Source organism: Microvirga arvi, from assembly GCF_016892765.1.
In the GTDB taxonomy this organism is placed as follows: domain Bacteria; phylum Pseudomonadota; class Alphaproteobacteria; order Rhizobiales; family Beijerinckiaceae; genus Microvirga; species Microvirga arvi.
In genome coordinates, this window is record NZ_JAFEMD010000034.1 from 1 (window position 1) to 57,671 (window position 57,671).

The 57,671-nt window shown below is 59.9% G+C and carries 49 protein-coding genes and 1 pseudogene (1 of these 50 running past the window's edge); 39 read left to right on the forward strand and 11 right to left on the reverse strand.

Annotated elements, in window-relative coordinates; genetic code table 11:
* Window positions 1–189 precede the first annotated feature (189 nt).
* On the reverse strand, window positions 190–498 hold the full coding sequence (locus tag ILT44_RS19470; RefSeq protein ID WP_204241279.1) for a GIY-YIG nuclease family protein: 309 nt from the start codon (window positions 496–498) through the stop codon (window positions 190–192).
* A gap of 172 nt (window positions 499–670) precedes the next feature.
* Between ILT44_RS19470 and ILT44_RS19475 the strand changes: the two genes are divergently transcribed.
* Both ILT44_RS19475 and ILT44_RS19480 read left to right on the forward strand, forming a co-directional pair.
* On the forward strand, window positions 671–1,327 hold the full coding sequence (locus ILT44_RS19475; RefSeq protein WP_204241280.1) for a DUF2239 family protein: 657 nt from the start codon (window positions 671–673) through the stop codon (window positions 1,325–1,327).
* A 4-nt stretch (window positions 1,328–1,331) separates the two neighbouring features.
* Window positions 1,332–2,228 carry an alpha/beta fold hydrolase gene (locus ILT44_RS19480; RefSeq protein ID WP_204241281.1) on the forward strand — a complete coding sequence of 299 codons (897 nt, stop codon included), beginning with the start codon at window positions 1,332–1,334 and terminating at the stop codon, window positions 2,226–2,228.
* 306 nt (window positions 2,229–2,534) lie between these two features.
* On the opposite strand, the gene ILT44_RS19485 is transcribed toward ILT44_RS19480, so the two are convergent.
* A complete protein-coding gene (locus ILT44_RS19485) occupies window positions 2,535–3,461 on the reverse strand; it encodes an NmrA family NAD(P)-binding protein (RefSeq protein WP_204241282.1) in 927 nt (308 codons plus the stop codon).
* A gap of 132 nt (window positions 3,462–3,593) precedes the next feature.
* Between ILT44_RS19485 and ILT44_RS19490 the strand changes: the two genes are divergently transcribed.
* The 3 genes from ILT44_RS19490 (at window position 3,594) to ILT44_RS19500 (ending at window position 7,510) form a co-directional block, all read left to right on the forward strand.
* Window positions 3,594–4,220 (forward strand): TetR/AcrR family transcriptional regulator, encoded by a 627-nt coding sequence (locus ILT44_RS19490; RefSeq protein WP_204241283.1) that lies wholly within the window; start codon window positions 3,594–3,596, stop codon window positions 4,218–4,220.
* Window positions 4,221–5,089: 869 nt separating this feature from the next.
* Window positions 5,090–6,184, forward strand: a complete 1,095-nt coding sequence (locus tag ILT44_RS19495; RefSeq protein WP_204241284.1) for a phosphotransferase — start codon at window positions 5,090–5,092, stop codon at window positions 6,182–6,184.
* A gap of 3 nt (window positions 6,185–6,187) precedes the next feature.
* A complete protein-coding gene (locus ILT44_RS19500; RefSeq protein ID WP_204241285.1) occupies window positions 6,188–7,510 on the forward strand; it encodes an aspartate aminotransferase family protein in 1,323 nt (440 codons plus the stop codon).
* Between the two features lie 156 nt (window positions 7,511–7,666).
* Here the strand turns inward: ILT44_RS19500 and hisD are convergent, their stop codons facing one another.
* Window positions 7,667–8,974 carry a histidinol dehydrogenase gene (gene hisD, locus ILT44_RS19505; protein WP_204241286.1) on the reverse strand — a complete coding sequence of 436 codons (1,308 nt, stop codon included), beginning with the start codon at window positions 8,972–8,974 and terminating at the stop codon, window positions 7,667–7,669.
* A gap of 179 nt (window positions 8,975–9,153) precedes the next feature.
* On the opposite strand from hisD, the gene ILT44_RS19510 reads away from it, so the two are divergent.
* From ILT44_RS19510 to ILT44_RS19530, 5 genes are all read left to right on the forward strand, one after another.
* Window positions 9,154–9,702, forward strand: a complete 549-nt coding sequence (locus ILT44_RS19510) for a cupin domain-containing protein (protein WP_204241287.1) — start codon at window positions 9,154–9,156, stop codon at window positions 9,700–9,702.
* Between the two features lie 131 nt (window positions 9,703–9,833).
* Window positions 9,834–10,886 (forward strand): ABC transporter substrate-binding protein, encoded by a 1,053-nt coding sequence (locus ILT44_RS19515; RefSeq protein ID WP_204241288.1) that lies wholly within the window; start codon window positions 9,834–9,836, stop codon window positions 10,884–10,886.
* Window positions 10,887–11,114: 228 nt separating this feature from the next.
* Window positions 11,115–12,179 (forward strand): ABC transporter ATP-binding protein, encoded by a 1,065-nt coding sequence (locus ILT44_RS19520; protein WP_204241289.1) that lies wholly within the window; start codon window positions 11,115–11,117, stop codon window positions 12,177–12,179.
* The gene (locus tag ILT44_RS19525; protein WP_204241290.1) at window positions 12,176–13,363 is read left to right on the forward strand and encodes an ABC transporter permease; all 1,188 of its coding nucleotides are present in this window, start codon (window positions 12,176–12,178) and stop codon (window positions 13,361–13,363) included. The genes ILT44_RS19520 and ILT44_RS19525 overlap by 4 nt, the downstream gene beginning before the upstream one ends.
* 58 nt (window positions 13,364–13,421) lie before the next feature.
* Window positions 13,422–14,162: an ABC transporter permease gene (locus ILT44_RS19530; RefSeq protein WP_239468391.1), complete on the forward strand. Its 741-nt coding sequence runs from the start codon at window positions 13,422–13,424 to the stop codon at window positions 14,160–14,162.
* Window positions 14,163–14,297: 135 nt separating this feature from the next.
* On the opposite strand, the gene gabT is transcribed toward ILT44_RS19530, so the two are convergent.
* Window positions 14,298–15,590 carry a 4-aminobutyrate--2-oxoglutarate transaminase gene (gabT, locus tag ILT44_RS19535; protein ID WP_204241292.1) on the reverse strand — a complete coding sequence of 431 codons (1,293 nt, stop codon included), beginning with the start codon at window positions 15,588–15,590 and terminating at the stop codon, window positions 14,298–14,300.
* Between the two features lie 105 nt (window positions 15,591–15,695).
* Between gabT and ILT44_RS19540 the strand changes: the two genes are divergently transcribed.
* The 10 genes and pseudogenes from ILT44_RS19540 (at window position 15,696) to ILT44_RS19585 (ending at window position 26,297) form a co-directional block, all read left to right on the forward strand.
* Window positions 15,696–16,271 carry a cupin domain-containing protein gene (locus ILT44_RS19540; protein ID WP_204241293.1) on the forward strand — a complete coding sequence of 192 codons (576 nt, stop codon included), beginning with the start codon at window positions 15,696–15,698 and terminating at the stop codon, window positions 16,269–16,271.
* 66 nt (window positions 16,272–16,337) lie between these two features.
* A pseudogene (locus ILT44_RS19545) lies at window positions 16,338–17,068 on the forward strand (IS110 family RNA-guided transposase); the annotation flags it as partial.
* Between the two features lie 186 nt (window positions 17,069–17,254).
* Entirely contained in the window at window positions 17,255–18,172 is a 918-nt protein-coding gene (locus ILT44_RS19550; RefSeq protein ID WP_204241294.1) for a LysR family transcriptional regulator, read from the forward strand.
* Window positions 18,173–18,320: 148 nt separating this feature from the next.
* A complete protein-coding gene (locus ILT44_RS19555; protein WP_204241295.1) occupies window positions 18,321–19,373 on the forward strand; it encodes an FAS1-like dehydratase domain-containing protein in 1,053 nt (350 codons plus the stop codon).
* A 10-nt stretch (window positions 19,374–19,383) separates the two neighbouring features.
* Complete coding sequence (locus ILT44_RS19560; RefSeq protein WP_204241296.1) at window positions 19,384–20,433, forward strand: adenosine deaminase; 1,050 nt, start codon at window positions 19,384–19,386, stop codon at window positions 20,431–20,433.
* A gap of 18 nt (window positions 20,434–20,451) precedes the next feature.
* Window positions 20,452–22,641 (forward strand): acetate--CoA ligase family protein, encoded by a 2,190-nt coding sequence (locus ILT44_RS31730; protein WP_204241297.1) that lies wholly within the window; start codon window positions 20,452–20,454, stop codon window positions 22,639–22,641.
* Window positions 22,638–23,462: an enoyl-CoA hydratase/isomerase family protein gene (locus ILT44_RS19570; protein ID WP_204241298.1), complete on the forward strand. Its 825-nt coding sequence runs from the start codon at window positions 22,638–22,640 to the stop codon at window positions 23,460–23,462. The genes ILT44_RS31730 and ILT44_RS19570 overlap by 4 nt, the downstream gene beginning before the upstream one ends.
* On the forward strand, window positions 23,459–24,313 hold the full coding sequence (locus tag ILT44_RS19575) for an ABC transporter permease (protein ID WP_204241299.1): 855 nt from the start codon (window positions 23,459–23,461) through the stop codon (window positions 24,311–24,313). The genes ILT44_RS19570 and ILT44_RS19575 overlap by 4 nt, the downstream gene beginning before the upstream one ends.
* A gap of 23 nt (window positions 24,314–24,336) precedes the next feature.
* The gene (locus ILT44_RS19580) at window positions 24,337–25,419 is read left to right on the forward strand and encodes an ABC transporter substrate-binding protein (protein ID WP_204241300.1); all 1,083 of its coding nucleotides are present in this window, start codon (window positions 24,337–24,339) and stop codon (window positions 25,417–25,419) included.
* Window positions 25,420–25,493: 74 nt separating this feature from the next.
* Window positions 25,494–26,297, forward strand: coding sequence for an ABC transporter ATP-binding protein (locus ILT44_RS19585; protein WP_204241301.1), 804 nt, complete (start codon window positions 25,494–25,496; stop codon window positions 26,295–26,297).
* Window positions 26,298–26,573: 276 nt separating this feature from the next.
* Here ILT44_RS19585 and ILT44_RS19590 read toward each other — a convergent pair whose 3' ends face one another.
* Entirely contained in the window at window positions 26,574–27,332 is a 759-nt protein-coding gene (locus ILT44_RS19590) for an SDR family NAD(P)-dependent oxidoreductase (protein WP_204241302.1), read from the reverse strand.
* Between the two features lie 647 nt (window positions 27,333–27,979).
* Here ILT44_RS19590 and ILT44_RS19595 point away from each other — a divergent pair.
* On the forward strand, window positions 27,980–28,450 hold the full coding sequence (locus ILT44_RS19595) for an MBL fold metallo-hydrolase (RefSeq protein ID WP_204241303.1): 471 nt from the start codon (window positions 27,980–27,982) through the stop codon (window positions 28,448–28,450).
* A gap of 75 nt (window positions 28,451–28,525) precedes the next feature.
* On the opposite strand, the gene ILT44_RS19600 is transcribed toward ILT44_RS19595, so the two are convergent.
* Window positions 28,526–29,329 carry an IclR family transcriptional regulator gene (locus tag ILT44_RS19600; protein WP_204241304.1) on the reverse strand — a complete coding sequence of 268 codons (804 nt, stop codon included), beginning with the start codon at window positions 29,327–29,329 and terminating at the stop codon, window positions 28,526–28,528.
* 99 nt (window positions 29,330–29,428) lie between these two features.
* On the opposite strand from ILT44_RS19600, the gene ILT44_RS19605 reads away from it, so the two are divergent.
* From ILT44_RS19605 to ILT44_RS19635, 7 genes are read left to right on the forward strand one after another with little or no spacing between them, the layout of a single operon-like run.
* Window positions 29,429–30,604 (forward strand): acyl-CoA dehydrogenase family protein, encoded by a 1,176-nt coding sequence (locus tag ILT44_RS19605; RefSeq protein ID WP_204241305.1) that lies wholly within the window; start codon window positions 29,429–29,431, stop codon window positions 30,602–30,604.
* A gap of 21 nt (window positions 30,605–30,625) precedes the next feature.
* The gene (locus ILT44_RS19610) at window positions 30,626–32,689 is read left to right on the forward strand and encodes a 3-hydroxyacyl-CoA dehydrogenase NAD-binding domain-containing protein (protein WP_204241306.1); all 2,064 of its coding nucleotides are present in this window, start codon (window positions 30,626–30,628) and stop codon (window positions 32,687–32,689) included.
* A 31-nt stretch (window positions 32,690–32,720) separates the two neighbouring features.
* Window positions 32,721–33,899, forward strand: coding sequence for an acetyl-CoA C-acyltransferase (locus ILT44_RS19615; protein WP_204241307.1), 1,179 nt, complete (start codon window positions 32,721–32,723; stop codon window positions 33,897–33,899).
* 20 nt (window positions 33,900–33,919) lie between these two features.
* Window positions 33,920–34,894: an NADPH:quinone oxidoreductase family protein gene (locus ILT44_RS19620; protein ID WP_204241308.1), complete on the forward strand. Its 975-nt coding sequence runs from the start codon at window positions 33,920–33,922 to the stop codon at window positions 34,892–34,894.
* The gene (locus ILT44_RS19625) at window positions 34,891–35,322 is read left to right on the forward strand and encodes a PaaI family thioesterase (RefSeq protein ID WP_204241309.1); all 432 of its coding nucleotides are present in this window, start codon (window positions 34,891–34,893) and stop codon (window positions 35,320–35,322) included. Before ILT44_RS19620 ends, ILT44_RS19625 begins: the two co-directional genes overlap by 4 nt.
* A 54-nt stretch (window positions 35,323–35,376) precedes the next feature.
* A complete protein-coding gene (locus tag ILT44_RS19630; protein WP_204241310.1) occupies window positions 35,377–36,546 on the forward strand; it encodes an acyl-CoA dehydrogenase family protein in 1,170 nt (389 codons plus the stop codon).
* A gap of 13 nt (window positions 36,547–36,559) precedes the next feature.
* Window positions 36,560–37,315, forward strand: a complete 756-nt coding sequence (locus ILT44_RS19635) for an SDR family NAD(P)-dependent oxidoreductase (protein ID WP_204241311.1) — start codon at window positions 36,560–36,562, stop codon at window positions 37,313–37,315.
* A 96-nt stretch (window positions 37,316–37,411) separates the two neighbouring features.
* On the opposite strand, the gene ILT44_RS19640 is transcribed toward ILT44_RS19635, so the two are convergent.
* Entirely contained in the window at window positions 37,412–38,188 is a 777-nt protein-coding gene (locus ILT44_RS19640; RefSeq protein ID WP_204241312.1) for an IclR family transcriptional regulator, read from the reverse strand.
* Between the two features lie 259 nt (window positions 38,189–38,447).
* Between ILT44_RS19640 and ILT44_RS19645 the strand changes: the two genes are divergently transcribed.
* The 10 genes from ILT44_RS19645 to ILT44_RS19690 all read left to right on the forward strand — a co-directional run bounded on the left by ILT44_RS19645 (window position 38,448) and on the right by ILT44_RS19690 (window position 52,169).
* Window positions 38,448–39,350 (forward strand): amidohydrolase family protein, encoded by a 903-nt coding sequence (locus ILT44_RS19645; RefSeq protein ID WP_204241313.1) that lies wholly within the window; start codon window positions 38,448–38,450, stop codon window positions 39,348–39,350.
* Between the two features lie 17 nt (window positions 39,351–39,367).
* Complete coding sequence (locus ILT44_RS19650) at window positions 39,368–40,336, forward strand: ABC transporter permease (protein WP_204241314.1); 969 nt, start codon at window positions 39,368–39,370, stop codon at window positions 40,334–40,336.
* A gap of 7 nt (window positions 40,337–40,343) precedes the next feature.
* Window positions 40,344–41,243: an ABC transporter permease gene (locus tag ILT44_RS19655; protein WP_204241315.1), complete on the forward strand. Its 900-nt coding sequence runs from the start codon at window positions 40,344–40,346 to the stop codon at window positions 41,241–41,243.
* A gap of 89 nt (window positions 41,244–41,332) precedes the next feature.
* A complete protein-coding gene (locus tag ILT44_RS19660) occupies window positions 41,333–42,082 on the forward strand; it encodes an ABC transporter ATP-binding protein (protein WP_204241316.1) in 750 nt (249 codons plus the stop codon).
* Window positions 42,079–43,080 (forward strand): oligopeptide/dipeptide ABC transporter ATP-binding protein, encoded by a 1,002-nt coding sequence (locus tag ILT44_RS19665; protein ID WP_204241317.1) that lies wholly within the window; start codon window positions 42,079–42,081, stop codon window positions 43,078–43,080. The genes ILT44_RS19660 and ILT44_RS19665 overlap by 4 nt, the downstream gene beginning before the upstream one ends.
* A 34-nt stretch (window positions 43,081–43,114) precedes the next feature.
* Window positions 43,115–44,746 (forward strand): ABC transporter substrate-binding protein, encoded by a 1,632-nt coding sequence (locus tag ILT44_RS19670; protein ID WP_204241318.1) that lies wholly within the window; start codon window positions 43,115–43,117, stop codon window positions 44,744–44,746.
* Window positions 44,722–46,944 (forward strand): acetate--CoA ligase family protein, encoded by a 2,223-nt coding sequence (locus ILT44_RS19675; RefSeq protein WP_204241319.1) that lies wholly within the window; start codon window positions 44,722–44,724, stop codon window positions 46,942–46,944. The genes ILT44_RS19670 and ILT44_RS19675 overlap by 25 nt, the downstream gene beginning before the upstream one ends.
* Window positions 46,945–47,722: 778 nt before the next feature.
* Entirely contained in the window at window positions 47,723–48,988 is a 1,266-nt protein-coding gene (gene hemA, locus ILT44_RS19680; protein ID WP_204241320.1) for a 5-aminolevulinate synthase, read from the forward strand.
* A gap of 982 nt (window positions 48,989–49,970) precedes the next feature.
* Window positions 49,971–51,017: a phosphotransferase gene (locus ILT44_RS19685; protein ID WP_204241321.1), complete on the forward strand. Its 1,047-nt coding sequence runs from the start codon at window positions 49,971–49,973 to the stop codon at window positions 51,015–51,017.
* A gap of 369 nt (window positions 51,018–51,386) precedes the next feature.
* Window positions 51,387–52,169, forward strand: a complete 783-nt coding sequence (locus ILT44_RS19690) for an SDR family oxidoreductase (RefSeq protein ID WP_204241322.1) — start codon at window positions 51,387–51,389, stop codon at window positions 52,167–52,169.
* 292 nt (window positions 52,170–52,461) lie between these two features.
* Here the strand turns inward: ILT44_RS19690 and ILT44_RS19695 are convergent, their stop codons facing one another.
* From ILT44_RS19695 to ILT44_RS19715, 4 genes are all read right to left on the reverse strand, one after another.
* Window positions 52,462–53,274, reverse strand: a complete 813-nt coding sequence (locus ILT44_RS19695; RefSeq protein ID WP_204241323.1) for an IS5 family transposase — start codon at window positions 53,272–53,274, stop codon at window positions 52,462–52,464.
* A 97-nt stretch (window positions 53,275–53,371) separates the two neighbouring features.
* Window positions 53,372–54,724 (reverse strand): IS701 family transposase, encoded by a 1,353-nt coding sequence (locus ILT44_RS19700; protein ID WP_204241324.1) that lies wholly within the window; start codon window positions 54,722–54,724, stop codon window positions 53,372–53,374.
* A gap of 308 nt (window positions 54,725–55,032) precedes the next feature.
* Window positions 55,033–55,236, reverse strand: a complete 204-nt coding sequence (locus ILT44_RS32145; protein WP_443673962.1) for a DDE-type integrase/transposase/recombinase — start codon at window positions 55,234–55,236, stop codon at window positions 55,033–55,035.
* Window positions 55,237–55,867: 631 nt separating this feature from the next.
* Window positions 55,868–56,518 carry a TetR/AcrR family transcriptional regulator gene (locus ILT44_RS19715; protein WP_204241326.1) on the reverse strand — a complete coding sequence of 217 codons (651 nt, stop codon included), beginning with the start codon at window positions 56,516–56,518 and terminating at the stop codon, window positions 55,868–55,870.
* Here ILT44_RS19715 and ILT44_RS19720 point away from each other — a divergent pair.
* Window positions 56,508–57,671 carry the 5' portion of an ABC transporter ATP-binding protein gene (locus ILT44_RS19720; protein WP_204241327.1) on the forward strand. Its footprint extends 15 nt past the window's final position, so only the first 1,164 of its 1,179 coding nucleotides appear in the window; its start codon is at window positions 56,508–56,510; its stop codon lies beyond the right edge, outside the window. The two genes, ILT44_RS19715 and ILT44_RS19720, sit on opposite strands and share 11 nt — an antisense overlap.

Here is a 57,671-nt window from a genome sequence, read left to right on the forward strand (position 1 = left end):
GGAAGTAGACCCAAAGTCTGCTCTCGCGAGGAACACCGGACGTTCCTGGAGGTCAGGGGATCGGCAGAGGATGACCCGTAGCGGTCCTTCGAAGCGACGAAGCACGGATCTTTCTCGTGATGTTACTCACCTATGCTGGATCGGATGAGGAGCGCACGCATCACAGACGCGAATTGGAGCTCTTTCCCTTCACATTGGGTTCGCCTTCAATTTTTCCCGCCAGTGGGCTGCCAGATCCTTCAGATCCGAGTCACGCGTGTAGGATGTTGGTTCATCCTCGAGCTTCTCCAGGATTTCGAAGCTGAATTGTGACTCGCCGTGGCGACACCAGGCTTCAATCAACTCCTTCCTGGGGTGAGTGCCGTGTCGAAGCGTGAACCATAGACGGGTTTGGATGGTCTCGATGTTGGGCCAATGTCCGACCCAGGTCTCACCGGAAGCCGCGCAGCGAACCGCGTAGACCCCACCGACGGCCTTGCGTTCCTTGTAGGCTGCCACTGCCGCCCTGCGTGCCTCGTTCCTCATCCCGTCACCCCTTCCAACCGGTTGCGAGACGACCGCATAGCGCCTCGTTGTCCACACGGACGCCTTGCATGAATAGTACCCGGAGAATATTGACGCAACGTTTTTTGTCCGGGTAATAAATGACCGCGAACCTGTGGTGCTGAACGTGTCCGACCTCCTTTCCAAACCCTGCACGGCCTTTGACGGTCATTACTTGCTCCTCTCCGGCCCGCTTGTCGAAGTGGCTCTCGCGGTCAAAGCGGCCACTGAAAACGGCTCATCGCACGCGATCCTCGTGTTCGACGACGCCACCGGCCGCGTCATCGATCTGGACCTGCGTGGGTCCAAGGTCGACGTCGTCGAGAGATTGTCTCAGCCTCCTCGGTCGCCTGTCGGGCGCCACCGCCCCAGTGCGGATGAGACGTCCGAACCTGCGCAAGACGAGAGTTCCGGACCAAGGGGCCGAGGGCGCCCGAAACTGGGGGTCGTTGCGCGCGAGGTGACGTTGCTGCCGCGACACTGGGAATGGTTGGCCACCCAACCGGGTGGCGCATCCGCCGTCCTGAGACGGCTGGTGGACGACGCCCGACGAAACGGCGGGGCACGGCAGCAAAAACGTGTCGCTCAGGAGGCCGCCTATCAGTTCATGCTGGCGATCGCGGGCGATCTGCCCGGCTATGAGGAGGCCACGCGCTCGCTCTTCGCGGATGATCGCGCCAAGCTGGAGCAATGGATCGCGGATTGGCCGCACGACGTGCAGTCGCACGTCCTGCGCCTGGCGTCTGGTCCGCAGGATCACCCAACCTCACCCCGGGCGGAATAGCATCATGGCCATCGTGAAAGGCAATGGGATCGACCTGGCCTATGACAGCTTCGGCGACGGGGCCGACGCGATTCTGCTGGTCGCAGGGTTGGGTACGCAAATGATCCGGTGGACGGTCCCGTTCTGCGAGGCGCTGGCGGCGCGCGGCTACCGCGTGATCCGTTTCGATAACCGGGACAGTGGATGTTCGACCCACTTCCACCACTGCGCCCCGCCGGATTTCCATGCGCTGGCGGCAGCGCTGATGGCCGGACAGCGACCCGACGTTCCCTACACGCTCCAGGACATGGCCGCAGACGCCATCGGCTTGCTCGACGCCCTCGTCATTGACAGGGCACATATCGTTGGGCGCTCGATGGGCGGGATGATCGCCCAGATCATGGCGAGCGAGCATCCCGAGCGGGTGCTGTCGCTGACCTCGATCATGTCGAGCACGGGCAATCCCATGCTGCCGCAGGCGGCCCCCGATGTCATGGCGATGATGACGCGCCCGGCGCCGGATCCCGTCTCGGACGAAGCCGGCTTCATCGCGCACAGGCTTGCCTTCGCACGCCGCATCGCCGGCAACGGCCAAGGGTTCGACGAGGGGGCCCATCGCCTCCTCATCCTGGAGGAGACCCGGCGCGCTTATGATCCTGGCGGCTCCGCACGGCAGATCGCCGCGATGGCCGTGACCGGTGATCGTCGCTCACGTCTGGCGACGGTCACCGCGCCGACGCTCGTCATTCATGGGGCCGATGATCCGCTCATCCTTCCGGCTTGTGGCAGGGACACCGCAGCGTCCATCCCGAACGCAGACCTCATGCTGATCAACGGCATGGGGCATGATGTGCCGCCTGCGCTGGATCGCACCGTCATCGAGGCCATTGACCGGACAGCGAGGCGGTCATCAAGGCGCTGAAGCGACGCTCCAAGCGCTCAAAGGCCCAATCTCCGCTTCCGCTCCAGCCACCACGACACCACTTACGTTTTGCGTAGGCGGTGTCGCAAAGCTTACGACGCCCGTGAGCAAAGGACTGCAACTGGCACACCTGAGACGCTACGCCGAGGGCAGCAATCCTCACAAAACCTGACATTCCGAAAAGTGAATGGACTTCACTGCCTGACACTCGCAGGTCAGGTCCGGTCTACCCGCTCCCCAAAGCGGACACACCGGACCTGACCTGCGAGTGTCAGTTAAGACTGCGAGGTGCGGGTGCGCGAGCGCTTAGCCGATGACGAACTTATCACGGTTCTGCGCGATGAACTCGTCAATCGTGGTCAGCGGCAAGCCCCACCTGCGAACGGCATTGAGGTCGACCTTATAGCCCTCGACGTTGTTCCATGACTCGTGCTTAAAGCCAATCTCACCATAGGGTTTTGCGAGAGCCTCGGCTTCTGACAAGGTGACAGCCGAAACCGACTTCCCAGTGGCCTTGGTTATCTTGGCTGCAATCTCGGGCAAAGTGGCGGAGTCTGCGGCGAGGTCGATCTCATGACCATGGAAACGCTTCGGATCGGCGAAGGCAGCCGCCGCGAACGCGCCAATGTTGTCCGCCGCGATCCAATCGATGCTGGTGTCTGCTTCGATTGCAGTCTCGAACTGACCACGTTCGCGGAGCGAAGGCCACATGGACTCCACCATCGGGGGCACGAGGTTCTCCATGATCATGGCGGGCTTCAGGATCACCCAGTGACGGAAGCCCTGCGTCGTGACCATGTCGATCACGAGCGCCTTGTTGTTCCAGTAGAGCGGTTCCCAGCGCCCCTCGTCCCAGCCGACGAAATTCTTCTGATCGCCCGCGCGGGCAACGGAGGTGTGGACGACCGTGTCGACCCCTGCGGGGCCGGCAGCCTCGATCAACGCCCTGCCGGTTACGATCTCGGTATCCGGGTCACCGGGATGCGATCCCATCTGCATCGAGAAAACGCCGTCTACCCCGGCCAATGCCGCATCGAGGCTGGCGGAATCATTGAAGTCGCCCTTCACGACCTCCACGCCCTGCGCCGCGAGCGCTTGTCCCGCGGCCGAAGCGGGATCGCGCGTCAGAGCGCGCACGGGGCGGCCTGCTTGCAGCAGCGCGCGGACGACAGCACCACCTTGTTTGCCGGTGGCGCCTGTGACGAGGATAGGGCGGATAATTGGGGTCGGCATGGGAAGCCTCTCGTAGAGTGTACGCGCTCTCGGCGCCGGGGAAGTTCTGCCCCCCACATAAGGCTGGCTGATACGAAACGCAAGAGTTTCGGTAATGTTGAGTTTCGGAATATTTGAACCTATATGGATGCTATGAACGACCAAGCTAATCGACATCAGCGTCGTCTGCCGCCGGCGGTACGGGGGCGCGCACAAGACAGAAGCCGCGACGATCTCATCATCGGCGCAGCGCTCGAACTCCTTGCTGAAAAGGGCTATCACGGTCTGACGATGACCGATGTGGCGGCGCGCGCGGGGGTATCGAAGGCGACGCTTTATCGGCGTTGGACGGCGAAAGCGGATCTTGTGGCCGATGCCGTTGCCACGCTGAATGCAATGGAACCGCCTCTATATCCCGGCACATCGCTGCGAGACGATCTTCTCGCGTTGATGGAGCAGGCCGGCAACTGCGACGACCGTCCCGAGATCGTAACCGCGACGATGGAGATGGCGCGGTTGCACCCGGACCTTTATCGAACCCTGGCCGAGCGCTTCGGCACGTTCGTTCGGGCAGAACTAGACAAGCTCGCAAGGAGAGCGGCTGATGCGGGACACGTGCCTTTGTCGGAGGTTGAGCTCGACGTCTTGAGTGATACGGTCGTCGCGCTGCTGGCCCATTATGCCGGACCGGCTGGTGCATCGGTCCCGCGCGAGCGTCTGATCAGGCTGGTCGACCACGTGCTGATGGTCCTGATGACGGGGGCACGTGCCGCGGAATAGGCGATCCCACTCCCGCGCGGCAGCTTTTCGAGTTCCTTACCTTCGAGCTGCCGGTCCGCAACCCACGAAACCCGGTCATTCCCGAAACAGCATCCTTTTCGGGACGGCGGCTAGCCGATCAGATAGGGTTCGCGCGCATCTGGTCTCTTTCACAAACGGCCTTTCGCGAAATCATGCGAAAACCAGGAAGGTCGGGTCATGGCACACCTAAGACCTAAGCTCGAAGGCAGCAATCCTCACGTAACCAGACCTTCCGAAAGGTGTATGGACTTCACTGCCTGACCCAGAGCTGCCCTTCGTCAGTAAAGTTTCTGGTCACGACCCGTTATCCCGAGCATCCGCGGCCCTTCGGTGCATCCATGGAGCAGGAGCGTTGCACCTCGCGACTGAGCGGGACCATTATTCCGGCTCGCTGCTCCCGCTCGTATACGCCTGAGGGCACCTGGAAAAATAGGGTCCCGAGAGGTGTCGGCACAGTTGGCCGCTTCTGGCAGAACGGCGTTACCGGTGGAAGTTTGGGCCGCGGGAGACTGGACCATGAGCGATGCCGAGACTGAAGCGGTGGTGAACTCTGTCTGAGCGCAGGCAACGCCGCTCGGAGTGGTCGACGGCTTTCAGTAACCTCCGTAGCGTCACTCGCGCAGGCCGCAGTCGCGGCTCTCGACCGACATCGGCCTGCCTGACCGATCAGGAACTGCCTCAGCCGGCCTACATAGTAGCGGGATTGCCGGGCTTGAGACACTTCAGCCACGAGGGCTGAGGAGGAACGCTGATCTATCGGCGGAAAATGGCTGACAAATTGCCGTGGGCGGCTATTGTCCGGTCGGGGCCTCCGCCATGCGGAGCCGCCCGCATGTCCCAGAGCCTGAATGACCGCAGGCCGTTCCGGCGAGGTAAGCCTGATCATGTCGACGACGTCGCAAGCGAGCATCAACGCAGTGCTCGAAACCGCCGTGCCCGTGGCTGAGGTCGAGGAAGTGAGGGCGATTGCGCTTCGGCATTTCGGTATTCGCGGCGAGCCGACCCGGCTGCCGGGCGAGCGGGATAGCAACTTCCACATCAGGACGGAGGATGGTGATCACTTCCTCCTGAGGATCAGCAATCCTGTCGAAGACCGTCAGGTGACGGATTTCCAGACCAAGCTCCTGCTGCACATCGAGCAGACCGATCCGGGGCTGCCCGTGCCGCGCATTGTCCGATCCGTCGAAGGCAGGCCCGAAATCATCCTCACGCTTCCGGGGCAACCGCCGAGCGTCGGGCGCCTCTATACGTTTCTCCAGGGCGAGCCCCTGTACAAGACGCCGCCCAGCTGGCGCCAGCGGCGGAACATAGGCGGAGTGCTCGCCCGGATCGATCTCGCCATACGGGAATTCCAGCATCCGGGTTCCAACCATGAGCTGATGTGGGACATGAAGCATGCCCACCGTCTGCGTCCCCTGCTGGTGCATGTCGAGGATCGGCGACGGCGTGCTCTGGTGGAGCGGTTTCTCGACAGATTCGAGCAATTCGTGCTGCCCGCCATGCCGAACCTGCGCACGCAGGTCATCCACAACGACCTGAACCCGCATAACGTGCTCGTGGCGGAACGCGATCATGACCATGTGACCGGCGTAATCGACTTCGGCGATGCGGTGCTGGCCCCTCTGGTGAACGATCCCGCGGTCGCCGCGGCCTATCGGAATGCGGATGCCGGGCATCCGCTTGAAACGATCTCCGAGTTCATTGCCGGATACCATGCCGTCCTTCCGCTCTACGACGCCGAGTTCGAGATCTTGTTCGACCTCGTGGCGACCCGCATGATACTGACGGTGCTGATCACCAGCTGGCGCGCCGCCATCCAGCCGGAGAACCGCGAATACATCCTGCGCAACGCGCCGTCAGCCTGGGCCGGGTTGGAGCGGTTCGCCGCCTTGGACCGCGCGGAAGCGCACGCCTATCTTCGTCGAAACAGCCGCTCGGAGTGACCGATGTCCATGATCAACGCCTATGATCCTGCCAAGGCGGCCGATGTGGCCGTACGCGAGCAGGAGATGATCGCCCATCGCCAGCGCCTGCTCGGGCCAGCCTACCGGCTGTTCTATGCCAATCCAGTCCATGTGGTGCGCGGGGAGGGCGTGTGGCTCTATGATCCCGATGGTCGGGCTTATCTCGACGTCTACAACAACGTGGCGTCCGTCGGCCATTGCCACCCGCATGTCGTGGCCGCGCTGTCCAGGCAGGCGTCCATCCTCAACACGCATACCCGCTACCTCCACGACATGGTTCTCGACTATGCCGAGAAGCTTCTCGGCTATTTCCCCATCGAGAACCCGCAGGTGATGTTCACTTGCACCGGCAGCGAGGCGAACGATCTGGCCTTGCGGGTGGCGAAAACTCACACAGGCGGCACCGGGGTCATCATCACCGACTTCGCCTATCACGGGGTCACGAGCGTCATCGCCGAGATTTCGCCCTCGCTCGGCGCCGGGATGCGCTTGGGCGATCACGTGCGCGCCGTGCCTGCGCCGGACCATTATAGGTCGAACGGGCAGGATGTGGGCGCGGCCTTTGCGCAGCATGTTCGCGCCGCGATCGACGACATGAGGGCTCATGGCATCAAGCCCGCCGCGCTGATCGTCGACACGATCTTCTCGAGCGACGGCGTGTTCTCGGATCCGGCAGGCTTCCTGACGCCGGCGGTCGAGGAGATCCGCAAAGCCGGCGGGATTTTCATCGCGGACGAGGTCCAGCCCGGCTTCGGCCGCACAGGCGACGCCATGTGGGGGTTCCAGCGCCATGGGGTCGTGCCCGATATCGTGACCCTCGGAAAGCCCATGGGCAACGGTCATCCCGTGGCCGGCATGGTGGCGAAGCCCGCAATTCTAGACGAGTTCGGGAAGCGCGTGCGCTATTTCAACACCTTCGGCGGCAACCCCGTCTCCTCGGCCGTCGGAATCGCCGTGCTGGAGGTCATCGAACAGGAGGGACTGGTGGAGAATGCCCGCAGCGTGGGGGCCTATCTCCGGCAGGGCCTTCAGGACTTGGCGAACCGCCACCCGATCATCGGCGATGTGCGCGGGGCCGGTCTGTTCGTCGGTGTGGAATTGGTGCGGGACTGTGCCACAAAGGAGCCCGCCATGCAGGAGACCGCGGCCTTGGTGAACGGCCTACGCGAACGGCGGGTGCTCATCAGCGCGACGGGACGTGCCGCCAATGGCCTGAAGATCCGCCCGCCGCTGGTCTTCTCGAAGGCGAACGCTGACCATTTCCTCTCCGCCATGGAGCAGACACTCGAGCAAATGGCACTCTGACGGAATCGGATGTTTGCTCAATCTCTGTAATAAAGCATCGTGCTTCGCGAAGAACCGGTTCCCACCGCTTCGCACGATGTTGTAGCAGGCAGATAAACGATCGGCGACAGGCGCTGCCGCCGATCGCCGATTGTTCGGCATCTGCCGGTTGCGGGATCAGACTGGTCCGTTCTTCAGGAGCTGTTCTCGGCTCAGGCGGAAGGCAGCCGCGCGGCGGTGCCCTTCGAGGCCTTCGCTCTCGCTCTGGCGGCAGGCAGGCGGCGCAACGGCCGCGACGCCGCACTCGTCGAGCCATTGGTGGGTGCAAACCTTCACGTAGGAGCCAACCCAGAGGCCGCCCGTGTAGCGGCCGGCGCCCATGGTCGGCAGCGTGTGGTTGGTGCCGCAGCATTTGTCCGAATAAACCACACTGGAGAGTGGCCCGATGAACAGCGAGCCGTAGTTGCGCAGTTTTTTGGCGGTCGCATGCGGATCGCGCGTGTGCACCTGCAGGTGCTCGGCCGCAATAAAGTCCGAATAGGCGATCATCGCGTCCTCGTCGGCGCAGACGGCGATCTCGCCGTAGTCGCGCCAGGCGGGGCCGGCAACATTCGCGGTGGAAAGGTTCTGAAGCTGGCGCTCGACTTCCGCAAGAGTGGCCTCGGCCAGTTCCCGGCTCGTGGTGATGAGGCCCACGCGGGTGCGGATGTCGTGCTCGGCCTGCGCCAGAAGGTCCACGGCGATCATTTCCGGATCACCTGTCTCGTCGGCCACCACGAAGATTTCGCTCGGGCCGGCGAGCTGGTCAATGCCTACAGGGCCGAACACCTGGCGCTTCGCCTCGTTGACGAAGGCGTTGCCGGGGCCGACGATCTTGTCGACGGCCGGCACCGTCTCCGTGCCATTGGCCATCGCGGCAATCGCCTGCGCACCGCCGATACGGAAGATGCGGTCGGCGCCCGAGAGATGGCAGCCGGCGATCATGGCCGGGTGGGCCGTCGGTGGAAGGCAGGCGATGACCTCTTCGCAGCCAGCGACTTTGGCAGGCACGATCGTCATGATCGGGGCGGACAGGAGGGGATAACGCCCGCCAGGCACGTAGGCGCCGACGGTTTTGATCGGGATCACGCGGTGCCCCAGATTGAGGCCGGGCAGGGCTTCGATCTCGAGGGGCAGGATGGTGCCGAGCTGCGCCTGTGCAAAGGCGCGGACGCGCTCGATGGCGAACTCCGTGTCCTGCCGGGTCTGCGGATCGAGGTTGCGCACGGCCTCGGCGCACTCCTCCTCGGTGACTTCGAAAGCGGCCACATCCACCTTGTCGAACGCGTTGCCGTATTCCCGCACGGCCGCGTCCCCCCGCGTCCTCACGGCGCCGATGATGTCACGAACGGTGGCTTCGATCTCGCGATTGTCTGTGTCGGCGTCGCGCTTCGGCGCTTTGATATGTGTGACCTTCTCGGTCGAAGTCGACATCGATCGTAACATTGTTTGTTCCTTTTTTACGGGTCTCAACTCTCGATGATGTCGTGGAGCTTCTCAATTAGCCTCGACCCTCTTGTTCATTATTCTAACCATGCCTAAGATGGTGAAAATGCAGCCTGTGACCACGCCGGACTCTCATCGGGTTTGGACGGGCGAGGCCCTCAGATGAGGAAGAGGTGGGCATGCCGAAGATCGGGACCCGGCTCAGAGAGCTTCGCCGCCGGCGGAACCTTGGAGTCCGTGAGGTGGCCTTGAGATCCGGCATCTCACATTCCTCGATCTCCCTCATCGAGCGGGACCGCATGAGCCCATCGGTCGATACGCTCAGCGCCATTCTGGATGCTCTTGGCACCACCCTGACAGGCTTCTTCTCGGACCTGAACTCCGCCGTGCGTCACTCGCCGTTCTACGGGGCCGATGAATGGGTCGAGATCGGCAAGGCGCAGACGATCTCGTACCGCATGTTGGGCATGAATCATCCCAACCGGCAGATCCTGATGCTGCATGAGACCTATGCGGTCGGAGCCGATACGGGAGAGCCGTTCTCCCATTCGGCGCAGGAAGCCGGAACGGTGCTGCACGGTGCCGTCGAGGTCACGGTGGGCGACGAATGCCGCGTGCTCAAGGCGGGAGATGGCTATTATTTCGACAGCCGCATGCCCCACCGCTTCCGGAACGTTGCCAACGAGCCAAGCACCGTTCTCAGCGCCGTCACACCACCAACCTACTAACCTTCAAGCTGACGGGGGCCAACCGGGTCGACGTTTAATATTTTCACCGCGACGGAGCCAAGCCGCTTCCAACTTCGACCGCGGATGTGCTTGCCTGCCGGAGGCGCCAATAACCAGAGAGGGATCCAAACATGACACTCGCCAAGAAACTGACGTTCGCCGTCTGCCTCACGGCTCTCGTCGCAGGCGCGGCCGTCACATCGGCTCAGGCTCGCGATCTCACCGTCGTGTCCTGGGGCGGCAACTACCAGGACGCGCAGAAGAAGATCTATTTCGAGCCCTTCGCCAAGAAGACCGGCAAGCCCGTTCTCGACGAGAGCTGGGACGGGGGCATCGGCGTGATCGCGGCCAAGATCAAGGCCGGCGTGCCGAACTGGGACGTGGTGCAGGTCGAGTCCGAGGAACTCGCGCTCGGTTGCGCGGACGGCTATTACGAGAAGCTCGATTGGAGCAAACTCGGTGGCAAGGACGCCTACCTTCCGGCCGCCGTCAACGATTGCGGCGTGGGCGCCATCGTATGGTCGACCGCCCTCAGCTATGACGCGGACCGCCTGAAGGAAGCTCCGCAATCATGGGCCGACTTCTGGGACACCAAGAAGTTCCCCGGCAAGCGCGGCTTCCGCCGTGGCCCGAAATACGCGCTCGAGTTCGCCCTGATGGCCGACGGCGTGCCTCCCGCCGATGTCTACAAGGTGCTGAGTACGCCGGAAGGCATCGATCGCGCGTTCAAGAAGCTCGAGGAGTTGAAGCCGAACATCGTCTGGTGGGAATCGGGCGCTCAGCCGCTGCAGCTCCTGGCCTCCGGCGAGGTGGTCATGACCACCGCCTATAACGGCCGCATCTCGGGCATCAACAAGACCGAAGGCAAGAACTTCAAGGTCGTGTGGCCGGGCAGCCTCTATGCCATCGACAGCTGGGTGATCATGAAGGGCAGCCCGAACAAGGACGCCGCGATGGACTTCATCGCCTTCGTGAATGTTCCAGAAAACCAGGTGAAGCTGCCGGAATATATCGCCTACGGCCTTCCGAACAAAGCGGCTGCAGCCGCCGTGCCGACAAACCTGCAGAAGGATCTGCCGACCGCGCCTGAGAACCTGGCTGGCTCGGTGCCGCTCGATGCCGACTTCTGGATCGACAACATCGAGGAGCTCAACAAACGCTTCAACGCTTGGCTCGCAAAGTAACGGCGAACCAATCCATGCAGGCAGGAGCGGACGACATGCGAGTTTCAGCGACTCGATGCATCACTCCGCTCCTGGCGCGTCCAATCCGCCATCAAGTCGAGGCGCGGGCGAAAGCCCGCGCCTCTTCTGCGCAGAGACGGCCTTTGCCATTTTGGCCGAGCCGAGACCACAGGATGCAGCACCCGCCAAGGTTTCACCTGCGGCAAACACGATCCAGAGCATAGCGAAATGCGACCTTTCATTCAGTTCGAGTCGGTCTCGAAAGCCTTCGGCAGTCTCACCGTGGTGAACGCGCTCGATCTCGCCATCAAAAAGGGCGAGTTCGTCAGTCTTCTGGGCCCATCCGGATCCGGCAAAACCACGATCCTGATGATGCTGGCGGGATTCGAACGACCGACACAGGGCGCAATCTATCTCGATGGAAAGCGCATCGATCACCTGCCGCCGTATCGCCGGCAGATGGGCGTCGTGTTCCAGAACTACGCCCTTTTCCCGCACATGACCGTCGCCGAGAACGTTGCCTTCCCGCTTCAAATGCAGCGCGTGCCGCGCGCCGAGATCACCCGGCGGGTCGAGCGCGCACTCGACATGGTGAAGCTCGAGCAGTTGAAGGACCGGCGGCCCTCGCAGCTCTCGGGTGGTCAGCAGCAGCGCATCGCGCTCACGCGCGCCCTCGTGTTCGAGCCGAGCGTGATCCTCATGGACGAACCTCTCGGCGCGCTCGACAAGCAGCTGCGCGAGCACATGCAGCTCGAGATCCGCGAGCTGCACAAGCGTCTCGGTCTCACCATTGTCTTCGTGACCCACGATCAGTCCGAGGCGCTCACGATGTCGGACCGCATCGCGGTGTTCAACGCTGGACGGATCGAGCAGATCGACAATCCTCAGGTGATCTACGACACGCCGCGCACACGCTTCGTGGCGGAGTTCATCGGCGAGACCAACCTGATTGAGGCCAAGATCGCGAGCATCGACAATCGCATCGCCCGCCTCTCCCTCGGCGCCGGCCTCAGCGCGCACGCGCATGCTGCGGATGGCCTCTCGGCCGGGCAGACCGCATCCTTTTCGCTGCGTCCCGAGCGGATCCGTCTCGGGATGGCGCCGGAGGGGAGCAACGCGCTCGACATGACGATCACCGACTGCATCTATCACGGTGATCACATGCGGGTTCAACTCACCCGTGATGATTTCAGCTTGGTGGCGCGGTGCGAGCGGCTGGCAGGCAATTGGACTGTCGGCGCTCCCGTCGTCGCTTCGTTCGATCCCAGTGATTGCACGGTGCTCGCCCAATGAAAGCAGCCATCCTCCGCGAGCGCTCCGGTGCCCTGCTGCTGGTCTCGCCGGTGATCATCTTCTTGGCGGTCTTCTTCTTGTGGCCCCTTTGGACGATGGTCACCGCCGCCTTCGTCGACGACGCGGTCAGCAAGGTTCTGCCACGAACGGCGGCCAGCATCGTTTCCTGGAATGGCCAAGGTGTGCCCTCGGAAGCGGCCCACAAGGCCCTCGTGCAGGATCTCAAGGCCGCCTCGGACGAGCAGGCTCTGGGCGAGGCCGTGCGTCGGCTTAACAGCGCAGCATCGGGCTTCCGCACCCTACTCGGGCGGACGATCCCCGCGGTCAAAGCCGCGCCCGATCCCGCGCAGGTGGATCTTCTCGCGGTCGATCCGCGCTGGAACGACACCCGCTTCTGGGTAGCGCTCAAGGAGGCGATGCCGCCTTATACGGATCGCAACATCCTCGCCGCCGTCGACATGAAGCGCGACGCATCGGGCGGCATCGTGGCCGAGGCTGCCGATGCCTCGGCTCACCGCCTCATCATGCTGCGCACCCTTCTGGTCGCCGCCATGGTGACAATCGCGTGCGCGGTCATCGGGCTTCCCTACGCGATGCTTACAGCCTCGGTGACCGGGTGGAAGCGGTCGGCTCTCCTGCTCGCGGTGGTCCTGCCGCTCTGGACGTCGCTGCTCGTGCGCACAGCCGCCTGGTTCATCCTTCTGCAGAACGAGGGCCTCATCAACCGCGCGCTGCAGGCCATCGGGCTCATCGATTCTCCACTGCCACTAATCTTCAACCGGCTCGGCGTGGTGATCGCCATGACCCACGTGCTTCTGCCCTTCATGGTGCTGCCGATCTACAGCGTAATCCTTGGGATCCCGCGTAACCTCATGTCTGCTGCGCAGTCGATGGGGGCAGGGCCGGTTCGGGCCTTCTGGCGCGTGCTGCTGCCCCTGAGTCTGCCAGGCCTTCTCTCGGGCTCGCTCCTCGTCTTCATGGTCGCCATCGGTTATTATATCACCCCGGCGCTGCTCGGCGGAGCGAACGATCAGATGATCAGTTCCGTCATCGCGTTCTATGCAACCGGCACCGCAAATTGGGGGCTGGCAGGTGCTCTCGGCCTGATCCTGCTCGTGGTAACCACTGTGCTCTACGCCATCTACGGGCGCTTTTCGACGCCCCAACAAGTGCCAGGAGCTTGAGGCTGTGTTTCGGGCGCTTCAAACCACCTTCGGAATCGCGGTCGTCATCTTCCTGTTGATGCCGATCTTCGCCATCCTGCCGCTGGCGTTCACGTCCAGCGTGTTCCTCAACTACCCCATCCCCGCGTACTCCATGCGCTGGATGCACGAGCTCACCACGGCCGAAGTGTGGCGAACGTCCATCGTCAACAGCCTCATCATCGGCGGCGGCGCGACGGTCCTGGCGACCGTGCTCGGCACGCTGGCCTCCCTCGGGATGCGCAAAGGGGCACTGCCGATGGTTGGCCTGCTGCGCACCGTGTTCCTGCTCCCGATGGTGGTGCCGGCCGTCGTCCTCGGCGTCGGCATGCAGATCTTCCTCGTTCGGATCGGGCTTGCGAGCACCTATCTCGGCGTCATCGTTGCACATGCGGTTCTGTGCATTCCCTTCGTGATCGTCAGCGTCTCGGCAGCCCTACAGGGGATCGACCCCTCTATCGAGCGTGCGGCGAGCAGCCTGGGGGCCCGGCCGGTCACGGTGTTCCGGCGCGTGACCTTGCCGCTAGCCCTTCCGGGTGTGGTGTCGGGCGCGATCTTCGCCTTCGCAACCTCCCTCGACGAGGTCGTGCTGACCCTGTTCGTGGCGGGCCCGAACCAGAGGACGTTAGCGCGGCAAATGTTCTCCAGCATCCGTGAGAATATCAACCCGACGGTCGCCGCGGCGGCGCTTCTCCTCATCGTCGGTACGCTGTGCCTGGGTGGGCTTGGCGCGCTGCTGCGCTGGCGGCAGGGCCGCAAGACGGCGGCCGCGGTCGCATAGGAATCGGCTGCTCTCATCTTAAGAGGGAGCATCGGACCCAAAAGTGCAGACCCACTTTTGGGTCCGATGCTTTAGGTCGACCGCCCAAAAGGAAACCGCGCCGGCCTGTGAGACGGGCGAGGTTGGCGGGTTGCCTTACTGACGCTTGCCCACCACTTCGGTGAGGGCCGCCTCGAAGATGTCGAGTCCCTCGTCCACCTGCTCCATCGGGATGGTGAGCGGGGCGAGGAGACGCACGATGTTCGCATCGACGCCGCAGGAAAGAAGGATGAGCCCCTTTTCCTGCGCACTGCCGATGAGCGCAGAGACGATTTCGGCGTCGGGCTTGCGGCTGTCGCGGTCCTTCACGAACTCGACCGCCACCATGGCCCCGAGGTTGCGGGCGTCGCCTATGCACGAGAATGAGTTGCGGCGCGCCAGCTCCTCGAAACGGTTACGCATGCGCGTGCCGATCTCGGTGGCGCGGGCGCAAAGATCTTCGCTCTGGATCACGTCGAGCACCGCGTGCGCGGCCGCGAGGCCGATGGGGCTGCCGGCATAGGTGCCGCCGAGGCCGCCGGGATCGGCCGCATCCATGATCTCTGCGCGTCCGGTGACGGCCGAGAGCGGAAAGCCGCCGCCGAGGCCCTTCGCCATCGTGATCAGGTCTGGAACCACGTCGGCGTGCTGGATGGCGAACATCCGGCCTGTGCGGGCGATGCCGGTCTGGATCTCGTCGGCGATCAGGAGGATGCCATGTTCGTTGCAGATGGCTCGGAGCTCCTGGAGGAAGTCGAACGGCGCGATGTTGAAGCCGCCTTCGCCCTGCACCGGCTCGACGATAATGGCGGCGACGCGCGCAGGCTCCACGTCGTTCAGGAAGATCTGACGCAGACCCTCCAAAGCTTTGGCCGTGTCGATGCCGTGGGACTTCTTTGGAAATGGCGCATGATAGACTTCGGCCGGGAAGGGACCGAAGCCCTTCTTGTAGGGCGAGACCTTGCCGGTGAGCGCCATGGTCATCATGGTGCGGCCGTGGAACCCGCCGCCGAATGCGATGATGGCGGAGCGGCCAGTGAACCGGCGTGCGACCTTCACGGCGTTCTCCACCGCCTCGGCACCCGTGGTGACGAACATCGTCTTCTTGGCGAAGCCGCCCGGAGCGGCCGCGTTCAGGCGTTCGGCCAAGCGAATGTAGGTTTCGTAGGGCGCCACGTTGAAGCACGTATGAGTGAAAGCTTCCGTCTGCTCGGCCACCGCCGCCATCACGGCCGGGTGGCGGTGACCGGTGTTGAGCACCGCGATGCCAGCCGCAAAGTCGATGTAGCGCTTGCCTTCGATATCCCACAGCTCTGCGTTCTGCGCGCGGGCAGCATAGAGTGTTTTGGTCGAGATGCCTCTGGGCACGGCAGCCTTGTGACGGTCGGCAAGAGCCATTGTTGCGCTCATCGCGGATCTCCGATTATTCATGCGCTGGCAGGGAACCTATGCTACCACCCTTGCTCAAAATATTGAGCAGGGCAAGGGGAAACCGTCCGAGACCCGGGTGAGACAATGGACTTTGACGTTGGCGCAAGACTGAAGGAAATTCGCCTGGCAGCGGGGCTCTCTCAGAGGGAATTGGCCGAGCGCTCCGGAGTAACGCATGGCCTCATTTCCATGATCGAGCAGAACAAGAGCAGCCCGTCCATCGCCTCTCTACGCAAGATCTTGGGCGGGGTGTCCATGACGATGGCAGGGTTCTTCCACGAGGAGACGAGAGCACGCGACAAGGTTTTTTTTGGCGCCAATGAGCTGATCGACCTGACATCCCGCCTTTCCAGCCACACGGGACAGGACCACAGCCGGCTGAACTTCCGCCAAGTAGGCGATGCGCAGGCCCACGACCTGCAGATCCTCCATGAGCGCTATGAGCCTGGGGCTGATACCGGCACGACCATGCTTGAGCATAAATCGCGCGAAGGAGGCATCGTCATCGAAGGGGAACTCGAAGTTACAGTGGGCGACCAGGTTCAGGTGCTCCGCTCGGGCGACGCCTACCTTTTCGATAGCCGAATCCCGCACCGGTTCCGTAACCCTGGGACCAGTGACTGCATCGTGGTGAGCGCCTGCACCCCTCCCTACTTGTGATACTTGTAATGGGGCAGGGCGGCTCGAGGTGTCTAGAAATTTTTCCCAGGGGCCAATGGTGTGGCCCAGGTGCCGGGCTTCTTCACTGCACTGTCCCCTTGCCTGATCGGCATGGAAGCTTGTGCAACCGCTCATCACTGGGCCCGCACGCTCATGGCCTTCGGGCATGACGTCCGCCTGATCCCGCCAGCCTATATCAAACCCTATCTGCGCCGGCAGAAGAACGATGCCGCGGACACGGCTGCGATCTGTGAGGCCGTCACACAGCCATCGATGCGCTTCGTCCCGGTTAAGAGCCCGCAGCAGCAGAGCACCCTTATGCTGCACGGCGCCCACGATCTTCTGATCGGGCAGCGGACGGCCCTGATCAATGCCCTGCGGGGTCACTTTGCAGAACTGGGCATTGTCGTGGCGCAGGGCGCTCGCAACACGCGCCAGCTGATCGCTTATCTTCAGGACGAGACTAACCTGAATCTCCCCGCCACGGCCCGGGTCACACTCCGGCCTCTGGCGGCGATGCTGCTCGGGATTGAGGCGCAGATTGCCAAGCTCGACAAGGCCATTCTGGCGGCCCACCGCAGCGATCCAGTCAGCACGAGGCTCGCCACCATTCCCGGCATCGGCCCGATTGCGGCTTCCTGTCTCTCGGCCAGCATCCGGGATGCCAGCCTGTTCCAGGGCAGCCGGGAGTTTGCGACCTATCTCGGCCTTGTGCCGCGGCAGCATTCAATCGGCGGCAAGGCGCGGCTGGGCCCATCTCCAAGATGGGCAACCGGCACCTGCGCAAGCTGCTCGTCGGCGCGCAAACAGACGGTTTGCCGCATAACCCTCGCGTTTGATCCAGACCATATGCGCACCTCCGGTTCTCCGCATATATTTGCTCTAATCATGCTGTGTCTTCGATCAGAACCACCTTGCCCGAGGACGTCGGACATGTGCGATAGTAGATATTTCGGATCGACCAGAACACATCGGAGCCGTGCATGCCTGTCTTTTCTAGATTCGGGCGGTACATCGAAGAAGTTGCTCGCCGCGGTTCAATTCGCAGTGCTGCGGAATGGCTGAACATCGCACCATCCGCGATCAACCGGCAGATCATCATGGCCGAGGAAGAACTTGGCACGCGGCTCTTCGACCGACTGCCACAGGGCCTCCGGCTCACGCCGGCAGGCGAGCACTTGATCTACAATCTGCAGCGCTGGAAGCGCGAATTCGAGAATGTTCAGTCCGAGATTAACAACATCCAGGGTCTAGCCAGCGGCAAGATCACAATTGCCGCTGCCGAGGCTATTGCTGGAGATCTTCTGGCGGGCATCCTTGCTGATTTTCACGCCGACTGTCCTCACGTGGTGATCTCCATCCATGTCGTTGGCGGCGGCGGCGTGAGAGAGATGGTGCTTAGTGGGAATGCTGATCTCGGCTTGACTTTTATGTCGACCTCCTACCGAGTCATGCGCGTCGAGCATTCAGTTCGATTGGTCCCAGGCTTGGCGATATTACCGGACCATCCGCTGGCGGAAAGGGCAAGCATTAGTCTGTCAGACTGCCGCGACCTGCCTCTGATCCTTCCCGAAGAGGGGCTGCTCATCCGCAACAGCATCGATACAGCTCTAACCTTGGCTGGAATTGCTCTAAACCCAGTGGCGGCATGTAACAATTTTGCATTCATGAAAGCCATGGTTTTTAGGCGAATAGGTGTCGCTCTCTTAACCCGCGCCGAAATCCTTTCAGAGATCCGCAGCGGACAGCTTGTTTTCATTCCGCTGTCTGACAGCGAGATAAAACCGTCATCGCTATCTCTAGTAACTTTGTCACACCCATCCTCCGCGGCCATGCGCGTTGTAGGTACTATTGTCAGAGCAATGAACGACATGACCGAAAGAGACTGCTCTAATTTATAGAGCACGCTTTCCGAAAAATAATATTTGAAATGAAGAAAATTAGCGGTCTATCCTGTGATCATGACCAACTGGAACAAAAATTAGGTCGCACCGCCTCAAGCTCTAACAGAGAGTGGCGGTTCCAGCGAGCATGGAGAACCGTTGTCTCATGCAGGGAACATCACTCGATATTTCTGAATTCATGGCGTTTGTTGGCAAGGACGTGCCACAGCCAGAGCAATACAACTATGGTGTTACTCGCGACAGTATTCGCCACTTCGCCTATGCGGTCCCTGACATAAACGCGCTTTACCTTGAGGATGATTATGCGGCAACCACGCGCTGGCGCAGCATCATCGCACCGCCAGGTTATCTCTACGCACATGGCTCGCCCGCTTGGCTGAGCAAGTTCCCGGGGATCCGAGACGCCTTCGGCAATGAACTCACCAATGCCGACAACGCCACTGAGGAGTGGGAATTCCTCAAGCCGGTGCGTCCCGGCGACACGATCCTTTCCTATGGCAAGATCGAGGATGCGACGATCAAGAAATCGCGCAAGCTCGGCGATTGCGTGCTGGTCAAGGAAGGCATGCGCTTTACGAATCAGCGCGGTGAGATTGTTGCAAAGCTCAATTCCTACAGCTTCAGGTTCAAAGGCTCCGACGTTGCTTCCAATGGCGGTGTTGGCCAGTCCTATCCTCCGTTGCCGGAGGGCCAGTTCACGCGCAATGTCGCGACGCCGCCGCTTCTTCCCGGCACTCAGCCCACGCCCGTCAGGCGGTATGACGAGCTGCGCTTCTTCGAGGATGTGAATGAGGGCGATGAGCTCCCCCTGTGGGAATTCGGTCCAGTGATGGCTTTCGATATCGGTCGCTTCAATGCAGCCACGATTGGTACCGGCTATGACCGCATCGGCCGGACCGGACACATTCCGGATGCTTTCGCACCGGGCGTCCTGCGGATCCAATGGTTCGGGGCCATGCTGAGCCGCTGGGGCGGCCCGAACAGCTGGGTGACCAGGATCTCGCAGCGCAACGAAGAGTGGGTATTGGTCGGCTACAAAATCATTTGCGGTGCGCGCGTAACGCGCAAGCATATGGTCGATGGCCGTTGCCTTGTCGAATTAGATATCTGGTGCAACAGCGAACTTGGTTTCCGCACGAACAGTGGCACCGCCGAGATTGAGCTTGAGAGCCGGTCCGCTCCGGCACCGGCTCGATAGGGGAGGTTGGATGACCCTGTCCGGTGAGGCGTTGATCGCGCGGTTGCCCAAGGCCGAGTTGCACTTGCATATCGAGGGTTCGATTGAGCCCGAGATGGTGCTCGAATTTGCGGAGAGGAATGGGATCGACTTTCCCCACAAGTCAATCGAAGCTCTGCGCGCCACCTATGAATTCGACAATCTCGCCGGGTTTGGTGCGGTATACCGCAGCAATTCTCAGGTCTTGCGCACTGGACGTGATTTTCACGACATGACCTATGCCTACATGCGTCGGGTCCGGCGAGACGAAGTGATGCATGCGGAGGTGGCGTTCGCGCCGCAGGGAGCATCAAAGCGCGGCGTCGATCCGATCGAAGCGCTGGAAGCTGTGCTAGACGCGATGGAGCTTGCCAAGGCCGATTTCGGCATGACCGGCGGCGTGATCATAGGCTGTCAACGCAATTGGGGTAGCGACGAAGGTCTGGCGATGCTCCAGACGGTCAAGCCCTATCGCGACCGGATCATGGCGCTTGGACTTGCAAGCATGGAGGTCGGTTTCCCACCGCGCCTGTTCGAGCGCATGTTCGATGAGGCGCGTGACATGGGCTGGAAGACGACCGCACATGCCGGCGAAGAAGGGCCGCCGGAGTACATATGGGAGGCACTCAATATCCTGAAGGTTGATCGTATTGACCATGGCGTCCGCTGCGAGGAAGATCCCAACCTGATGGCTCGTCTGGCTGAAGAGCAGATTCCGCTCACAGTGTGTCCACTCTCCAATATCTGCCTGAAAGTGTTCTCGACATTGGCGCAACACAATGTCGCGCGGCTGCTGCGGTCAGGTCTGCTGGTCACAGTGAACTCCGACGATCCGCCTTACTTTGGCGGGTATGTCAATGCGGAATACGCCGAATGCCGAAAGGCGCTGGCTCTCACGGACGACGAGATCGTCCAGCTGGCGCGTAACAGCTTCATCGGCTCATTCCTGCCGAAGTCCGAGACATCAAAATACCTCGCCGCCATCGATCTGGTGCTCGCAGGACAGTTCGACGCCCATGCGACGGAGTGCTTACGACCCTAACTCAACCGGGAGAATCTTGTGAACGCGCCTTTCGATCATCGCAACAAGAACGGCCTTAGCAGGGAAGGTTGGAAGGCTTTCTCCAATCCGCGCTCCATCGCTCTCGTGGGTGCCAGTGGCCGCATCAGCAGCGTCAGTTTCACGACGCGTTTTCTCGATACAAACCGTGATATTGGCTATTCCGGAGAGATATTCCTCATCAATCCGACGCGAGACACGATCCTGGACCGGAAATGCTGGAAAGACTTGTCCTCATTGCCGGTCTCACCCGAGTTGGTGATCATCAATCTTCCCGACGAAAAGGTTCTACCAGCCGTACATGAGGCGATTGCCTGCGGGGCGAAGGGCCTCATGATCCACTCTGGTGGGTTCGCGGAGCGGGGGGAGGCGGGAGTTCAGCGTGAGCTGGAATTGCAGCGCGCCTGCGCTGAGGCCGAGATCGCTGCGCTTGGGCCGAACTGCCTCGGCCTGATCAACCTGACCAACGGCGTTTCGCTGTCAAGCTTCCGGCTTTCCCCGAACCTGAAGAAAGGGCCCATCGCACTGATCAGCCAGAGCGGTTCCGTGGCTGGCATCCTTATGCATATTGCAAGTGAGCATGGCGTCTCTTTTGCAGCTAGTACCGGCAATGAGGCGGTGACCACGACCGAAGACCTGATCGCTCAGGCAATCGACGATCCTGCAACCAAGCTTATCGTGTGTTTCATCGAGGAGCTTCGGCGGCCATACGCGCTGTTCGATCTCGCTGCCCGCGCCCATCGGGCCGGCAAGCCGATCGTGGTGCTCAAGGCAGGACTGACCGAGAAAGGCGGGGAGGTTTCGCGCGGCCACACGGGCGCGCTTGCTGGCTCGGGCACTGTCTATAGGCAGGCTTTCGAGCAGGCCGGCATCATCTTGGCCGAAGACTTCGATGATCTCGCTCAAACCATCGAACTCCTCATGAAAGTGAAGCCGGACTTGGCGTCCGTTCGTATCGGGATGCTCGGCACGTCCGGCGGCGAACTTGGAAACGTCACGGACCTTTGCGAGGCAATGGGCATCGAATTGCCTGACCTCTCGGAAAAGACACTTGCAGCTTTGCAGGATTGGCTCGTTCTTCCCGCGGATGTCTTGCCGCGTAACCCGGTCGATGCAGGAACCGGGTTCAACTTCTCGGGAACCTATGAAGATCGCATGCGCGGCGCCATTCGCGCCGTCGCTGCGGATCCCTCCATCGATATGGTTCTGGTTGTGCAAGGCTTTCACCGCGAAGGGGAGAACAGTCTATTGTCGCTCAACCGCGAGATCATGGCCGCCGCGGCAAAGGAATCCTACCAGACTGACGTTCCAATCGCCGTCTTGACCTGCCAGTCGACCCGCTATGACGACGAAATCATGGCAGAAATCACGGCTGCAGGCGTTCCGGCCCTGCGAGGTGCGCGCGAGGGACTGATGGCTATCGGCCATCTCGCTCAATACTCCGCTTATCTACGCGATCGCCGGCAAGCTGCCGTCAAAAGTTGCACGCCAGGAAAGACCGCTCGTCCTGCTTCTTGGCCGAATGGCTTGGTTTCGCAGGGAGATCTGTTCTCGCTTCTCGCGGCCAACGGATTGCCCGTCACCCGCAACGGCATTGCCCGAAGCGCAGAGGAGGCCGAGGCTTTGGTCCGTGAGGTCGGCGGCAAGGCCGTCATGAAGATCGACACCTCAAGGGTCATCCATAAGAGCGATATAGGCGGCGTGGCGCTGAATGTCACGCCGGAAACGGCAAGGGAGAATTTTACCCGTCTGATCGAGTGTGTCTCCCCACCCATCGGAAGCGAGCCGAATGAGGGCATCTTCGTCGCCGAACAGTTGGGCGACGGGATTGAGTTTTACATCGGAGCCAAGCCCGATGCGACGTTCGGGACCGTCATCGTTATAGGCATGGGCGGGCGGCTTCTCGAGGTCTTGGGCCAGACGAACCCACTCGTCATGCCATTCAGCAAAGCCGACGTGGTGAGAGCCATTGAGGCAAGCGGCTCGTCTCGCTTCCTCAATGGTTTTCGGGGCGGACCTGTAGCGGATCTCGAGATGCTCGCATCCCTTGTCGATCAGGTGGGCGACTACGCGCGCTCTCTCGGCGACGCGATCGAGGTTCTCGACCTGAATCCCGTCATCATAACCCAAGACAGACCGGGCGGCTGTATCGCGGATGCGCGCCTCATTCTGAAGGGAGCCGAGCAATGAAAGACTCTACGCAGATCAGCTTCGGGGTTGCTGAAGAGGTCGCTACACTGACTCTCAGGCGTGCTCATAAGCTTAACGCGCTGACGGACCAGATTAACCTGGAACTGTTCGACGCTCTGAACCGCATTGCCGAAACGCCGGCGATCAAGGTCGTCGTGCTGTCAGGCGAAGGCCGTGCATTCTCCGCGGGCTACGATGTGGGCGAGGGTCCGGACATGCCGGAGCGAACTCCAGCCTATTGGAAATATCACTTTTTCCTCGCCTTCCAGACGCTGCGCCGCATCTGGTCGCTGCCACAGCCGGTGGTCGCCAAGGTGCGAGGCGCCTGCCTCGGTGGCGGCATGGCTCTCGCCATGGCCAGCGACCTCACTTATGCCAGTGACGATGCCTTCTTCGGCGATGCCGAGATCAAATTCGGGGGCGGGGGCAATATGTTCCCGGTGCTACAGTGGATCATCGGGTTCAAGAAGCTGAGTGAGTTGCAGCTCACAGGCCGGAATGTTTACGCCGCCGAGGCGCTCGAACTCGGGATGGTGAACGAGATCATACCAGGCGATGACCTTGACAGGCGCGTCGATCAGGTCGTGCGGCACATGTGCTTGCTTCCTGATGGCACACTGGTTCGCAACAAGGCAAGCGTACGACGCTGGTATGAGCAGATGGGAGTTGGAGCTGTCATTACCGCGAACGAGCAAAGCTCGGCACTCGGACTCAGCACGAGCGGAGAAACCGAGTTCACCCGAATTTCGAAACGAGACGGGGTTTCGGCGGCCCTTCGGTGGCAGAAAGGCCATTTTTCAGATGTGGGAGCGTTCAAATGAACAAAGCTCGTTCCGAACCGCAGCCGCTCCTCACGCCGATGCACAGCCGCATCGGCCGGCTTGATCTCGTGCGGATCAAGGACGATGGACAGCGCTTCATTGCCTGGCTCATCAGCGCGGTCCTGCTGATATGGTTTTGGCAGTGGTATGTGGCGGAGTTCGATGTATCGCCTGCCGTGTTCCCGTCACCCGCCGCCGTCTGGGAAGCGCTTTATCTCAATCTCGCGGACGGCACCTTCATCTCCGATTTGGCCTACACGATGGAAGAAGTGCTGATCGGGTTCTTCGGTGGAAGTACGGTCGGTTTCCTGCTGGCGCTAATTATCTCCGAGTTCAGGCCGGTCCGCACGATCCTCTATCCTTATGTGATCGCCTTCCAGGCCGTGCCGAAGACTGCGCTTGCGCCGATGTTCCTGATCTGGTTCGGCTTCGGAATTGAGTCCAAGGTCGCACTCGTTATTTCAACCGTGTTCTTTCCCGTTCTGATTAACACGCTTTCTGGGCTCGAGCGGACAGACCCGGATCAGCTCGACATGCTCAGGGCTTATTGCGGGAAGCGCTGGCGCATCTTTCTGCGCGTCAAGCTCCCGAGCGCGATGCCGCCGCTCTTTGCGGGTCTGGAGCTCTCGATCGTGTTGGCAATCATCGCAGCTGTCGTCTCCGAGTTCCTCGGCGCGGTCGGCGGGCTCGGCTATCGGATTCTTACCTTCAACACCAATCTCGACATGGCTGGACAGTTCGCCGCGCTCATCCTGTTGTCCCTCACCGGATTTATCCTTCATGCAATCGTGAAGTACATCGGGAACCGAGTCGTATTCTGGGGACGGGCGCGAGAAGGCAGCACTCATTGATCAATCAGCAAAGGGGAACAGATATGCGCAGTGTCGTCCAGAAAGTTGCGGTTGCAGTCATCAGTACGTCTCTGTTGGGGGCAAGCGTTACGGGCGCTATCGCCAAGGAACTGAAAAAGGTTACGTACGCCATCGCCACCGCAGATCTCAACGTAGGTTATCCCTTTGCGACGCTCCCGAAGGCGCTCGGTTACTTCGAAGATGAGGGGCTTGAGGTCTCCATCGTGCCGGGCCAATCCTCCGCCGCAACGGCGCAGATCCTCCTGACGGGTCGTGCCGACGTCGGCGTAGCCCAACCGGATCCAGTCATGATCCAGCGCGCCAACTCAAAGATCCCACTTGTCTCGTTTTATGCCGTCAGTCGCAGGGGGACGAATGTCCTCATCACCCGCGTGGACTCTCCCATCCAAACGATTAAGGACCTCAAGGGGAAGAAGGCTGGCGTTGGAGATCTCGGCTCGGGCAGCATAACTTACCTCAAATCCCGGCTGCTGCAGGAGGGCATGAGCGACAAGGATGTCCAACTAGTCACAACCGGCTATGGCACGCCTGGATTTGAGGCGCTGAAGAACGGGGTCGTCGATTTCGCTGTCAGCTTTACCGGTGGCGTCGCTCGGATGACTGTCGCGGGCTACAATGTCCGCAAGCTGCCTCGGACCGAAGACGAACTAAATCAGTACAGCTATAATCTGTTCGCCACTGAGGACTACATCAAGAACAACCCGGATGTCATCAAGGGTCTAGGAAGAGCGACGGCCAAGGCAACGATTTTTCTCAAGAACAACCCGGAGGCCGCCGTTCGTGCGTTTTGGAAATACGCACCGGATCGTGCACCGAAGGATCTGAACGATCCAAAGGCGATGGAGCGAGATCTGGCCATCCTGACTGCTCAGATTCAAGACATGGGGGCGGACGAACTTCCGGATGACTTTGCTTGGGGTAGCCAGGAGACGGCAGTTTATGACAAGATCCAGAAGTATCTGATCGATGCCGGACAGATCAAGACACCTGCTGACCCCCACACCTTCTTTAACAACTCCTTCGCCAGTGACTATATCAATTTCGACCACAAGGCGATCGTTGACGCAGCCAAAGCTGCGAAATGAATCCGAGAAGGCCTGACAGGGCTTGCTCTGTCAGGCCGATTGAACACCCAATTCACTATAGATCGGAGCCAACGATGAAGCAGGTATCCCACGGCATCTCCTTCCAAGACGTTGGACGAACCTTCATGACGCGTGAAGGGAAGACGCTCACCGCATTACAGACCGTGCGCTTCGAGATCGAGCCGGGCGAGTTCGTGTCGCTTCTCGGTCCAAGCGGATGTGGCAAGACAACTTTGCTGCGCATGGTCGCCGGCTTGCTGTCGCCGAGCTGGGGCAAGGTCATGGTCGGCGGCAGCGAGGTCACGCGTCCGCGTCCGAACTTCGGTGTAATCTTCCAACAACCTCTTCTGCTTCCCTGGCTGTCCGTTCTCAAGAACGTGCTTCTACCGGTCGATGTGCAGGGTCGTAAAGTCGGTGACTATGTCGAGCGTGCACAAGAACTCATCAAAATGGTCGGACTGAAGGGGTTTGAGAACCGCCTGCCGACCGAGCTTTCTGGGGGAATGCAGCAGCGCGTGGCGTTGGCTCGTGGGCTGATTCATGATCCGAAGCTGCTTCTGATGGATGAGCCTTTTGCAGCCCTCGACGCCATGACGCGTGAAAATATGAACATTGAACTGCAGCGCATCTGGCACGCTAACCGCAAAACGGTCCTGTTCGTGACGCACGGCATTCCTGAAGCTGTCTTTCTCAGTGACCGAGTGGTCGTGATGAGTGCCCGACCCGGGCGTATATCCAAAATCGTTGATATTCCGTTCGAACGCCCGCGGCGCTCGGAACTTCTCGGTACGGCTGAGTTCGCCGAGATTGTGGCTGAGATCCGGTCAGTCTTCGATGAAGCGCATGGCACGCATCCGTCCAAACAAGCAGCTGCTTGACGCATAGACAATCACATGGGCAGGGCCCTTCTCATGATCCCCGCCATGTCGGAAGGGAGCTACGATTCAGGCGATATCAATATAAGGCGCCACAATTTGTATCTGCAGCGTAGATGTACCGGCTACTTTCGCACCTGCTCTTGACTTGCGACGGTGCCGCCCTTCTCTGGACGCCTTCCTCAAGGGGTGTACAACACCTCCACATTAGCACAGCAAAGCCTTCGGAGCCTCCACCCGCTAGAGTAATTTGGCCTACCTACGTCTCAGGGCCGTGTCCTACAGCGACCCACCATCGATCGTGAGGGTCTGCCCAGTGACAAAAGTTGCAGCAGATGCAAGAAAGAAAATAGCGGTCGCTACCTCTTCTGGATATCCTATGCGGCCGAGTAAAGCTCGTTCAGCGGCGCTCTCCTTGCGCTGCTCTGGCCAGTCCGCGATCCAGTCTGTTGATATCAGCCCGGGGGCAACGGCGTTTACACGTACGTCTGGCGCCAAAGCAGCTGCCAAACTCTTTGTCAGATTGATGAGACCGGCTTTGCTGGCCGCATAAGCGATACTGCTTCCACGCAATCCCAGCCCAGCGACTGACGCCGTATTAACAATGGCCCCCTTCGACATCTTCAATGCCGCCGATGCTGCTTGAGAGCACCTGAACGGTCCAATGAGGTTAGTTGACAGGACCTTTATCCAAAGCGCTTCCGTCATCGCGTCGAGGTCGGAGAACGGAATGGGCCTACGTGTTGCTGCCGTTCCGGCATTATTGATGAGGAAGTCCAATCCCCCCATCTCATCAATGGCGCGCGAAACACACGATCTCGCATCATCTGCATCTGAAACGTCACCGGGTGCGTCAAGAACCTCAAATCCCTTACTCCGAAGGCGATTCACGGCCTCCTTGGCAGCGGCATCACTGGGAAGGTAATTGATCGAGACCGTCGCTCCATTTCTGGCAAACATAGCGGCAGTAGCAAAACCAATACCGGATGCCCCCCCAGTGACTAAGACTTTCCTTCCGCTAAGATCTAACGAAATCAATCACTTCTCCGCAACCCTAGGTGGAAACTGGGCACACCGGCTTGATACCCCGATCTTAGTTCGAATCTTAGTGTTTGTGCATCTTGATCTTCATAAATCGCTCACATTAAATTACAAAGGCAAGTGGAAATTAATTTCGCCATTCGGAATATGCTCGTGAAAGCTCTATGGGATTGCGTGTCAAAAACAGGACGTAAACAAAACTCGGAGCTAACCTTGGTTCCTTGATGAATGTGCGTCGGCAGAGTGGCTTAGCGGCTGGGGAAGGTAGACAAATGGCATTTCTCACTGAGTCTACTCCAGAGCGTGGTGTCGCTTCTGAGATAGTGCCCGGCATTAGGCGGATCGTCGCTCGCAATCCAAGTTTGATGACGTATCACGGCACCAATACATACCTGATTCCGAGGCCGTCCGGCTTCATCCTAATCGACCCAGGGCCGGACGATTCCGTTCATGTGAACGATGTTCTCTTGGGAACGGAGGGTCGTGTATCGACGATCATCCTCAGCCACAGCCACTAGGATCATCGCGGCGCCTGCGCAGCTCTGCAGGAGAAGACCGGAGCCCCAGTCGCCGCATTCCATGCTAGTGCGTCCCCCGAGTTTAGTCCGGACATCCCGCTGCAGGATGGCGACGAAGTGGAGGGCATGATCGCCATCCATACGCCCGGCCATGCGAGCGACCATCTTTGCTTCACCAGACCGGACGGACTTCTGTTCAGCGCCGATCACGTCATGTCATGGTCGAGCACGATCGTTTCCCCTCCCGATGGGGATATGGCGGATTATTGCACAAGTCTTCAAATTCTGTTGAATCGAAGCGAGAACATTTTTCTTCCTGGGCATGGGCCGCCGATTCACTATCCCAAGCCCTATGTTGCCAGCTTGCTCAGCTACAGAACCGAGCGTGAGCGAGCAATCGTCGATGCCCTGAATATCCGCCCGTTCAACACCTGGGATCTAGTCGATCGTCTGTACTCGAAAACCGATCTTTGGTTGAGGATGGCGGCCGAAAGGAATGTCGTCGCCCATCTGCTGAAGCTGCAGAGCGAGGGCAAGGTGGAGGAGTACGCCGAACTGTGGCGTCCGACGTCTCTTCGCCGCGCGCAAGCTCGCTGATCAGACCGCTGCACTGCCACGAGTTGCCACGAGGCCGGTGCCGTGTTTTCGACCGGATGCTTGGGTCGGGAGCGTTCAAACGCTGCCCAAGGCTCGACGAATGCGCGCGGCGAGTTCGACGAGATCTCGTCCCACTGTATCAAGCATGTCCGTTTGCAGGATGAGCGCGGAGCCGCCGCAGTTCAAAGCATAGGTCTGCGCGCCGTGAAGAACCAGCGGCACACCGACAGAATTGACCTCCTGCTTCCATTCGCCCACAGAGGTGACATAACCGTTCTGGCGATATTGCTCGACTGACCGCTGAACGCCCTCACGTATGGCTTGTCCTGCCTCGTCCGGAAAGCACAGCTCGTCGAGGAGGCGCTCCCGCGCCGCAGGATCGAGGCTCGCGAGATAGGCCCTTCCCATGGCGGAGGAAGCCATCCTGATGTGAGAGCCGACCTCGATGCCGATATGCAGCGGGCTCGAGCCACGACAATGCTCGATATAGACCATCGTTCGCCCGTCCGGCGCGCCGATCGCAACCGAACATCCGACCCGGTCTGCAAGTTCCTGCATCATCGGGCGCGCAACATCGCGGACGGCGAGGCCCCCGAGCGCGGTGAAGCCGAGCGCCAGAGCCGAGACCGAAAGAGAGTACCGACCTGTTACCGGGGAATATTCTAGGTAGCCAAGGCGACCCAGCGTATAGGTGAGACGTGAGATCGTGGATTTCGCCAGCCCGGTCCGATCCGCAAGCTCCTGATTGCCGAGTCCGATGTCGCCCCGCCTGAAGGCCCGTAGCACGCTGAGCCCGCGGGAGAGGGCGGTCACGAAACGAGGGTCTTGATCGTCGGCGAGAGTCGCTGTCGCGACGACACTGTCTTTTCGCTTGCGCATTATCGTCCTAGCAAAAACTGTCACGCCACCCCTTGACCTAAACCGCGGCAACGGGCAACTTCTAACGACGTTTTCGGAATTTAATTCCACGAGGCGGAATTGGCAATAGACAGCGAAGTTTTTCAACAGCTTCTGGATACGGTCGAGCGCTTTGTCCGGGAAAGGCTCCGGCCACGGGAGTTCGAGGTGGCCATGAGCGATGCCGTGCCTGCCGACGTCGTTCAGGAGATGCGCAACCTCGGCCTGTTCGGGTTGGCGATCTCCGAGGAGTTCGGCGGACTGGAACTCAACCTTTCGGAAGAAGTGCAGATTGCCTTCCGGCTTGGAGGAACCTCGCCTGCGTTCCGATCCGTCATCGGCACGAACAACGGCATTGGATCGCAGGGCATCATCATCGACGGAACGTCTGAGCAGAAGGCCTATTATCTGCCGCGCCTGGCGAGCGGTGAATTGATCGGATCCTTCTGTCTAACCGAGCCGGAGGCGGGATCGGATGCCGGATCGCTTCGCACCTCAGCAAAGCGCGACGGCGATTACTTCCTGATCTCCGGCACCAAGCGATTCATCACCAACGCGCCGCAGGCCGGTGTTTTCACCGTGTTCGCGCGAACTGATCCGGAGAGCAAAACCGCCTCGGGCGTTACTGCCTTTATCGTCGATGCTCATCTGCCTGGCATAACGCTCGGCAAGAAGGACCATAAGATGGGCCAGCAAGGTGCTCATACCTGCGACGTGATCTTCGACAATGTCCGGGTGCCCGTGACCGCCATCATTGGCGGCGAGCGCAACCTGGGAAAGGGATTCGCCACCGCGATGAAGGTACTCGACCGGGGCCGCTTGACCATCGCGGCGGTCTGCGTCGGCATAGCCGAGCGGCTGATCGCCGACAGTTTGGCCTATGCGATGGAACGAAAGCAGTTCGGACAGCCCATCGCGGAATTTCAGCTCATTCAGGCCATGCTCGCGGATATGCGCACCGAGTGCTTCGCTGCAGAATGCATGGTCGAGGAAACGGCCCGCCGGTTCGACAATGGCAAGACGGTCGCCACGGAAGCCGCCTGCTGCAAGATGTTTGCCTCGGAAATGGTGGGGCGCGTCGCGGACAAGGCCGTGCAGATCCATGGAGGTGCTGGATATGTCGCGGATTATGGGATCGAACGGTTCTATCGGGACGTGCGCCTGTTCCGGATCTACGAAGGGACAACGCAGATCCAGCAACTTGTCATCGCGCGCAACATGACGCGTGAGGCGCGGCAGCAATCCGCCAACATCTAATCCGAGACGGAAAGGCTCGTCATGGTATCGGTAGAGGTTGAGCGCAGGGATGAAATCTCGATCGTCTGGGTCGACAACCCGCCGGTCAACGCATTGGGAGCTGCTCTGCGGGCTGGTATTCTGGGAGCCTTGGACGCGGCTGTCCGAGATCAGGCAGTGGCCGGCATCGTATTGGCCTCGCGTCAAGCGATTTTCAGCGCCGGTGCCGATATTAAGGAATTCAACCAAACTCCAGCCAGGCCATCGCTGCGTGAGGTGATCGAAGCATTCGACGCTTCTCCCAAGCCGATCGTTGCGGCTATCAACGGGGTTTGCTACGGCGGCGGCCTTGAGCTGGCGCTCGCCTGCGACGCAAGGATCGTGACCTCCACGGCGCGCCTAGCGCTCCCGGAGATCAAGCTCGGTCTGTTGCCGGGGGGCGGTGGAACGCAGCGCCTGCCAAGGCTCATGAAGCCTGCGGATGCCCTGAAGCTCATGGCAGATGGGGTGCCCTGCACCGGCGAGCAATCCGTGACGAGCAGACTGGCGGATGCTCTCGCGGCATCCGAACGACTGGTCACCGAAGCGACGGCGAAAGCGAGGTCGCTCGCGAAGAGGAGCGCCCGCCAACGCCTTCGCGACGCCGTCGTCGACCATCGGACTCGGGAAGCCTTTGAGACTGCTGCGGCAGCGCTGTTGAAAGCGCATCCCGGCGAACCGCATATCGAAGCGTTGGTCGGGGTGGTCAGGGGGAGCTATGAGCTTGCCTTCGATGAGGGCATGCGGCGAGAGCGTGAGTCTTTCGAAACGTTGCTGCTCGATGACCGCTCGAAATCTCTGCGTCACGCCTTCTTTGCCGAGCGCGAGAGCGGTCATGTCCCCGGGGATATCAAATCGTCTGATCTCATCGACGTTAAAGCGGTCGGTGTGATCGGCGGCGGCACGATGGGAAGCGGGATCGCTATGGCGTTTGCTTCCAACGGTATTCCCGTCACTCTCATCGAGACCGATGAGCCTGCGGCACAGCGGGCCTTCGAGCGGATTGCCGCTAGCTTCGCAAACTCGGTGCGCAGAGGGAGCCTCTCGGAATCAGCAAGATCCGAAAACCTCGCCCGAATCAAGACCGCTGTGGACTACGCGGAATTGGGCGCCGCCGATCTCGTCATTGAGGCCGCATTCGAGGAAATCGATATCAAACGCCAGATCTTCGCGAAGCTCGCGGCGACGACGAAGCAGAACGCGGTTCTGGCTACCAACACGTCCTATCTCGACGTTGATGCGATCGCCGAGGCAAGCGGGGTCGCAGAGCGCGTGGTCGGCATGCATTTCTTCAGCCCCGCCAACGTTATGAAACTGGTCGAGGTCGTGCGCGGTGAACGGACTTCTGCCACTGCCATCGCCACCGTCGTGAAAGTGGCGCAAAGGCTCGGGAAGCTTCCTGTGGTGGTCGGCAATTGCCACGGATTTGTCGGCAACCGAATCCTCGCTCGGCGCAGCGAGCAGCTGGATCGGTTGCTTCTTGAAGGGGCTACGCCGGAAGATGTCGATCGTGCATTCACCGCATTCGGGTCGAAGCTCGGACCTTGCGCCATGGGCGATCTCGCTGGCCTGGACATCAGTTGGCGAATGCGCCGCGCAACGGGACGAACCGCGCCCGTGGCCGACGCGCTCGTCGCGGCAGGCCGCCTCGGCCAGAAGACGGGACGTGGCTACTATCGTTACGGGGAGGATGGACGCACGGCGAGCCCGGACCCTGAGGTGACACAGCTGATCGAAACGGTGTCGCAGACCCACGGCGTCAGGCGCCGCAGAATCGATCAGGACGAAATCATCGACCGGCTTATTCTCCCGATGATCAACGAAGGGGCACGTATCATCGAGGAGGGAATCGCGGCGCGTCCGGGCGATATCGATGTGATTTGGATCCATGGTTATGGGTTCCCGCGCTGGAGGGGCGGCCCGATGTTCTATGCCCAGACGCGCGGCCTTCCGAACGTTGTCGCTCGCCTAAAGGATCTCGCCGAAATGACAGGCGATGAGTCCCTCCGCCCGGCACCCCTGCTTGAGCGGCTGGCCGCGGATGGAAAATCTTTTGCCTCTCGATGACACTGGTATGACATACAAGCGGATATCACACATGAATGAAGCTGTCATCGTTGCAACCGCGCGGACGCCGATCGGAAAGGCACAACGGGGAGCCTTCAACGATACAGCCGGCGTGGATCTGGTGGCGCCGCTGCTTCCCGAGCTTCTACACCGAGGCGGAGTATCGGCTGGCGATGTAGAAGAAGTCGTCATGGGCTGCGGTTACCCGGAGGGTGCGACCGGCGGCAACGTCGCTCGCGCGGCTGCGCTGCGCGCCGGGTTGCCCGAGACATCCGCCGCTCTCATGATCAGCCGCTTCTGCGCATCCGGCCTCGAAGCCGTGGCTTACGCAGCCCGTCGGATCAAATTCGATGGGGTCCCCGTCTCCATTGCGGGCGGTGTCGAGTCCATCAGTCTCGTCGGGCCGAATTCCAACAAGAATCGGTTGCGCAACGAATGGCTCGAGCAGAACATCCCGGGCATCTACATGCCGATGATCGAGACAGCCGACAACGTTGCCGGGCGTTATGGCATTTCTCGCGAACGGCAGGATGAATACTCCCTCGAAAGCCAGCGCCGTACGGCCGTCGCACAGCAGGCTGGCGTCTTCGCCGAGGAAATCGTCCCGACACAGGCCGTCAAGCTTGTGACGGATAAGGCAACCGGCAGCATCACGAAGGAAACCGTGAGGCTTACCCTCGATGAGGGCAATAGGCCTGATACCACACTCGGCGGTCTCGCCAAGCTGAATCCGGTCCGTGAAGGGCATTTCATCACCGCTGGCAATGCGAGTCAGCTTTCCGATGGAGCCTCCGTGAACCTCCTTATGTCATCGGCAGAAGCCGAACGGCGTGGTCTCAAGGTGCTAGGGGTATTTCGCGGCTTCGCGTCGGCAGGCTGCGCGCCCGATGAGATGGGCATCGGACCTGTCTTCGCCGTTCCGCGCCTGCTCGAGCGAAATGGGTTAGGGGTCGAGGATATCGATCTTTGGGAGCTCAACGAGGCTTTTGCCAGCCAAGTCCTGTACTGCAGGGACCACCTCGGAATTCCCTCAGAGAAGCTCAACGTCAATGGCGGCGCGATCTCGGTCGGACATCCGTTCGGCATGAGCGGATCGCGCATGGTTGGTCATATCGTCCTCGAAGGACGTCGTCGCCAAGCAAAATATGCCGTCGTCACGATGTGCGTCGCAGGCGGAATGGGTTGCGCCGCGCTTATCGAATTCCCCTGATTTATTAAGAGAGAAACGTCATGCGCGCAGTGAAGTGCAATCAATTTGGTCTGGCGGAATCGCTTGTGGTCGAAGAGTTCGATCTTCCGCCGCCCGGCCCAGGCCACGCGCGGGTCCGGGTCGAAGCCGCGGGTGTGAACTTCCCAGATACGCTGATGGTCCAGGGCAAGTATCAGGTCAAGCCGGACCTGCCGTTCGTTCCGGGCGCGGAGCTTGCCGGCATCGTCGAGGCCGTGGGAGACGGTGTCGAGGATCTGCAGCCTGGCATGCCGGTGATCGGCATGGTCGGGCAGGGCGCTTTTGCCGATATCGCCAATGTCAGGACAACGCGCCTCATGCATCGACCCGACACAATGCCGGCCGTGACGGCGGCAGGGTTCTCGATGACCTACGGTACAAGCATGCACGCGCTCAAGCAGCGCGCTCATCTCAAACCGGGGGAAACTCTTCTGGTTCTTGGTGCCAGCGGCGGCGTGGGACTTGCCGCTGTTGAACTAGGTAAGGCGATGGGAGCAACCGTCATCGCCGCTGCGAGCAGCGCGGAAAAACTCGAGGTGGCCCGCAAGGCCGGTGCGGACCACCTCGTGAATTATTCGACGGAATCGCTCAAGGACCGTGTCAAGGAATTGACCGGCGGCAAGGGCGTCGATGTGGTCTATGACCCTGTTGGCGGCGATCTCCTGGAGGAGGCGGTGCGTGCCACTGCCTGGGATGGACGCGTCCTAATCGTGGGGTTCGCATCCGGAACGATTCCTAAGATCCCCGCGAATCTAATGCTGCTGAAGGGATGCTCCCTCGTCGGTGTCTTCTTCGGGACGTTCCGAGATCGGGATCCCGACGCGAATCGCGGGAACTTTGCCGAGATGTTCCGCTGGTATGAGGAGGGCAAGCTCAAGCCTCTCATCAGCACCACGATGGATTTGGCCGACGTCGCCGAGGCGTTCAATATCCTGACCAGCCGGGGAGCGATCGGAAAAATCGTGCTCACCACATGACCGATCCTTTGGCGTCGACCTATCGTGATGTTGGTCTCTTCGGACTTCTGGGTCTCGAGCTGACGCATTCCCAAGATGGGAGCGTCACAGGAAGGCTTGTCATCGATCCGCGCCACCGCAATCGGGCCGGCTACGTCCATGGCGGCGTATTCTGCACCATGATCGATTTTGCCGCATGCGCGGCTGGCCTCCATAGCGAGCCGGGAGAAGCTGCGCGCTACGCGGTCACTCTATCGTTGACGACGCAATTCACCAAAGCGGTCGTCGATGGAGTGCTGCGGGTCGAAGGCCGGCTCGTTTCCGCGGGCCGCAAGTCATATACCGCCGAGGCCCACGTCTATGACGACCATGGCGCGATCGCCGCCCATGGGATCGGCACGTTTCAATGGCGGCCGGGCAGCGAACCGCGTTCGCAGATGCAAACATAGAAAAAAGTGGATGGTGCCGAAATGTTTGAACTCCGGGAAGATCTGAAGCCCCTGATGCGTGAGCTGACACAGTTCATGACGGACCATATCTATCCGAACGAGGAGGAGTATGAACGGCAGTTGCGGTCGCAGGCAAAGCTCTGGTCGGAGCCGCAGATCATGAAGGAGCTCAAGGCCAAGGCCAAGAGGCAGGGGCTTTGGAATATGTTCCTGCCTGCCCATGAGCATAGCGGCAGATTGAGCAACCTGGACTACGCACATTTCTGCGAGGTGATGGGACGGTCGTCGATCGCCTCGGAAGTTTTCAACTGCTCTGCGCCGGACACGGGCAACATGGAAACCCTGATTCTGTATGGGAACGATGAGCAGAAGAAGCGGTGGCTCGAGCCGCTTCTTAAGGGCGAGATCCGCTCCTGCTTCTCGATGACGGAGCCTGCCGTCGCATCCTCAGACGCAACGAACATTCAGACCGAGTTCCGCCGTGACGGCGATCATTACGTGATAAACGGGCGGAAATGGTGGAGCACAGGCGCGAATGACGAGCGCTGCAAAATTGCAATCGTCATGGGGCGGACGGATCCCGCAGCCCCCAAGCACATGCAGCAATCGATGATTCTCGTTCCACTCGATACGCCCGGCGTAACCGTCGAGCGTCCCCTGATGGTTTTCGGATATGATGATGCGCCACATGGTCATGCGGAAATCAGTTTTAACAATGTTCGCGTCCCCGCATCCAACATCCTTCTGGGCGAGGGGAGGGGTTTCGAGATTGCCCAAGGCCGACTTGGACCTGGACGTATCCACCATTGCATGAGGGCCATCGGCCTGGCGGAGAGAGCCCTCGAAACGATGTGTCGCCGTGCCTCTTCACGCATGGCTTTCGGCAAGCCGCTGGCGGATCAGGGGCATCTACGCCAGCTCATTGCGATGTCGCGATGCGAGATCGAGACGGCACGCCTGCTGACGCTGAAGGCCGCGCATATGATGGACACGGTCGGCAATAAGCAGGCGCGTCGTGAGATCGCGATGATCAAGGTAGTCGCTCCGACAATGGCCTGCAACGTCATCGACAGGGCGATTCAGGCACATGGCGCAGCGGGTGTATCGCAGGATACGTTCCTGGCATTCGCCTATGCGAAAGCCCGTACCCTTCGAATTGTGGACGGGCCCGATGAAGTGCACCGAGAAACAATCGCCAAGCTTGAGCTGAAAGCCTATCACTAACGAGGAGCGAGCCATGTTCGATATCGGCGGCAAGGTTGCCTTGATCACCGGTGCATCCCGCGGCATCGGGAAGGCAACAGCCCTCCAGCTTGCCAGAAGCGACGCGAAGGTGGTCGTCTCAAGCCGCAAGCAAGCGGCCTGTGACGAGGTCGTCCGTGAGATCCGTGCGGCCGGCGGCGAGGCGATCGCAATGGCCTGTCATGTAGGCGACCAGGCCCAGCTCAAGGAGCTTGTTCTCTTCGTTGAGGAGACTTGGGGCCATATAGATATCCTCGTCTGCAACGCGGCGACGAATCCGGTCTATGGGCCGATTGGAAACCTGTCGGACGAAGCATTCGCGAAAATTATGACAGTGAATGTGCAAAGCACGATATGGCTAAGCAACCTTGTCCTTCCAGGAATGGCCCAGCGAGGAGGCGGATCCGTCATCATGATGTCGTCCATCGCGGCATTGCGTGGAACTGGCACGATCGGAGCTTACGGCATGTCGAAAGCCGCCGAGGCTGCGCTGACCCGAAATCTTGCTGTTGAATGGGGGCCGAAGAGGATCCGCGTCAATGCCATCGCTCCGGGAGTTGTGAACACCGATTTCGCGCGCGAACTCATCAACGATCCCGTCAGACGGGCGCAGATGGAGAACCGGACCCCGCTGAGGCGGTTCGGTGAACCCGAGGATATTGCCGGCATTGTGCATTTTCTAGCCAGCGACGCCTCCGCCTACATCACAGGCCAAGTGATCGTTGCCGATGGGGGTGAAACAATTGGGTGAACAACAAGTCGCTTGCACTCAGACAGTCGGCCGTCGGCTCCACCGTTGTGTGCTCGTGGTTCCGGCCCCCAAGACGATCTTATGCCAGTTTCGGCTTCAGGGCATGATGAAGGCTAGTTGATTTCGCACATTGGCAGCGAGCGACTTCAGCCGTGGACCCACTTCCTCCTCGATTTGGTTCGGGCTCAGCCGAAAAATAGGAACACGACAATTCATAGCGAAGCATTCGCCATTCTTGTCACGAAGCAGCGGCACGCCCGCAGAATGGGTTCCCGGGATCCATTCGCCTCGCGTTACAGAAAAGCCTTGGCTCTTGCAGTTTGCCACGCCCTTTAGGAAGGACTGGTGATACTTGTCCCATAAGTCAGGCCGGAGTTGCTTCATCTGCTGAAGCTTCAGTTCGTATTCCTGATCGGTCAGCAACGAGCACAAGGCGTGACCGATTGCGGCGGGCACTAGGGGGCCGATCGTGCCGAGGTCCGGCGATGTCCAGATATTCTCGTTGACGCGGGATGTTTCCAGATAGACGAAGTTGGCGCCCTCGATTACCCCGATCGAAACCGTGCCACCGAGATCCTGCGCCAGCTTTTGCATAGACGGGCGCGCGATGTGGAGAATCTTCAAGTCCGCAAGCAGCGGGTTGACGAGCATCAAAGCGCCCCAACTGAGCCGGAACTTCGATTTTTCCTGCTTGAGATAGCCGAGCTTCGTCAGCGTATAGGTCAGACGGGCAACCGTGGGGCGGTTAAGGCCGGTATGTACGGCGATCTCACCATTGCTCAACACATTCCGGTCGGGGCGAAATGCTTCAAGAACAGCCAGCCCTTTTGCCAGTGTCGTGGCAAAGCCAACATCGCGATAGGTCTCTTCCAATTGCCGCTCCCAGCCGCTAGCGAGGGGACTGAACTCCGATGGCAACGACTGCCGTCCAGCTCAAACACTTTCAGGAAATTCTCTGCTCTACTTCGCTGTTGCAACAAATAAAACATCATTCATGTTAATGTCAACATAGTGGACGTGTAAGAATAATTTTTACGATAATATTGACGGGATCGCACCTGAGTGGTTTTCTTGAGGTACAGAAATGCGCTGTCGGTAAGTAATGACGGCGCAAAAACGGGAGGTTGCTGGAATGACCCGCGTAATCGATATGGAAATCGGGATGCCCGCCAGCGAGGCCAATCCAGAGCTTGAGCGGATCGCCCATGGGCGTCCGGGGACGCCGTTTCCTCAGCCCCTAGAGCGGCCGGAGGGCTACGGGTTCGCCAATTACGGCAAAGTGTTCAAGGCACGCAAGCGTGAAGAGGGGCCCGCACACGACACCGACGACGGCGGACTTGATCGTCTCGTCGAAGACATGAATCGAGCAAACATTGCATGCGGGTTGCTGGTTGGCGCGGAAAATAGCGCGACAGGCAGGATCCATGCTCGATATCCCGGCCGATTCTTCACCTTCGTCACCTTCGACCCGACCGACGGAATGCGCGCCGTTCGGGAGTTCGAGCGGCTGGTCAAGGAAGAGGGGGCAAATGGCCTGCGCTTGTCAGCGCTCTATAACGGCGTGCCCGCAAACGACCGGCGTTATTATCCACTCTATGCGAAAGCCGCGGAGCTCGATGTTCCCGTGCGCATCTACACGGCAATGAACTACGCCAACGATCGCGCTTACGATCTCGGTCATCCGCGTTACCTCGACGACGTCGCCGTCGACTTCCCTGAACTTCGCATCGTCGCTGGTCTTGCGGGATGGCCGTGGGTCAACGAGATGGTTGGACTCCTGCGCCGTCACCCGAATCTCTATGTCGACACCGCCGCGCATCATCCGCGCTATTTCGCGCAGCCAGGCTCCGGCTGGGAGCAGTTCCTGCAATTCGGAAACACCCTGTTGCAGGACAAGGTCATGGTCGGATTGTCGCGATATCTTTTCGGGACATCATTCGAGTCGCTGATCGAGGATTACAAAAACCTGCCGCTCAAGGATAAGGTCATAGAAAAGTGGTTGTACGGTAACGCGGCCACCTTCCACCGTCTCTGACACGGAGGCGGTCTCCGATGCTCCGCTTTATCCTGCAGCGAGCTTTCTACGCCCTGCCGCTGATCTTGGTCATTATCGTGGTCATGTTCACGCTGCTTCACCTGATCCCAGGTGATCCGGTGCAGGCGCTGGTCGGCGACTATCCGGTGCCGCCCGCTTATCGGCAGGCGATCGAGGAGAAGTATCGGCTGAACGATCCTTTTCTGACTCAGGTATGGAACTATGTCACAGCGGTGCTGCAGGGGGATTTCGGCTATTCCTATCAGAATCAGAGGCCTGTGCTGGGCTTGATCCTCGAGCGAGCCCCGCGCACGATCCTGCTGGCATCCGTCGGCTTCGCGTTCGCCATTCCTCTGGGCATGGCCATCGGCGTCATCACCGGAACCACGCGCAGTGCCACCACCGACAAGATTTGGACCACCTCAGCCCTGATTGCCTACGCGATTCCCACCTTCTGGCTAGGCCAGTTGCTGGTGATGTTTTTCGCACTGCGTCTCGGATGGTTTCCCACGCAGGGGATCGGGCCGCTCGTGTCTCGTGCGCATGGCTTCGACTGGGTCTTGGAGCGAGGACGGTATTTAGCCCTGCCAGCCTTGGCTTTCGCCATCCACGAAGGAATGCGCTTCGCACGCATCATGCGAGCAAGCGTGATCGATACTCTCTCCCAGGGCTATATCATCACCGCCCGTTCCAAGGGGCTGACCCGCGGCCAGATCATCCGCCGGCATGTGCTGCGCAACTCAAGCCTGCCGCTGGTGACCGTAGCGGGATATGCTTTTGGCTCGGCCCTCAGTGGAGCGGTGCTGCTGGAGACCGTATTCACTTGGCCGGGGCTCGGCCTCCTCATGGTCGATTCCATTCGCCTGCGGGACAACCTGACCGTTGTCGGCGTAGTCATATTCTCGGCATTGGCCGTCATTCTCATGAACCTTCTGGTCGACATCCTCTATGCGCTGCTCGATCCGCGGATCAGGACCGGAGGATGATGGCGCCATGACAAATCAAACCTCGATTTCCGTCTCTGCCCGCCTGAAATCCGCTTCCGATTGGGGGATCTCCAAGGTCGGGAACATGATGGGCACTCGCCATGGTGCGATCGGCCTGATCATCCTTCTCCTGCTGGCGTTCATTGCTGTCGTCGCTCCAGCGATCGCGCCCTACCATCCGCTTCAGCAAACCGCCGCCAGCCTCGCACCGCCGTCCAGTGAGTTCTACTTCGGAACGGACAATATCGGGCGTGACGTGTTCTCGCTCATCCTGTATGGCGCGCGTTCCTCCCTCATGGTTGGGTTCGGAGCTGCTCTGGCAGCTCTGTTGGTCGGTGGGACCATCGGCATCATTGCTGGCTATTTCCGCGGGCCCGTCGAGATGGTTCTCATGCGGATCATAGAGCTCTTTCAGACGCTTCCCGTGATCATGCTGGTGCTCTGCGCAGTCGCCTTGTTCGGATCGAATTTCTGGCTGCTCATCGCTGCCGTCGCCCTCGCCATCTGGCCGATGGAGGCGCGTCTGGTCTATGGGCAATATATAAAGCTGCGTGAGCGGGACTTCATTTCCGCAGCAAGAGTAGCCGACCTTTCGACCTCTCACATTATCTTCCGCGAGATCCTCCCGAACGCCATTCAGCCTGTGATTGTCCAGGTCGCGCTTGATGCCAGTATTGCGATCCTAATCGAAGCCGGACTGGGCTTCCTCGGATTGTCGGACCCTTCCATGGTGAGCTGGGGGCAGCTGTTATTCGTGGCCCAGGACTACATGGACACAGCCTGGTGGATGAGCGTCTTCCCGGGCGCGGCAATCTGCATCGCGATCATCGGACTCAACCTGTTCGCCGACGGCCTCAACGAAATCGTCGATCCCCGCAGCACGCGTGGAATGGGAGGTCTGCAATGACCGCTTCGCAGATCCACAGGCCCGGCACCGCCGAGCACCTTCTCGACGTGCGGAACCTGAAGGTGTGTTTCCAGGTCTCGGACCGGGCCGTGCGCGCGGTCGATGGCGTCGACTTCCACGTGAAGCCGGCAGAGTGTGTTGGAGTCGTCGGCGAATCGGGATCCGGAAAGAGTACGCTGATACGTGCCATCTCGCGGTTGATGCCCAATCTGCGTGTGAGCGAGTTGAGCGGCGACCTGCGGTTCGAGGGACGGGATATTCTCGGGATGAGTGAGCGGGATATTCGGGCCTTGCGACGGTCGCAGGGTTTCTCGATGATCTTCCAGGATCCGCTGGGATACCTGAATCCGACCCATCGCGTCGGCCGGCAGATCGCCGAGGCTCTGTCACCTCATAGCAAAGGAGAATCAGACAGTCAGCGTGTTCATAGCCTGCTGGAGGAGGTCGGGTTTTCGGACCCAAAAAGTGTGGCACACAGCTTTCCTCACGAGCTTTCGGGCGGAATGCGCCAACGCGTCATGATTGCGATCGCGCTTGCAAGTGATCCGAAACTGCTCTTCGCCGATGAGCCGACGACGGCGCTGGATGCGACCGTCCAGCTTCAGGTCCTGCAGACACTTTACCGCATCCACAAGGAGCGAAACATGGCGGTCGTGATCATCACGCACGATCTCGGCGTCGTGGCAGAGCTCTGCGATCGCGTCTACGTCATGCAGACAGGAAAGGTTGTCGAGACCGCCGGCACCGTCGATCTCTTTGAAAGGCCAAAGCATAGCTATTCGGCACGACTGATAGAGCTGAGCGCACACCGCATCAACTTCAGGAGCGCTGGGCTATGAACCCACAGATCCTTTCCCTAGAAGGCGTCAGCCAGATCTATACCAGCCGTGGCGTCAAGGGGTTGCGTCGAGTGGATGTTCGCGCCGTTGATGGCGTCGATCTTGATATTCGCGAAGGCGAGACGCTAGCAATTGTCGGTGAGTCCGGGTCCGGCAAGAGCACGCTGGCGAAGATGCTGCTGATGCTCAACCACCCGACCCTGGGGCAGGTTACGTATCGCGGGCTGCCGCTCAAGACGCTCGGCCAGGAGGAGCGCAGCCGGTATCGGCGCCAAGTCCAGGCGGTGTTCCAGGATCCTGCCTCGTCTCTCAATCCCCGCATGACCGTCGAGGAAACCCTCGGCCACGTTGCGAACCGCCACAACATCGTCGCGAAGGCCGAGCTGCGCAGTTTTCTCGCCGCACAGCTCGCAGCCGTTGGCCTCGATCCGCCGGAGCAGTATTTGGGGCGCTATCCCCACCAGCTCTCCGGGGGACAGCAGCAGCGTATCGCCATCGCCCGCGCGATCATGCTGAAGCCGAAGATCATCATCGCCGACGAGCCGCTCTCGAGCCTCGATGTGTCCGTTCAGGCGCAGATCCTTCAGCTCATGAGCGATCTGCGCAAGACGACGAATGTGGGTTTCGTGATCATCAGTCACGACCTCGGCGCGATGCAATCGATCGCGGACCGCACCGCCGTGATGTATAAAGGCCGCGTTGTCGAGATCGGCGACGCAATCTACCGGTCGCCAATCCATCCCTACACGCGTCTCCTTCTCGACGCGCGGCTGCTGCCCAATCCCCGCGGAACCCGGATCCGTTCGCCTGTGCCGAGGTCCGTTGTGCCTGCCACATCGTTGGTGATGGAGGGTGGGTGCAGATTTCTTCAGCGTTGTCCGCATGCAATTGAAGTCTGTGCCGCAGTTGACCCTCAGCTGCGGCCGATGGGTGCCGGAGCGACGCAAGTCGCCTGCCACCGCGCGGAGGAGCTGTCTGCAGCACCTACGCCAATTTAGTAAGCAAAGCGAGAGCAAGAACGGGAGGAAGACAATGAAATCGATGCTTCGTCAATCGCCGACCATCTTCGAACTACGCGTGGCCTCAATTCTGTTTGCTTGCGCGATCGGTGCCAATGCATCTGTCGCCATGGCCGACGATGGCAAGCCCGTCACTGGGGGAACGGTGATCGCGGCCCTGAACTCGACGACTATTCCGACGCTGAACACTCAGCTTACGTCGTCCGTTCCGGCTCTTTTCGCGGCGGATGTGTGGGCCGACGGGCTGATGACCTATGACAAGGAGGGAAATCGCCTCCCACGCCTGGCGACGCGCTGGGAGGCCTCGGCGGACGGCAAGACCTACACTTTCACTCTGCGAGACGGCGTGAAGTGGTCGGACGGGAAGCCGTTCACGGCCGAGGACGTCGTCTTCACCTTGATGACCTTCGGCAAGTTCAACACCTATCTGACCAAACTCGTTCCTTTGGTGGAGGAGGCTTCGGCTCCGAATGCGACCACCTTTGTCCTGAAGCTGAAGCAGCCGCTCACCGCGACCTTGGATCTCTTCGACAAGGAGGTCTTCCCCCTCATGCCGAAGCACATCTATGACGGTCAGGACGTGGCCACGCATCCCGCCAATCTTGCTCCGGTCGGTCTGGGGCCCTTCAAGTTTCAGAGTTGGGCAAGCGGACAATCGATCACCTTCGTCCGCAACGAGCATTATTGGGAGAAGCCAAAGCCTTATCTCGATTCAGTTGTTTTCGCGCTTATTCCCAATCCGCAGCAGCGGATGAATGCGCTCATCGGCGGTGAGGTCAACTGGTTCCGCCCTGAGGTCGCGCAGGTTCGCGCCACCCAGGAGGCGTCCAAGAGAGGCAAGTTCAAGGTTGTGCAGATCGTTAACAACGCACCCGAGACAGCGGTGGTCGATCTCAATCTGACCCGGGAGCCCTTGAAGAACGTCAAGGTCCGTCAGGCGCTGTTCCATGCTATCGATCGCGAGCGCATCGTTCAGGACGTCTATCAGGGACTGGCTGCAACCGCCAAGAATGCGATTCCGACGCAGTTCAAGGACTTGCACGACACGTCAGTCAACTACGATACGCTCTATGCGTACGATCCCGTCAAGGCTGGGAAGCTTCTCGACGAAGCGGGGTATCCTCTGAAGGATGGCAAGCGCTTCACGATCGAGCTGACCGTGATCGCCAAGCCACCCTATGATGCAGTTGCTCAGATCGTGCAGTCGCATTGGTCGAAGGTCGGCATCGACGTGAAGCTGAGTGCTCTCGATCAGCAGATCTGGACGAATAAAGTCTACACCCAGCGAGACTTCGATGCATCGGTGATCTCGTTGACCGGCCGCACGAACCCGGTTCTGGGTGTCGATCGCAGTTTCGTATGCAATGAGGGAAGCGTGCCGTTCGCGAATCCGACCGGGTACTGCAATCCGGAGTTCGACAAGGTTGCGCTAGATGCCTCGGCTGCGCCGGTCGGCCAGCAAAAGCCCTTCTACAAGAAGTATGCCGAGATCATCGCGCGAGACCTCAATCAGCTTGCCCTTGCGGATTCGAAGGTTTTTGAGGCGGTCAGCACCGACCTGAAAGGGCTCGACGCGCAGTTCAACTTCTCCTTCAACACGCACCCCAATTGGGCTGAGGCTTGGCTGCCGTCCGACAAGCAGTAACAGAGTCCGGCCTATCGGAACACCAAAGCTGCCGTGCGGTCATCGGCTGCACGGCCGTCACGCGAAGAGGAATGATCACCTTGCATATCGATGTTACCTCCATGATGCGACCTCGTTCGGTTGCCGTTGTCGGCGCTTCGGCAAAGCGTGCTACCCAGGGCAATGTGGTCATCAGCAATCTGAAGGATTGGGGCTATAACGGCACCATTTTCCCGGTTCACCCGGAAGCGAAGGAGATTGACGGACTGGCCGCCGTCAACTCGGTGGCTTCGCTCCCCTTGGATACGGACCTTGCCATCGTGGCCATTCCGGCCGCTCGAGTGCCGGGCATGCTGGAGGAGCTCGAGCAGAGCCCGGTCCGTTCCGCTATCGTGTTCACAAACGGCTTTTCAGAGGAGCAGGAACGATCCATTCGAGAGCTTGGAAGTTCCAGCAGGCTCATCGTGCACGGCCCAAACTGCATGGGCCTTGTCAATTTCACGGATTCGATTCCCCTTTATCCCTCGCGACCGTCGAAACGGCTGCGGGCAGGCAAGGTGGCAATCGTCGCCCAATCGGGCTCTGCCGCTATTTCGGTCATGAACTCCACCGTTATCGGGCTGTCGAAGGTCGTCACGATGGGCAGCGAGTTTCAAGTGGCCGCCGCCGACTATATCCGTTGGCTCGCTGATGACGACGCGACGAACGCTATTGGTGTCATCGCCGAATCAATCAAGGATCCTGTTGCGCTAGCCTATGCTGCCGAGAGCGTCCATGCGGCCGGGAAGTCCCTCGTGGTGCTGAAGGTCGGCCGCACTGCGAGCGGACTTGCGGCGACCCAGGCGCATACGGGGGCGCTTGTCAGCGACTGGGACGCTTATGAAGATTTCTTTTCTGCGACCAACATCGCGACCGTCTCCGACTATGACGAACTCATTGCGGCGCTCGAATGCGCTGCGGTTGCGCGGAAGATGGTTAGAGGGGCGTCTCTCGGAATCGTGGGCATTTCCGGCGGCCAGACGGCGCTTGCCTGTGACCTCGCCGAGGCGAGGGGCATCGGCGTCGCCGCCTTCGGTGAAGTCACGCGGGAGCGTCTACGCAAGGCGCTTCCGGGTACTTCCGGACGCAATCCGGTCGATTTCGGCGCGACTGTCAACGTGGAAGATCGTAATCCTGCCGAAGCCATCGCGGCGATTCTCGACGATGAAGAGGTTGGCGCAGTCGTTGCGCTTCAGGATACGCAGGAAAGTCTCAATCCGGCCACCCTGCAGAATTACATGAACATTCTGAACGTCTACGCGCAGAGCGGACGTGACGCGAAGAAGCCCTTTGTAATCATCTCGCCGACGGCCGAGAATGTTGATCCGGGCGTTCGTACGATGATGGCGGAGAATGGAATTCCTCTCCTGAGAGGGCTCACTCCAGGCCTTCAGGCTGTTGGGCAGCTCAACCACGGTAAACCTGGTCTTGCAGTAGCCTGGGCGGAGGCGCGCCGATCTGATCGAGGTTACTTCCATCCACATGCTGAAGCGCTGCGCCGGCAGCTGTCACAGTGCTCGGGTACTTTGGATGCCAAGATCGCTTTCGACGTTCTGCGGGAGTACGGATTGCCCGTGGTTAAGTCCATTGTGGTCGGGGATGTTGTCGAGGCACTCGAGCGAGCTGCAGAAATCGGCTTCCCAATGGTCGTGAAGGTCGCATCGCGTCAGATCCAGCATCGGTCGGATGTCGGTGGGGTTGTTGTCGATGTAGGTGACGAAGACGCTTTGCGGTCCGCGATTGCGACGATCCAATCAAAGGTCGGCGCGACCCTACCGGAAGCCACGATCGACGGCTACGAGCTGCAGGAACAGGTCTCAGCGGGTATCGAGGCTCTTGCGGGCTTCACCTCCGCGGCGCCGTTTGGACAGCTCGTCGTCATCGGTAGCGGTGGAACGCTGGTGGAGATCATGGCTGACCGGGCAGTGAAGCTGGCTCCGCTCACCAAGGATGAAGCCAGCGCTATGCTTGCTCGGACAAGGATCGCAAGAATCCTCGACGGCTACAGAAATCTGACGCCTAAGACGGACCAGTCGCACTTCGTTGACGCCGCGGTCAATTTGTCTCGTCTTGCCAGCGATCTTGAGGGGATTATGCTGGCGTGCGATCTCAACCCAGTGGTTGTGCGTAAGGGAACAGGGGAAGTTCGTATCGTCGACGCCTTGTGCATCATAGCGTGAAGTGAGAACGAAGATTAGCCCATTAGAGATGACATGGAATGACTATCCCTCAGCCTCCGGTGAGGCTGAGGTTGAACGTTTCGGAAGCACGGTCTCCGTCACTGTTTGAGAAGGGCCTCTTCGGAAAATCTTCGGAGATCGTCTTTGAAGGTTCGGACTAGCATTTAATGTAGCGCGGCACCTTGAATGCGGCTGTTCTGCCTACTGAGAAGTGATCCTCATTGATGTACGAGTTTTGAACAAGAGGACTGAGACTTGGGCAAGAAAAGGCACACGGTCGAAGAGATGTTCGCCAAGCTGAGGCAGGTGGACGCGCTGACGGTACAAGGTCGGACAGAGGCAGAGGCCGTCTGTCAGATTAGCATGACAGAGGTCGCTTACTACTGCTGCCGATCCACGTATGATGACCTCAAATGCGATCATGTTAGGCGCCTCAACGGGCTGGAGATGGCGGACGCTAGATTGCCCTAGCCTGGATACCACTCGGCCTTGGATAGGTTGATCCCGAAAGAGGTCGTCTAGGGATCCAAAGGGCAGCGTCACCAAAGCTAGCGACCTCAGCCCGCCGCCGAGCCTATACGGAGCATGTGATCGCACATCCGAAGTGCCCGGCGAGAAGATTTTTCATGTCCGTTTGGGATACGAGCAGCCGATTAGGTGCCCTATCGTTTACTGCATGCAATTCGAGTTCGTCGTCCAAGAGGTTGCGGCTCCCACAAGCATCACCTCGGCCTAAAATAGTTTGGATACAGAAATGGCCGGAACGGAAAGAACGTTGATGGGTTCACAGCGTAATTACAACAACTATTACCATTTGCCCCTTGACCAGCTCCGCTCTGAACAGCTTTACCGCGTTTTTGCCGATATCGAGAGGCTGGCCGGCCGTTATCCCCAGGCCCTCTGGCACTCACCGGATGGGCCCCGCCCCATTACCGTCTGGTGCTCCAACGATTATCTCGGCATGGGCCAGAATCGGGACGTGACCCGCGCCATGGTCGAAACGGCCTGGCGCTTCGGCACCGGCGCCGGCGGGACGCGCAACATCTCGGGTATCAGCCACCCGCTCGTTGAGTTGGAGGCGGAACTCGCCGACCTGCACGGCAAGGAAGCGGCGCTGGTCTTCACCTCGGGCTACGTGTCGAACCAGACCGGCATCGCCACGCTGGCCCGGCTGATCCCGAACTGCCTGATCCTGTCCGATGCCCTCAACCACAACTCGATGATCGAGGGCGTGCGCCAGTCCGGCTGCGACAAGGCGATCTTCCGGCACAACGATCTGGAGCACCTGGAGGCGTTGTTGCAGGCGGCCGGCGAGAGGCCCAAGCTCATCGTGTTCGAGAGCGTCTATTCCATGGATGGCGACGTGGCGCCGATCCGCCAGATCTGCGACCTCGCCGAGCGCTACGGCGCCATGACCTATATCGACGAGGTCCATGCGGTCGGCATGTACGGCCCGCGCGGAGCAGGTCTTGCGGAGCGTCTCGGCGTGATGCACCGGATCGACGTGATCGAGGGCACGCTGGGCAAGGCCTTCGGCGTCATGGGCGGATACATTGCGGGTGCTGCGTCCGTCATCGATGCCGTGCGCAGCTATGCGCCGGGCTTCATCTTCAGCACGGCCCTGCCGCCGAGCGTGGCGGCCGCGGCAACAGCCTCCGTGCGCCACCTCAAGGCCTCGCGGATCGAGCGCCAGGGGCAGCAATGCCAGGTGGCTCAGGTCAAGGATGCGCTGATCCGCGCCGACCTGCCGTTGCTCGCCACGCCCACCCACATCGTGCCGGTGATGGTGGGGGATGCGCAAGCCTGCAAGGCCGCCTCAGACCGGCTCCTGGAGAAGCACGGCATCTACATCCAGCCGATCAACTATCCCACCGTGCCCCGCGGCACCGAGCGCCTGCGCATCACCCCAGGACCCCTGCACACCGGCGCCCATATCGAGGCGCTCGTGCAGGCTCTGGTCGAGGTCTGGACGGCGCTTAGGCTTCCCCTAGAGCCGAAAGTCCAGGCCGCTGCGGGATTTTCACAGCCCATGGGATATGGGTAACTCTAGCATCCGCGGACCCAGGGAAGGGTTCAGCGCATGAGATCGCACGAGCACTGTCCATCGACTAATTCCGAGCATCGGCCGCACCAGTCCCTTGATCGTCCGATGATCCTGCTCAATCCAGCTACTCCAGTAGCCGCTCTGGCCAGTCCCGACCGGCTTCAGCTTGCGTGGTGACCGGTTGCCCGGCACACCGCTCACTGACAAGCATCCCACTCATCTACGCGCGATTGAATCAATGGCCTGGAGATGTCCCATACAGCGAAGCCTCCGAGGGATGCGAACCCCGGGGCGAGTGCCGAGACCGATAGAGATTAGCGGTCCTTGATAGTCGAATACTAGAGACAACCACGAAACGCGGGCGTAAAGGTGAGCGTGAGACCGTTGCTTTCTCGAGACCGGGTCCTGACGCAAGTGCCTGGTTGGTGAGGCCCAAGCGCCTTACATGGAGACGTTGAGGATTTTCAGCGGGCATGCAAATGCGACAATGAACGGCGGCCCGTCCTCTCGCCTCAAATCCGTTTGGGACACGAGTGTGTGTTCTAACGAGTTTGCATCTTGCGCCTCTTTGGAGAGGAATACTTCATCTGCCCTTGACCAACCCTTGACCAAAGGAGAGGACAGCATGATAATGAATAATGAAATTTATTTCCGATAAGCGGAATTAGCGATCAACAGCGGGGGGTGTGAACAGCTCGTCGGAATCTCGGAACCTATTTGCGTGAGCAAGCAAAACCAATTGAAAAGGGAGTTGCCGTGAATGATCAGGTTTCGGCCGATATCATTCAGGAGAGGAGGGATCTCAACCTTTTTGGTCTCACCGCCCCCGAGGAATGTAGCGGACTCCAGAGGCAAATGGAGAGCCCCCTGCCTTTAGGGCGCATTCGCAACACGCAGGACATCGCCGGCATCGGCTTACATCACTAAGAAGGTGATCGTCGCCGATGCTGGCGAGACAATTAGCTTAGAGAAGGGCAGAAGCATGGTAAACCTCGGACCTGTCATTCCTGTGCACCGCTTTGATGAGAATGCGATTAAGGTCTGGCTTGCAGATGTGGTTCCAGACTTTCGCGGCGACATGAGCATCCGTCAGTTTCAAGGCGGTCAGTCGAACCCGACATTCCTGATCGAGGCAGGCGGAAAGCGTATTGTTCTTCGTAAAAAGCCGCCGGGGCAGTTGCTCAATAAAGCGCACGACGTCGAGCGGGAATTTCGTGTCGTCTCCTCACTAGGGCTCACGAACGTGCCTGTCGCGCGAATAATAGCACTGTGCAATGACACAGAAGTCATCGGCACTCCCTTTTATGTGATGGAATTCGTCGAGGGTCGGATTTTCGACAATGCCACGATGGAGGGCATAGGGCCTGATGAGCGGATGAGGCTACATTTCGCGTCCGTGGATGCTCTCACGAAGCTTCACGCCATTGATTTCGAAGCAGTGGATTTGAACGACTTTGGACTCAAGGGAGGCTATGTAGACCGGCAGGTCAAGCGCTGGAGCCGGCAATACCAACTATCATTGAGCGCTGGCGAATTGCCAGCGCTCACATGGCTCGCCGATTGGCTTCGCGAGCATCAAGAAGTTCGTGACGAGACAACCATTGTCCATGGCGACTTTCGCATTGGCAATCTATGCTTCGCTGTCGGTGAGCCGAAGGTTGAGGCCATTTTCGATTGGGAGCTCTCGACGCTTGGGCATCCCTTGAGCGATCTGGCATACTTGTGCATGCCCTATCGCATTGATGCCCATGTTCCACACAGCCGAGGTATTCTTGGACTCAATCTCATCCATCTTGGAATTCCTCAGGAGCAGGAGATCGTCGAGCGATACTGCACGATGATGGGCCGTTCAACACTACCCGATTGGAACGTCTTCCTGGTTCTGGCGTTTTTCCGGCTGTCGGCCATTCTGCACGGCGTTATGGCACGCGCACTTCAAGGAAACGCAAGCGATGCAAATGCGCATCATGTCGCGCAGCGTGCCGGGCTGCTCGCTGAGATAGGGCAGACTATTGCGCGACAGCACTAGGCCACAGGGTATTTCAGCTTACGGGAAGCATTCCCGCCAATGGCATTCCTGACAAAGCACTTTCAAGTTTGGTTTAAGTCGGCGCCTGTGGCAGGTTCCAGTTCCCGCGTCACTGTCTCTCCGCTAAGGAGTACCGGGCCACCCGCGATCGCGCGTTCCTCACCTGGCACAACGCGTTTCGTGTTGCATGCGTGGACTGATGTGTACTGGCCCAACGCTTTCGCCCGCAGCAGCTTTGCCCTCCTGTACCGAGTTGACAGTACCTATCCGCTGGCAGTCTGGCCAACCCTGAATTAACATCAAACTCGGATCGCCACTCGGAGCAGGCTAAAAGCCTATTGGGCCGGGGAACCTCGCGGAGGCAGTTGAATGAGGACTCGCTTTGGTATTGTTGTCGTCACGGGCGGCGCGCAAGGTATCGGCCGAGCGCTTTGCGAGGCCTTTGCCTCGGATGGAGCATCGAAGGTCATCATATTGGACCGTAACGAGGTTCTTGCTCGAGAGGTTGCCGTCCGGGTCGGCGGGCGTGCGATCGGTGTTGACGTGAGAGATGCTCTTGCCTTCGATCAGGTGCTTGATCTGGTCGAGTCCGAAGAGGGCCCAATCCGAACCTTCTGCTCGAATGCAGGAGTGGCATTGGGATTTCAACCATCCCCTGACAATGCTGCATTCGCCTCAGATGAGGTTTGGCAAGGATCGTGGGAGATTAACGTCCTGGCACATGTCCGCGCGGCGCGTTTTTTGCTGCCGCGCATGATAGCGCGGGGCGGGGGCATCTTCTTGCAGACGGCCTCAGCAGCAGGACTTCTCAACCAGGTCGGGAGCGCTGTATACGGTACTACGAAGCATGCTGCCATTGGCTTCGCCGAGAACATAGCTTTTACGCATCGACATCAAGGAATACAGGTTGCGGTTCTTTGCCCGCAGGGCGTCGATACGCCATTGCTTAACAGCATTCCAAGTGGGCCGGAAAGCGCAGACGGAGTGCTGTCCCCTGAAGAGGTGGCTCAGGCGGCGATCAGGGGCCTTGATGCACGCACGTTCCTGATCCTGCCGCATGCGATCGTCCGTGACTATCACCAAAGGAAATCAGAAAATTATGACCGTTGGATAGCCGGCATGTCCAAGCTAGTCCAGCGACAATCAACGTAAACCGGGAGCAACTTCCCAAGTCAGCTGCTTCGCTGAGGGTTTGCTGCGGCGCTCTGTGTCAATCACTGCGTTCCTTACCTTCGGAACGAATGAGAGCCCCGAGCTATCGGAATGTAGTGCGCCGCTCGATAATCCGAAGTTCTATTTCAATGACCTAGTCACGTAGTGCAAGAAGCGTGACAAAGCCATTGGGCTTATCGCAAATCCGGAGCAAGTATGTGCAAGTCACAAGAGCTTCGTCGTGACCTATGCGACGAGCAGATGGAATTGCTCTAAGAGTCCGTCCCGTAAATCATGAGCACCGTCCCAAGCGGCGGACGAGGAGCATGACGGAAGCAGCGTAGAGGAAGGCCCGGGCTGACGTGAGCGTCGCCTCCGGATCTTTCCAGAGCCGGCGGTTGCGGCTGATCCACGCGAAGAATCTTTCAACAACCCAGCGGCGCGGATGCACCGCAAAGCCAACCTGATCAGGCGGCTTTCTGACGATCTCAATGCGGATCGAGGTCGCCTGGGCCGGGGTCTCGCCGGCATAGCCGCTGTCGGCAAACGCTGTGGCGATAAACGGGAACGCACGCCGGGACAGGCCCAGGACCACACATGCCCCATCCCGGTCCTGCACGTCGGCTGGCTGGGACTCCAGGATCAGACCACGCCCGTCGGTGTCGACCATCACCTGACGCTTGCGGCCTTTGACCTTTTTGCCCGCATCATAGCCTCGTGGGCCGCCGCTCTCGGTGGTCTTCACGCTTTGGCTGTCGAGCACGGCTGCGGTGGGTGAGGCCTCCCGTCCGACCCGCTCGCGATCCGCCATGACCAGCAGATGGTTGATGGTCTCGAACAGGCCAGTGTCCCGCCACAGGCTGAACCAGCGAAAGATCGTGCTCTTGGGCGGCAGATCCGAGGGCAGAAGCCGCCAGGCAATGCCACCGCGCAGGACATAAAAGATGCCGTTGAGGATCTCACGGGGCGCCCAACGCCGGGGTCGTCCACGGGCGTGGGGCCCGGGCAGAAGCGGCTCAATCAACGCCCATTCGGCATCGGTCAGATCGGTTTCGTATCGCAACCCGTCGCGGCTATACTGCCGCCGGGTGGTCGGGGTCCACATTGCGGTTCCAGGTCAGGCTTCAGCACCCTCTTGGAATCATAGCGGCCTCGGCCACTCAACCCTTTTCGGGACGGGCTCTAAGCTCGACTTTGGCCAATCAGGCGGCTCGGCAAAGCGCGTAAACCAAGCATCGTTGAAGGGCCTGTGAGGGTTTTGGCATTTTGTGCTGGTGGCGGGACGTGAGTAAACCCGTTTCGCGCCAGATGGCGTGCCGCACGGCGGCCAGAGCATCGGCGAAGGTCGGACGAGACTTGCGGTACCAGCTGTCGATGAGCACAGCTGTTCGGGTGCGCTGGTCGAGTTGGGCAGCCAGCAGGGTCACGATGGAGAACAGCCCGAACAGGCAAGGGGTGGTGCGGGCCAGGGCACGATCCGACCATTGCCGTTGCGTCTCCACACCCAGATGGGTGCGGGCCTCCTGGAACGTGACCTCGACCTGCCAGCGCAGGATGAACCAGCGGATGATCTGCAACGGAGCCTGCCTGGGATCGCTGCACAGCAAGGCCTGCGGCGAGAAGCGTCCAAGGGGGTCGCGCAGCAGCACCCAGCGGATTGGTACCACCGGCATGCCGCCGTGGCGCCACACGGCCGTTGCCGAGCAGAACTCGATCAGCCGATCCCCTTCGCCATACCAGCCCGGCACCGTGACGCGTCGCCAGCGGGTGCTCGTCCGCGTCAGCACATCAGAAAGGGTTGGCAGTCGCGCTCCTTTGGTGCGGGGACGGCCGCATGTCCCTGGTCGACGCGGTGGAGCCGGCTCATAGAGGGCAGCGTCCAGCCGAAGCCGGGTGATGCAGATCACACCCTGACGGGACAGGGCTGCGAGCAGTTCCAGGGCGGCAAAGCCCATGTCAGCCACCAGGATCAGCTCGCGCTCGGGCAGCCAACGCCGCACCTGCAGCACCAGCTGGCGGGCCCAGTCGGTCAGCTTCTTATGCCGGTGTCCCCGCTCACGGCAGTAGCGCTCCGAGGGCGCCAGGGCGGTGAGGAACGGCAAGGCCCATGTGCGGGCGGCCCACGGAATGGGCGCCAGGAGCATGAGACTGATCCAGCGCAGGCCTGATGCCTTAACGAAGTGAGCATCGGATGAGCGCACCGGATCGCGATAGATGCCCTTGGCTTTGATGCGCCGGCCGCGCCGACGCTCGATGGTGTCATCAAGGCCGAGGATGATCGGCCCGGTGGGTGCGAAGGCGTGGATGAGCAAGCAAAGCAACAGACGGGCAGCCTCGCGTCCGCTCCAGCGCGCCCGGCTCAACACGCGATGGTAGTTGACGAAGTGAGCCTCGCGACTGAGGCCGGTGATGCGCAAGATGCTGGTCACAGTGCGCTTGCCGGGTGCCAGGATGGCCCCGACGAGCAGGACCTCGGCATGGCGCCAGGTTCGGTAGCGAAAGAGCGGGGCAAAGGCTAAAATGATCGCGGCGAAGCGGGCGGGCAGATCTGGCATGGCCGTGTCTCTTGGCGGGGACACACCAACCTACCGCATCGTTCGCTTCGCCGCCTCTGCACTCTCAACCCACCTGCCAGAAATGGCCAAAGTCGAGCTAAGAGCCAACCCGACCACCGGCAGGCATAGTTCGCCTGAGCTTTCCGCGACATATAGATCGTCACGAACTCGCCCAGGATTGCACAAGCGAATACTATCGACTTGAACCCGAGCATCGGTCGGATCCATCTCTTGATGACGCAGTAACCCTGCTCAATACGATTGTTGAGATAGCGACGCTGCCGGAGCCGGATCGAGTTCAGTGCGCATTATAATCGATCCAGGAGACGGAGTTTCGAATCATACGACAGAATGATTTCGCGGTTCGCCCGGCTGCCGTAGATCACAATCCGCTCAGGCCGAGCATGACGCTGAAGTGACTTGTTCAGGAACCGCTTGACGGCCATCAGATTGCGCCGCTCACTGAACCAGAGCTTCACTATGTCACCGTTGCTATCGATCGCTCGATACAGATACCGCCACTAAGCGCGGACTTTGACACAGGTTTCGTCGATATGGCACTTATCAGTGGGCGCTCTCTGGCGGCGATTAAGCCGCTCCAGTAACTCGGAGGAGTAGTGAACTGATGTTCCCTCGCTTTGACCGACACCTCTGATACGCTCCTGCGAGAGCGGGAAGATGGTTGATGATGAAGCGAGGCGGGAATTCACACCCGAGTTCAAGCATCAGGCCGCAGCCCTGCTAGAGAGCAGCGGCCGTCACTCACGCAGAACGCGACCGAACTGAGGATCTCTCGCTCCATGCTCGGTAACTGGCGCGTCATTGCCCGTGACGCATCAATCCGGGCCAGGGCTGCGCCGGCCAATCCCCGGTTCCAGCGCATGAAAATGGCCTCTACGACACTGAAGGGTTTTGAGGTGATGCGAACAGTCTGCCGAAGTCACTGCCTGCCGAGGCATGCGGAATTGACAGGCAAAATCGGTTTGGAGAAACAGTTGTTCAGCCTCGCCGCGTGAGGAAGCCGCGCCAGTGGACTTGTGATGACTTTCCGCAGCTTATGCTACGGTTCCCGCTAAGGCCTGTCACAAGTTCCTCTGAAAAGTTGACATCGCGCTGTCGCATTAAATTCAGCGGATCTGCTTCCTACGCGCGGAAATCGGCAAGTGCAGAGTACCACAACTTGGTTAGTGTATCAGCAATCATATCGGGTTCATCGACATAGGCGACGAGAGGATGATCCATTTGACCATAAACCTTTAGCAACAACTCATCCACCATTCCAATGATGGCATAGGTACATAGGCGCAGACGCGGCATCGCCACCTCAGGGATGGGATGCTGACGGGACAAGCGCCCGATGATCCTCTCCGACAAGGCTCGATCCGCTCGGCGGCCAACCTCCGCGATCCGGTCATCCTCATCCTTGAGATGAAAGTGACAGCGCATGAGACCCACGTTTTCCCGGAAGCATCGAACGTAGTGTCGATTACCGATCGTAATTGCTTCAAGGTCCGAGACGCCATGGATTTTCGGTCTAGTCGCTCTAACAAAGTCAAAGTAGTCGGCAATCGTCTTAGCGACGACCCCCTGCTTGCTGTCGAAATATCGATAAAACGTGCCGTGCGCGATGTTCGCCCGTTCCGTAATCATATCAACTGTAATTGCATGATAAGCTTTTTCCCCCAACAGAGATGCTACGGATATCTCGATCTGCAACTCGGTTCTTTGGGGCTTCTTTGCGTCGGACGCCTCAATTAGTTTGTTCTTCAGGAACTCTACATAATTGTACGTCACTAATTCCGCTCCGCAGGTTCATTGTTTCGCTTTTGGATTAGCAATGAAACGGTTTCCAGAAAAGCCCTTGACAAAAAATGACGAGCTCGTCACTTTTTGTCGCCAGGGAGGAACAGGCATGGTGGTCAATGGTGCCGCGATCGAGTTCAAGAAGGTGCGCAAGACCTACGGCAACTTCGTAGCCCTCGAAAGCTTCTCCATGAATGTAGCCGCTGGTGAGTTCATGACCCTGCTTGGGCCCAGCGGCTCAGGTAAGACCACTGCGTTGAACAGTCTCGCTGGGTTCACCGACATCACCAGCGGAGACATCCTCATCGATGGCGTCTCCATTGCCCGCGTGCCGACGGAGAAGCGTAACATCGGCATGGTGTTCCAGAACTACTCGCTCTTCCCGCACCGAAACGTTCTCGGCAACGTCGCTTTCCCCCTTGAGATGCGTGGAGTCGGACGAGCCGAAATCCGCAAGCGTTCGCTGAAGGCGCTTGAGATTGTCAGACTGGGAGGTCTGGCAGAACGCATGCCGCACGAGCTTTCAGGCGGGCAGAAACAACGTGTTGCCTTCGCACGTGCGATTGTGTTCGAACCACGTGTTCTGCTCATGGATGAGCCGCTTGGCGCACTGGACTTGAAGCTGCGCGAAGCCATGCAGCTGGAGATCAAGCAATATCAGCAGCAGATCGGCTGCACAGTCATCTACGTGACCCACGACCAGGGCGAGGCTTTGACATTATCCGATCGCCTGGCGGTGATGGATAAGGGCCTGATCCGCCAGCTGGGCACTCCGCAGGATCTCTACGATCGCCCGAACTCACGCTTCGTCGCCGAATTCATCGGGTTGAACAATATCATAAAGATCTCCGGGTCGAAGCATGACGGAGCCATCGTCGACGGACTCGGTGTCATCCGCTTCCCAAGCGAAATCCAGCCCTCACAGGGTTACCTGTCAGTCCGCCCGGAACATATCCGTCGGACTCCGACCGGTGGGCATCCGGCCATTGTGCGGCAGGCCGTGTTTCTTGGCGATGCGGTTCGCTACGTCGTCGAAACCAGGAATGGCGCCGAGCTCACTCTTGCGGAGCCGCGCAGCGGGGAGAACTCGAGCCTCGATCCGGGATCGGAAATCGCAATCAGCTTCGAAGAGAACAGACTTATC

Excerpts from the sequence above, each read along its gene's own strand:
- ILT44_RS19480 (WP_204241281.1), top strand. The coding sequence starts at position 1,332 with ATGGCCATCGTGAAAGGCAATGGGATCGACCTGGCCTATGACAGCTTC.
- ILT44_RS19485 (WP_204241282.1), bottom strand. The coding sequence starts at position 3,461 with ATGCCGACCCCAATTATCCGCCCTATCCTCGTCACAGGCGCCACCGGC.
- ILT44_RS19490 (WP_204241283.1), top strand. The coding sequence starts at position 3,594 with ATGAACGACCAAGCTAATCGACATCAGCGTCGTCTGCCGCCGGCGGTA.
- ILT44_RS19495 (WP_204241284.1), top strand. The coding sequence starts at position 5,090 with ATGACCGCAGGCCGTTCCGGCGAGGTAAGCCTGATCATGTCGACGACG.
- ILT44_RS19500 (WP_204241285.1), top strand. The coding sequence starts at position 6,188 with ATGTCCATGATCAACGCCTATGATCCTGCCAAGGCGGCCGATGTGGCC.
- hisD (WP_204241286.1), bottom strand. The coding sequence starts at position 8,974 with ATGTTACGATCGATGTCGACTTCGACCGAGAAGGTCACACATATCAAA.
- ILT44_RS19510 (WP_204241287.1), top strand. The coding sequence starts at position 9,154 with ATGCCGAAGATCGGGACCCGGCTCAGAGAGCTTCGCCGCCGGCGGAAC.
- ILT44_RS19515 (WP_204241288.1), top strand. The coding sequence starts at position 9,834 with ATGACACTCGCCAAGAAACTGACGTTCGCCGTCTGCCTCACGGCTCTC.
- ILT44_RS19520 (WP_204241289.1), top strand. The coding sequence starts at position 11,115 with ATGCGACCTTTCATTCAGTTCGAGTCGGTCTCGAAAGCCTTCGGCAGT.
- ILT44_RS19525 (WP_204241290.1), top strand. The coding sequence starts at position 12,176 with ATGAAAGCAGCCATCCTCCGCGAGCGCTCCGGTGCCCTGCTGCTGGTC.
- ILT44_RS19530 (WP_239468391.1), top strand. The coding sequence starts at position 13,422 with ATGCCGATCTTCGCCATCCTGCCGCTGGCGTTCACGTCCAGCGTGTTC.
- gabT (WP_204241292.1), bottom strand. The coding sequence starts at position 15,590 with ATGAGCGCAACAATGGCTCTTGCCGACCGTCACAAGGCTGCCGTGCCC.
- ILT44_RS19540 (WP_204241293.1), top strand. The coding sequence starts at position 15,696 with ATGGACTTTGACGTTGGCGCAAGACTGAAGGAAATTCGCCTGGCAGCG.
- ILT44_RS19550 (WP_204241294.1), top strand. The coding sequence starts at position 17,255 with ATGCCTGTCTTTTCTAGATTCGGGCGGTACATCGAAGAAGTTGCTCGC.
- ILT44_RS19555 (WP_204241295.1), top strand. The coding sequence starts at position 18,321 with ATGCAGGGAACATCACTCGATATTTCTGAATTCATGGCGTTTGTTGGC.
- ILT44_RS19560 (WP_204241296.1), top strand. The coding sequence starts at position 19,384 with ATGACCCTGTCCGGTGAGGCGTTGATCGCGCGGTTGCCCAAGGCCGAG.
- ILT44_RS19570 (WP_204241298.1), top strand. The coding sequence starts at position 22,638 with ATGAAAGACTCTACGCAGATCAGCTTCGGGGTTGCTGAAGAGGTCGCT.
- ILT44_RS19575 (WP_204241299.1), top strand. The coding sequence starts at position 23,459 with ATGAACAAAGCTCGTTCCGAACCGCAGCCGCTCCTCACGCCGATGCAC.
- ILT44_RS19580 (WP_204241300.1), top strand. The coding sequence starts at position 24,337 with ATGCGCAGTGTCGTCCAGAAAGTTGCGGTTGCAGTCATCAGTACGTCT.
- ILT44_RS19585 (WP_204241301.1), top strand. The coding sequence starts at position 25,494 with ATGAAGCAGGTATCCCACGGCATCTCCTTCCAAGACGTTGGACGAACC.
- ILT44_RS19595 (WP_204241303.1), top strand. The coding sequence starts at position 27,980 with ATGATCGCCATCCATACGCCCGGCCATGCGAGCGACCATCTTTGCTTC.
- ILT44_RS19600 (WP_204241304.1), bottom strand. The coding sequence starts at position 29,329 with ATGCGCAAGCGAAAAGACAGTGTCGTCGCGACAGCGACTCTCGCCGAC.
- ILT44_RS19610 (WP_204241306.1), top strand. The coding sequence starts at position 30,626 with ATGGTATCGGTAGAGGTTGAGCGCAGGGATGAAATCTCGATCGTCTGG.
- ILT44_RS19615 (WP_204241307.1), top strand. The coding sequence starts at position 32,721 with ATGAATGAAGCTGTCATCGTTGCAACCGCGCGGACGCCGATCGGAAAG.
- ILT44_RS19620 (WP_204241308.1), top strand. The coding sequence starts at position 33,920 with ATGCGCGCAGTGAAGTGCAATCAATTTGGTCTGGCGGAATCGCTTGTG.
- ILT44_RS19625 (WP_204241309.1), top strand. The coding sequence starts at position 34,891 with ATGACCGATCCTTTGGCGTCGACCTATCGTGATGTTGGTCTCTTCGGA.
- ILT44_RS19630 (WP_204241310.1), top strand. The coding sequence starts at position 35,377 with ATGCGTGAGCTGACACAGTTCATGACGGACCATATCTATCCGAACGAG.
- ILT44_RS19635 (WP_204241311.1), top strand. The coding sequence starts at position 36,560 with ATGTTCGATATCGGCGGCAAGGTTGCCTTGATCACCGGTGCATCCCGC.
- ILT44_RS19645 (WP_204241313.1), top strand. The coding sequence starts at position 38,448 with ATGACCCGCGTAATCGATATGGAAATCGGGATGCCCGCCAGCGAGGCC.
- ILT44_RS19650 (WP_204241314.1), top strand. The coding sequence starts at position 39,368 with ATGCTCCGCTTTATCCTGCAGCGAGCTTTCTACGCCCTGCCGCTGATC.
- ILT44_RS19655 (WP_204241315.1), top strand. The coding sequence starts at position 40,344 with ATGACAAATCAAACCTCGATTTCCGTCTCTGCCCGCCTGAAATCCGCT.
- ILT44_RS19665 (WP_204241317.1), top strand. The coding sequence starts at position 42,079 with ATGAACCCACAGATCCTTTCCCTAGAAGGCGTCAGCCAGATCTATACC.
- ILT44_RS19670 (WP_204241318.1), top strand. The coding sequence starts at position 43,115 with ATGAAATCGATGCTTCGTCAATCGCCGACCATCTTCGAACTACGCGTG.
- hemA (WP_204241320.1), top strand. The coding sequence starts at position 47,723 with ATGGGTTCACAGCGTAATTACAACAACTATTACCATTTGCCCCTTGAC.
- ILT44_RS19685 (WP_204241321.1), top strand. The coding sequence starts at position 49,971 with ATGGTAAACCTCGGACCTGTCATTCCTGTGCACCGCTTTGATGAGAAT.
- ILT44_RS19690 (WP_204241322.1), top strand. The coding sequence starts at position 51,387 with ATGAGGACTCGCTTTGGTATTGTTGTCGTCACGGGCGGCGCGCAAGGT.
- ILT44_RS19695 (WP_204241323.1), bottom strand. The coding sequence starts at position 53,274 with ATGTGGACCCCGACCACCCGGCGGCAGTATAGCCGCGACGGGTTGCGA.
- ILT44_RS19700 (WP_204241324.1), bottom strand. The coding sequence starts at position 54,724 with ATGCCAGATCTGCCCGCCCGCTTCGCCGCGATCATTTTAGCCTTTGCC.